The following is a 41,927-nucleotide window of genomic DNA, read 5'->3' as shown; positions in this document are numbered from 1 at the left end:
CTGCGACCGAGCGCATCGACGACGACGGCACCGCCGCGACCGTCGTGACGAGCGCCGGGGCGGTCCCCGCCGACGCGGTGCTGCTCGCGACCGGCCGCGAGCCGGCGACCGCCGAGCTGGACCTCGCCGCGGCCGGCATCGACGCCGACGAGCGCGGCTTCGTCGCCGTCGACGAGCTGCTCCGCACGAGCGCCGAGCGCGTGTGGGCGGTGGGCGACGTGAACGGCGGCCAGCAGCTCACGCCGATCTCGCTCGACGACCATCGCATCGTCAGCGCCCAGCTCACCGGCGCGGGCGACCGGAGCCGCGACGACCGCCGCGCCGTGCCGACGACGATCTTCACGACCCCGCCGCTCTCGCGGGTCGGGCTCTCCGAGCGCGAGGCGCGCGAGCAGGGCCTCGACGTGCGCGTCGGCGCGAAGCCGGTCGCCCGGATCACCGCCATGCCGCGCCCCAAGGCGATCGGCGAGACGCACGGCCTCATCAAGGTCATCGTCGACGCGCGCACCGACCGCATCCTCGGGGCCGCCCTGCACTCCGTCGACGCGCAGGAGGTCATCAACCTCGTGGCCCTCGCGATGCGCGCGAGCGTGACCGCGAGCGAGCTGCGCGACGGCATCTGGACGCATCCGTCGTCGACCGAGGCGCTCAACGAGGTGCTCGCCGAGCTCCGCTGACGCGCGCCGACCGGGGAGGCTCAGCGGCGCACGCCGAGCCGGGAGAGCACCCGGTCGGCGAGCGGCTTCCCGCCCGTCTGGCACGTCGCGCAGTACTCGAACGTGCTGTCCGCGTAGATCACCTGGCGCACCGTGTCGCCGCACACCGGACACGCCTCGCCCTTCCGCCCGTGCACGCGCATCCCCTGCCGCTTCTCGGACTTGAGCGACGACGCGGGCACGCCGCTCGCGCGCTCGACCGCGTCGCCGAGCACCTGCCGGAGCGCCTCGTAGAGGCGGTGCACGTCGTCGGCGGGCATCGAGGCGGGATGGAACGGCGACATGCGCGCGGCGTGGAGGATCTCGTCGGAGTAGGCGTTGCCGATGCCCGCGATGCGCTGCTGGTCGCGGAGCACGCCCTTGATCTGGGCCCGTCCCGCCTTCGCGAGGATCGCCGCGAAGCGCTCCTCGGTGAAGCCCGGCTCGAGCGGCTCGGGCCCGAGCGTCGCGATCGAGAGCACCTGCTCGGGGTGGTGCACGACGTGGAGCGCGAGCCGCTTCTGCGTCGCCTGCTCGGTGATGTCGACGCCGTCGCCGTCGGGCTCGAGCAGGATGCGCGCGGCGAGCGGGCCGCGACCGCGCCCGGCGGTCGGCCGCGGCGACGCGCCGCGCCACCGGATCCACCCCGAGCGCGCGAGGTGCACGACGAGGTGCAGGCCGCTGTCGACCGAGAGCACGAGGTGCTTGCCGCGGCGCTCGACGGCCGTGACGGTCGTGCCGCGCAGGGCGTCGACGGATGGGTCGTAGGTCTTGAGCGCGGCGATCTCGGTCACGTCGACCCGGCGGATGACGCGGCCGACGAGCCGCGCGCGCAGATCGGCGGCGAGCGCCTCGACCTCCGGCAGCTCCGGCATGGCACCAGTGTGCACCCGGCCGCCCACGAGCCGGCGCAGCGCGGGCCAGGCGCGGATCAGGCGCGGCGCAGCCGCAGGAGCCGGGCCTGCCCCTCCTCGCGCACCTCGACGAGCGCGTCGCGCGCGGCGACGAAGTCCGAGAACGAGCGGTGGCCGAGCGACTTCTCGTTGAACACCGGGTCCATGCGCTTCATCTGCTCCTTGACGACGTTCGCGTGCAGCCACTCGTCGTCGCCCTTCTGGTGCAGGATGCGCAGGGCCCGCTCGAGCAGGCCCGTCGCGGCCTCGCCCCGCTGCTCGGGCGTCATCGCGACCTCGTCGCGCTCCTGCTGGACCGACTCGCTCGTCGCGCGGCGGCGCCGCCGGGGCGGCTTGGTCGCGGCGGCCTCGACCGCCTCCGCCTCGATCCGCTTCGCCTCCGCGGGCGTCGGCTCCGGGGCGTCGGGCTCCCCCGGCTCCTCGTCGCGGCTCAGCACGACCGGCTGCACGCCCGGCAGGGCGTCGTAGTCGGCGAACTCGTCGCACGCGGCGGCGAGCGACTTCGACGTGCTGCCGGCGACCCCGATGCCCACCATGAAGCGGCCGAGCCGCTTCACGCGCTGGGCGAGCGCGATGTAGTCGCTGTCGCCCGCGACGACGACGATGTGCGTGATGTCGTCGAGGCGGAACAGGTCCTCGACGACGTCGATCGAGAGCCGGATGTCGGCGCCGTTCTTGAGCGACCTGGTCGTGGGGAACAGCTGCACGAGGTCGACGGCGCGGGCGAGCAGCTGGTCGCGGTAGGCGGCGTGGGCGGGCACCGACCAGTCGGCGTAGGCGCGGCTGAGCACGATCGAGCCGTAGCTCGACGCGTAGTCGATGATGGCGCCGAGGTCGACGGTCGCCTCGGCGAAGCGGGTGCGGGCCTTCGACTCGCGGCCGTCGACGGGCAGCGTGCGCACCTTGTCGCTGTGGAAGGCACCGCGCCCGTGGAGCTGGTCGTAGCGCGAGATGAGGATGTTGTCGAAGTCGATGTAGACGGCGACGCGCGCCTCGGAGTCGATGGGCATGCAGCCAGTCTGGCAGGCGCCGGCCCACGCCACCCCTGCCGGCCCGGTGTACGCTCGGCCGGCGTCGACGGACGGGCCCCTCGTGCAGCTGCTCCTCACCTCCGCGGGCATCAGCAACCCGAGCATCGCCGCCGCGCTCGAGTCGCTGCTCGGCAAGCCGGTCGCCGAGTCGACCGCGCTCCTCATCCCGACGGCCGTCCACCCGTTCCCCGACGGCGCATCCATGGCCTGGCGGGCCATCCGCGGCGAAGCGGACAGCCCGCTCGCGGGGCTCGGCTGGAAGTCGGTGGGCGTGCTCGAGCTCACTGCCCTGCCCACGATCCGCGACGAGAGCTGGATGCCGGCGGTGCGCGAGGCGGACGCGTTGCTCGTATGGGGCGGCGACGTGCTCTACCTCTGCGACTGGATGCGGCGCTCTGGCCTCGCCGCGCTGCTGCCGTCGCTCGAGAGCACCGTGTACGTGGGCGTGAGCGCGGGCAGCGTCGCGGCGACCTCGCGCAACTGCGACGCCGAGTTCGACCTCCGGTTCGTCCCGGACGGCAGCGACATGGCGGCCGAGGCCGAGCAGACCCTCGGGCTCGTCGACTTCGCCCTGTACCCGCACCTCGACCGCCCCGGCATGGAGGACGCGACGCTCCCTGCGATCGAGCGCTGGGCGGCGCAGGCCGGGGTGCCGACCTACGCGATCGACGACCAGACGGCCGTCGTGGTGGCCGACGGGGCGGTCGAGGTCGTCTCGGAGGGCACGTGGCGGCTGCTCACCCCGTGACCGGATCGTCCTCCTGCAGGAAGGCCGTCGCGATGGCGCGCCGGTGCACGGCGAGCACCCACCAGGTGGCGAGGCCCGCGACCGTCGCGAGCACGCCCCCGACGACGATCGCCGTGGGCAGGTCGGTCGCTGCCGCGATCGCGCCGCCGGTGACGGCGCCGAGCGGGATGCTGCCCCACAGGACGGTGCGGTAGGCGCCCTGCACCCTGCCGAACAGGGCATCCGGGATGAGCACCTGCCGCACCGACATGACCTGCACGTTGAACGCGCTCACGGCGAACGAGCCGAGCGGCCAGAGGGTGAGCGTCACCCACAGGCTCGGCCACAGGCCGATGCCGACGAGCGCGAGCCCGAGCACGGTGCCGCTCGCGCCCATCGCGCCGGTGCGGCCGAGCGCGCGCGTGAGGGCCGGCGAGGCGAGCGCGCCGAGCACCGCGCCCACGCCGACCGCGGCGAGCACGAGCCCGAAGGCCGCCTCGCCGATGCCGAGCACGTCGAGCGCGAACAGCACCGCGATGCCGTTCGCGACGGAGTTGCCGAAGGCGCCGAGGCCCGTGACCCACACGAGCTGGCGCAGGATCGGGTGCCGCACGAGCCAGCCGAGGCCCTCGCGGATGTCGCCGGCCAGCGTGGTGCGGGCGGCGCGCTCGGCGACGAACGAGCCGCGCACGGTGCCGACGAGCACGGCCGCGACGACGTAGAGCGCGACCGAAGCGCCGAGCGGCAGCACGGCGGCGAGCGCGAACAGCAGGGCGCCGAGCGGCGCGCCGAGGAACAGGTTCGTGACGCTCTCGGCGGTCGAGAGGAGCGAGTTGCCGCGCTCGAGCTGGTCGCGCCGCACGACGCGCGGGAGCATCGCGCGCGCCGCGTTGTCGTAGACGGTCTCGGCCACGCCGAGCAGGAACGCGGCGACGTAGAGCACGCCGATGCTCGCGGCTCCCGTCGCGATCGCGGCGGCGAGCCCGAAGAGCGTCGCGGCACGGAAGAGGTTCGCCGCCTGCATCGCGCGACGCCGGTCGACCCGGTCGACGAGCGCCCCCGCGGGGATCGCGAACAGCAGCCACGGCAGGAACGCGAGGGACGCGACGAGCGAGACGAGGAGCGGGTCGCGGGTCAGGCTCGCGGCGACGAGCGGCAGCGCCGCCTGCAGGATGCCGTCGGAGAGGTTCGAGCCGGTCGATGACGAGAACAGCCGCCAGAAGCTGCCGCCGAGCGGTCGGGGCCCCGTCTCGTCACGCACTCGACGATGATCCCGCATCGCGCCGCGGAGGCAGCGCGCGGCGCACCCGGTCTGCGCTCAGCCCTCGAACGGGGGCGGCGGGGCGCCGTAGGGGGCGCCGCCGAAGGGCGTGCCGCCCGGCGGGAGCGGCGGGGCGCCCGCGTCGCCTCCCGGGCCCATGCCGGGCGCGATGTCGGCGAACCGGGCGAGGTGCCCGTGGAACGCGACGGGGATCGTCTTCGTCGGGCCGCCGCGGTGCTTCGCGACGATGATGTCGGCCTCGCCCGGGCGGATGTCGCGGTCGTAGGCGTCCTCGCGGTGCAGCAGCATCACGATGTCGGCGTCCTGCTCGATCGAGCCCGACTCGCGGAGGTCGCTGATCGCGGGCTTCTTGTCGCCGCGCTGCTCGGGACCACGGTTGAGCTGCGAGAGCGCGATCACGGGCACCTGCAGCTCCTTCGCGAGCAGCTTGAGGGAGCGGGAGAACTCCGACACCTCCTGCTGGCGCGACTCGACCTTCTTGCCGCTCGTCATGAGCTGCAGGTAGTCGACGACGACCATCTTGAGGCCCACCTGCTGCTTGAGCCGGCGGCACTTCGCGCGGATCTCGACGAGCGTGAGGTTGGGGCTGTCATCGATGTACAGGGGGGCGTCGTTGATGCGGCCGCGGACCTGCGCGAGCGTCGTCCAGTCGCGACCCTCGATCGCGCCCTTGCGGAGCTTCTGCAGCAGGATGCTCGACTCCGCCGAGAGCAGCTTCATCGCGATCTCGGTGCGGCCCATCTCGAGCGAGAAGAACACCGACGGCATGTCGTTCTTGATCGACGCCGACCGGACGAGGTCCATCGCGAGGGTCGACTTGCCGAGGCCGGGGCGCGCGGCGACGACGATCAGCTGCCCGGGGTGGAGGCCGTTCGTGAGCTCGTCGAGCTCGCGGAAGCCCGTGGGCACGCCCGTCATGACGCCGTCGAGGCCCTTCGCCGCCTCGATCTCCTCGATCGCCGACTCGACCGCCATGCTCAGGGGCACGTAGTCCTCGGACTGGTCCTCGCCCATCACCGCGTAGATCTCGGCCTGGGCGTGGTTGACGAGGTCGGTGACCTCCCCCTCGGAGGCGTAGCCCATCTGCACGATGCGCGTGCCCGCCTCGACGAGCCGGCGGAGCACCGCCTTCTCGGCGACGATCTCGGCGTAGAAGCCCGCGTTCGCCGCGGTGGGCACCATCGACGTGAGCGAGTGCAGGTACTGCACCCCGCCCGCGCGCGAGAGCATGCCGGTCTTCGTGAGCTCGTCGCTCACGGTGATCACGTCGGTCGGCTCGCCGCGCGAGTACAGCGAGAGGATCGCCTCGTAGACGATCTCGTGCTTCGGCAGGTAGAAGTCGGCGCCGCGGACGGTCTCGAGGCAGTCGGCGACCGCGTCCTTCGAGAGCAGCATGCCGCCGATCGCGGACTGCTCGGCGAGCATGTCGTGCGGCGGGGTGCGCTCGCTGTAGCGGCTCTCGTCGAGCCCGATCTCCGCCAGGTCAGTCACGCGTCTCCCTCCGACTCGACGATGCCTCGGGCCGCCCACACCGGCCGAGCGGGAGCCTGCCCCAGGCTAGGAGCGGGGCGTTGCCTCAGCGAATCGCACTGTGGACAAGCATGTGGAGAGCTGGGGACAACGCCGCGACTTGACACGCTCGACACGCGCGGGACCTGTGCACAGATCTGTGGACTCGATCCGCCGATCCTCACCCAAAACCGCGCTGACCGGGCATTTCTGTTTCCACACCCAGTGGGGAGAGTCGGGGGTGAAGTGCACGTTGAAGGTTGGCCGCCGTCTTGAGGCGTTGTGAAGAGATGACGCTCTTCTCACGGTGTTTCGTATACGAACGAGGAACGGCCCGCATCCGTGGAGGATGCGGGCCGTCCGGGGTGCGCTGCGCCTACTTGGCGGCGACCACCTTGAGGGTGATGGTCGCGACGATGTCGTCGCGCAGGCGAGCCGTCGCCTGGTGGTCGCCCACCGAGCGGATCGGCGTGGGGATCTCGATGACGCGCTTGTCGATCGTGCCGTGGCCGGCCGCCTCGACCGCGTCCGCGATGTCCTTCGTCTGGATCGAGCCGAACAGGCGGCCCTCGGAGCCGGCCTTCGCCTGCAGCGTGACCGTGTTCGCCTCGAGGCGGGCGCGGAGGTCCTGCGCCTCCTCGATCGTGGCGTGCTCGCGGGCTGCGCGGGCGGCCTTGATCTGGTCGACCTGCTTCTCGCCACCGCGCGACCACGCGACGGCCAGGCCCTGGGGCACGAGGTAGTTGCGGGCGAACCCGTTCTTGACCTCGACGACGTCACCAGCGGAGCCGAGGCCGGAGACCTCGTTCGTGAGAATGAGCTTTGCCATGTGTCAGTCCCCTCAGCGTCCGGCGCCCGAGTAGGGCAGGAGCGCCATCTCGCGAGCGTTCTTGATCGCCTTGGCGATGAGGCGCTGCTCCTGCACCGAGACGCCCGTGATGCGGCGGGCGCGGATCTTGCCGCGCTCCGAGATGAACTTCTTGAGCGTCGCGACGTCCTTCCAGTCGATGACGCCGACCTTGATCGCCTTCGCGGGCGCGAGCGGCTTCCCGCCCTTGCCGCCGCGCGGCTTGCGGTTGTTCTGCGGCTTGCCAGCCATGTGTCCTTCTTTCGTGCTCGGGACTGCCGTCCCGTCGATGCTTCGTGGTGAGAGCGCCCTTAGAAGGGGGTCTCGTCGTTGTAGGAGGTGCCCGGGGCGCCCCAGACGTCGCCGCCGCCCTGCGACTGCGATGCCGGCTGGCCCCACGGCTCGTCCGCCTGCTGCGGCTGGCCGAAGCCGCCGCCGTGGCCGACCTGGCCGCCGGAGCTGCGGCCAGCGCCGCCGCCCTGCGTGCGCGTCACCTGCGCGGTCGCGTAGCGGAGCGAGGGGCCGATCTCGTCGACCTCGAGCTCGATGACCGTGCGCTTCTCGCCCTGCTGCGTCTCGAACGAGCGCTGCTTCAGGCGGCCCTGCGCGATGACGCGCGAGCCCTTCTGCAGGCTCTGCGACACGTGCTCGGCGAACTCGCGCCACACCGACGCGCGCAGGAACAGCGCCTCGCCGTCCTTCCACTCGTTCGCCTGGCGGTCGAACGTGCGGGGGGTCGACGCGATCGTGAAGTTCGCGACCGCGAGGCCGTTCTGCGTGTACCGCAGCTCAGGGTCGGCAGTCAGGTTGCCGACGACCGTGATGATCGTCTCGCCGGCCATGGCTACTCGGCCTCGACCTCTGCGGCTGCCTCGGGCTTCGACTCGCGCTTGACGGGCTCCTTGCCCGCGCGCGTCACGGCGACGTCGGCGCGGAGCACCTTCGTGCGCATGACGGCCTCCGACAGCTTCAGCTGGCGGTCGAGCTCGTCGCTCGTCGCGGGCTCGGCCGTGAAGTTGACGACGGCGTAGATGCCCTCGGTGCGCTTGTCGATCTCGTAGGCCAGGCGGCGCCGGCCCCAGATGTCGACCTTGTCGATCGTGCCGCCGTCGTTGCGGACGACGCCGAGGAACTTGTCGAGCGACGGGGCGACAGTGCGCTCGTCCACCTCCGGGTCGAGAATCACCATCAGCTCGTACTGCTGCATGCTTCACCCACCTCCTTCGGACTAGAACGGCTGCAGACGGTCTGCAGCAGGAGGGTATGCATGGTGCGGGGCAGAGCCCGCACAACCTGCCCACTGTACCGCAGCGGAGGGCGGGGCCTCAATCCCCGTCCGGGCCGGGCTCGGATGCGTCCCGAAGGCCCAGCACGCCGGTCGCGATGGTCGCGACGCCGTTCACCGCCACGAGCGCCATCGAGAGGTAGTGGAGCCACGGTCCGCGCTCGTCGGCGCCGACCTCCCCGGGCGCGAGCTGCACGAGGACGAGCACGGCGGCGGCGATGACGAGCATCGCGGCGCCCGCGGCGATCGAGAGCCGGGGCCGCTCGAACCACCACCGCTCCATGCGGGCGAACGGCCCGGCGCCGGTGGGTCGGGCGGCGAGCCGCATCGAGGCGGCGACCGTGCGCGCGACCGAGGCCGGCTCGCGCACGAGCGCAGCCGGCAGGTCGGACGCGGCGACCCTGCCGCTCGCGAGCTCCGCGAGCATCGGCGGCGCCCCGATCGCCTCGGCGACCCGGGTGGCATCGACCACCGGGAAGTCCTCGTGCCAGAGCCGCTCGAGCGCAGCGCACGCCTCGGGCGAGAGGCCGAGCTCGGCAGCGGCCTCCCCGGGCACCGCCATCGGCGTCCGGACGCGGAGCGCCTCCTGCCGGCGCAGCGCCTCAGGCGTCCACGGCTCCCGCGCGTCGTCCGGATGGATCCCGATGGGCCGCGATCCCCACGCGAGCGCCCAGTCGGCCTCGAGCGGCCCGAGGCGCTCGGCGAGCCCGCGCCGACGGCCGATGGGCCGCTTGAGCCACGCGAGCAGCTCGACGCGGTCGTCGCGCTCGATGAGCGACGCCACGGGGCGCAGGTCGCTCGTCCACTGCGGGAAGCTCGGGCCCTCCGACACGACGATCGAGCGCTCCCCGGCCGGCACGAGCGCCACCGGCCCGCCCGCGCCGAGCGCGAGCTCCGGCAGCCGCGCGCGCACCACGTCGGGCGGGCGGCGCACGAGCGCCGCGACGCGCGTCGACTCCTGCAGCAGCACCGCGGTGCGCTCGTCGATCGCGGCCTCCGGGTCGAAGCCGGCGGGCACCGACGTCGCGGGCTCGCCGAGGGCATCGCCCGACGCAGAGACCGGCACGAGCTGCACCGCGGCGTCGAGCGCGCGGGAGAGCCGCGCGGCGATCGTCCCGAGCGCGAGGCCGGGCACGAACCCCTGGTCGATCGCCCGCAGCGCCAGGCCCGTCGCATCCGTCAGCACGGCACCGCCGAGCACGCCGAGCCGCGCCTCGGTCGTGTCGTGCCACACGATGCCGAGGAGCTCCTCCGCGCGGAGCGCGGCGAGCGCCCGCTCGAGCGCATCGGGCACCGGCTCGCGCAGCACGAGCTCGAACGGGGCGTGCGGCACGAGCGGGCGCGCGTCGATCGCGACGTCGGGATCCTCCACAGGCGCGATGCTATGCGCCGCGGGCCGCCCACCACTCGCGCAGCACCCGCTCGGCGCGCTCCTCGCCGAGCGGGCCGTGCTCGAGGCGCTGCTCGAGCAGCATCCGGTACGCCTCCCCCACCGCGCGCCCGGGCGGGATGCCGAGCACCTCCTGGATGCGGTTGCCGTCGAGGTCGGGGCGCACGGCGTCGAGCTCCTCCTGCTCCTGCAGCTCGGCGATGCGCCGCTCGAGGTCGTCGTACGCGAAGTCGAGCCGCTCGGCCTTGCGCCGGTTGCGGGTCGTGACGTCGGAGCGCGTGAGGATGTGGAGCCGCTCGAGCAGCGGGCCCGCGTCCCGCACGTACCGGCGCACCGCCGAGTCGGTCCACGCCTGCTCGCCGTAGCCGTAGAAGCGCAGGTGCAGCTCGACGAGGCGCGAGACCGCCTTGACCGTCTCGTTGTCGAACCGCAGCTCGCGCAGCCGCTGCTTCGCCATGCGCGCGCCGACGAGGTCGTGCTGGTGGAAGGTGACGGTCCGGCCCTCGATGCGGCGCGTCGCGGGCTTGCCGATGTCGTGGAGCAGGCCCGCGAGCCGCGAGACCAGGTCGGGCCCCGCATCCGGGTTGCGCGACGCCTCGAGGTCGATGCCCTGCTGCAGCACCGTGAGCGAGTGCTCGAAGACGTCCTTGTGGTGGGCGTGCTCGTCGGCCTCGAGGCGCAGCGCGGGCACCTCGGGCAGCACGCGGTCGAGGATGCCCGTCTCGGTGAGCAGCCGCACGCCGGGCACGGGACGGTCGGTGAGCAGCAGCTTCGAGAGCTCGTCGCGCACGCGCTCGGCGGAGATGTCGCGGATGCGCTCGGCGAGCGCCGTCATGGCGGTCACGACCCGGGGTGCGACGTCGAAGCCGAGCTGCGCGGCGAAGCGCGCGGCGCGCATCATCCGCAGCGGGTCGTCGTCGAAGGAGCGCTCGGGCGCCTGCGGTGTGTCGATCGTGCGCGCGAGCAGGTGCTCGAGGCCGCCGCCGACGTCGACGAGCTGCGGCGCCGCATCCGCCCCGCCCGTCGCCCCGCGCGGGGGCGTCACCCGCAGCGCCATCGCGTTCACGGTGAAGTCGCGGCGCACGAGGTCGTCCTCGAGCGAGTCGCCGAACGCGACCGCGGGCTTGCGCGAGACGCCGTCGTACTGGTCGGCGCGGTACGTCGTGATCTCGACGTCGGCGCCGCCGATGCGGGCGGCGATCGTGCCGAACTCGCGCCCGACGTCCCACGTCGCCTCGGCGAGCGGCGCGACGAGCGCGAGGATCTCGTCAGGCCGCGCGCTCGTCGTGAAGTCGAGGTCGGTGACCGGGCGGTCGAGGAACGCGTCGCGCACGGGGCCGCCGACGAGGGCGAGCTCGTGGCCCGCGGCCGCGAATGCGGCTGCGAGGTCGCTCGTGGGCGCGGATGCGACGAGCGCGTGCAGGCGCGCGGTCGCCTCGGCCATGTCGGTCATGACCGCCCATTCTGCCGCAGGCCGGGCGCCGGGGCGCGTTCCCTACACTGGAGCGCATGCTGTCGGCCGGTCGCCTGGCGCGGCGGGGCGCGTCAGCGTGTGCCGTCGCGGCTGTCGCGACGGCACTGCTCGCAGCCCCGATCGGCACGGCCGAGCGGGCCGCCGCGACGGCGGTCGACGAGCCGGTGGCGACCGCATCCGTCGCGCCCGTCGACCCGCTGCTGAGCCCCGGAGAGCCGCTCGCCGTCGAGATCGAGATCGACAACCCGTCGGGCTCCGCCGCCCCGGCGACGACCCTCGAGCTGCTGCTCACGACCTCCCCCATCGCGACCCGCTACGGACTCACGCGCTGGTTCGACGGCGACGCGATCGCGGCCAACCGCGTGGTCGCGACCGTCGAGGTGCCCGCGGTGCCCGCGCTCGACGAGGTCACCGTCACCGCGCAGGTGGGGGCGGATGCGCTCGGTCTCGACGATGCGCCGTGGGGCCCGTACGGCCTCGCGGTCGCGGGCGACGACGTCACGGGGGCGACGAGCGTCGTCGTGCTCGACGCGCCGGGCGACGCCCAGCCGACGCGCCTCGCGCTCGCCGCGCCCATCGACGCCGCAACGGGCGACGACGGCCTGCTCACCGCCGCGCAGCTGGACACCGCCACCGATCCGGGCGGCGCGCTCGCGGACGCCCTCGGCGCGGCGCTCGCCGCCGGCGCGACGATCGGCGTCGACCCGGCGATCGGCGCGAGCGCCGCCGCGCTCGGCGACGAGGCGCCCGATTCCGCGACGACGTGGCTCGACCGCGCCGACCAGCAGGGCACCTACCCGCTGCTCTACTCGAACGCCGACCCGATCGCGATCGTGCGCGCCGGGCGCTACCCGATCGAGCCGCTCGGCATCCCGCGCGCCGGCGGAGCACCGCCGCTGCCCGCGTCCGCGGGCGCGATCGGCACGCGCCAGCAGGTGATCGACGCGACCGCCGCCGAGATCGACGAGGCCGACCTCGCCGCCCTCGCGACGATCGGCACGGTCGTGGTCTCGACCGGCAGCCTCGAGGAGGAGATCGGCGGGCGGACGCCGAGCGCCCACGCATCCGTCGCCGACGTCGACGTGCTCGCCGCCGACGCCGAGCTCCAGGCCCTCGTGCGCGAGTCGGCCGGCGACGGCGAGATCGCGGCGTCGCGCGCTCGCGCCGGGGCACTCGCGCTGCTCGCCACCATCACGCGGGAGCGCCCGAGCGACCCGCGCACGCTCGCGGCAGTGCTGCCGGCGACGACGCACGGCGACTCGCGCGAGCTGCTCGACGACCTCGCGGCGGCCCGCTTCGTCGAGACCGTCGGCATCGACGAAGCGCTCGCGCTCGAGCCGCGCGAGGCCGCGCTCCGCACCGTCGACGACCCCGAGCGCACCGCCGGCGCCGAGCTCGTGCAGACGGCGCTCGCGCAGGAGGCCGAGGCCGCGCGCGTCGCGAGCATCGTCGGGGATCCCACGAGCCTCGTCGCGGCCCTGCGGCTCTCGCTGCTCGTCGCGCTCCCGGATGCGGGGGTGAGCGTCTCGGACGCCGACAGGGCCGCGGTCGCGAGCCTGGGCGGCGACCTGAGCGACCTGCGGAGCGCGGTGGAGATCGTCGGAGGCAGCGAGATCCACGCCGTCGGCGAGCGCGTGCCGATGCCCATCACCGTCGTCAACCGGCTCGACGTGCCCGCGGAGGTCGTGCTGTCGGTGCGCGCGTCGAACGCGCTCGTGAACGTGACCCAGCGGTCGACGAGCGTGACGGTCGCGCCCGGGAGCCAGCAGCGCGTGCAGGTGCCGGTCGAGATCGTCGGCACGGGCACGGTGCTGCTCATCGCGCAGCTCCACACCCCCGACGGCGTGCCGCTCGGGCAGGTGCAGACGCTGCGTGTCACCGCGCAGCCCACGATCGAGACCGCCGTAGCCTGGGTGCTCGGCAGCGCCATCGCGCTGCTGCTGGTGTTCGGCGTCTGGCGCTCGGTGCGCAAGCGCCGCACCGGTCAGGCACACGGCGACCTCGACGCCCCCGGCGACCGGGACCTCGCGGAGGAGGCGCAGTGAGCACAGGGAAGGCGAGCGCGATCATCGCGGCGGGGACGATGGTCTCGCGCGTGCTCGGCTTCGTGAAGATGGTGCTGCTCGCCGTCGCGATCGGCCAGTCGGGCTCTCTCGTCGCCGAGGCGTTCGGCATGGCGAACCAGCTGCCGAACAACGTCTACGCCCTCGTGGCGGGCGGCGTCATGAGCGCCGTGCTCGTGCCCCAGATCGTCAAGGCGTCGAAGTCGTCCGACGGCGGCGAGTCGTACGTGTCGAAGATCGTCACGCTCGGCGGCACCGTCTTCCTGCTGCTGACGATCGTCGCGACGATCGCCGCGCCGCTGCTGGTGGACGTCTACGCCATCTCCGCCGGCGCCGACGGACGCGGCTTCTCGGCCGAGCAGATGGCGCTCGCGGTCGCGCTCGCCTACTGGTGCATGCCGCAGATCCTCTTCTACGCGATCTACACGCTGCTCGGCGAGATCTACAACGCGCGCAGCCAGTTCGGGCCCTACACCTGGGCGCCGGTGGTCAACAACGTGGTCTCCATCGCGGGTCTGGGCCTGTTCATCCTGCTGTTCGGCACGGATCAGGTGAACGAGGACATCTCGGTCTGGGACGCCGACCGGATCTCGCTCCTCGGGCTCGTCACCACGGGCGGCGTCGCCGTGCAGGCGCTCGTGCTCGTGCTGTTCTTCCGGAAGACCGGGCTCAAGTTCCGCCTCGACTTCGGATGGCGCGGGGTGGGCCTCGGCGCGACCGGCCGCGCGGCCACGTGGCTGTTCGGCATCGTGATCATCGGCCAGATCAAGGGCATCGTGCAGTCGCGCGTCGCGTCGCTCGGCGAGGGCGCGAACATCGCGACGATGCAGAACTCCTGGTACGTCTTCTCGCTCCCCCACTCGATCATCGCGGTGTCGATCGCGATCGCCTTCTTCACCCGCATGTCGCACCATGCCGCGCGCGACGACCTCCCGGGCATCCGCCAGGACCTCTCGAGCGCCCTGCGCTCCGTCGGCATGCTCACCACCATCTCCGCGCTCGTGCTCGCCGTCATCGCGGTGCCCTTCTCGCGGCTCCTCGAGGGCGGCTTCGACCCGACGCTCGCGATGCCCTTCACGATCTGGGCGTTCCTGATGTGCCTCGTGGCGTTCAGCGCCGAGTACGTGCTGCAGCGCGTGTTCTTCGCCCTCGGCGACACCCGCACCGCGTTCCTCTACGCGTGCGTGGGGATGTTCATCACCTTCGGCCTGCTGTGGTGGGCGTCGACGCTGCCCGCCTCGTGGGTGATCGCGGGCACCGCGCTCGCGGTCTCGATCGCCAACCTCATCTCGTGCGCGGTCTGGCTCGTGCTCGTCCGGCGTCGCATCGGCCAGTTCGGGTTCAAGGTCATCGCGCTGCGGCACGTGCAGTACCTCGGCTACGGGCTGCTCGCGGCGGCGGCCGGCGCCGCGGTCGTGCTCGCCCTCGGCGGCTACGAGCCGGGCGGCTTCGGCACGAGGAACATCGCGGGCGCGACGATCACGTGCGTCGCCGCGGGCGCCGTCATGGGCGTCGTCTACTTCGGCCTGCTGTACGTCACGCGCAACCCCGACTTCCGCACGACGGTCGACCTCGTGCTCGCGAAGTTCCGGCGCGGCCGCGGCGCGGCGGACGCCTGACGCCCCCGCCTCTCGGCGATCGCAGACCTGCCGCGGCTAGCATCAGCCGCGAACGGCGCCGGCGCTGGCCGCGCCAGAGCAGGGGGAACCATGGCACGCGCGCTCATCCGACTCGCCGCGCCCATCCTGGCCGGCGTGCTCGCGGGCACCGGCGCCATCGTCGGCGCCTCGCTCGTCCGCGAGCGCAAGCACCAGCACGAGCTCGAGGCGCCCGCTCGGCCGCTCGCGGTCGAGGGGTGGTGGTCCTCCGACGCGTCCTCCTCGCTCGCCCACGCGCATCCGGCCGTGCTCATCGTCGACGCCGACACGGCCCAGCTCGTCGACTCCTGGGACCGCCGCACGCGCGCTCGGGTGCCGCACCCGGTCGTCCGGCGCACGCCCGAGTGGCCCGCGACAGGCCTCCTCGTCGTCGACGCCGCGACCGGCGACCTGCTGACGGTGCTGGGCGAGCCCGATCGGCCGGGAATGGGCGCCACCTAGAATCGGTTGTTCCCCACGCATCGCCCATCGAACAGGAGACGCAGTGCACGACGTCATCATCATCGGCTCCGGCCCGGCCGGGTTCACCGCCGCGATCTACGCAGCGCGCGCCAACCTGAAGCCGGTCGTGCTCGCTTCGAGCGTCGAGATGGGCGGCGACCTGATGACGACGACGGATGTCGAGAACTTCCCCGGCTTCCCGAACGGCGTCCAGGGCCCCGAGCTCATGTTCGCGATGCAGCAGCAGGCCGAGCGCTTCGGCGCCGATGTGCGCATGCAGGACGCGACGGAGCTCGAGCTCGACGGCGACGTCAAGCGCGTGCACGTGGGCGACGAGGTGCTCGAGGCGCGCACCGTCATCTACGCGACCGGCTCCGCCTACCGCAAGCTCGGCATCGCGGGCGAGGAGCGCCTCTCGGGCCACGGCGTCTCGTGGTGCGCGACGTGCGACGGGTTCTTCTTCAAGCAGAAGCAGCTGATCGTCGTGGGCGGCGGCGACTCCGCGATGGAGGAGGCGACGTTCCTCACCAAGTTCGCCGACAAGGTCACGATCGTGCACCGCTCCGAGTCGTTCCGCGCGAGCCAGGTCATGCTCGACCGCGCGCGCGCCGACGAGAAGATCGAGTTCCTGACGAACGCCGTCATCGAGGAGATCACCGGCACCGAGGTCAACGGCACCGAGCAGGTCGGCGCCGTCAGGTTGCGCGACACCACCTCGGGCGAGACGTGGAGCATGCCGATCGACGGCGTGTTCGTCGCGATCGGCTCCGATCCCCGCACCCACCTGGTGCACGGCAAGCTCGACCTCACCGACGAGGGCACAATCGCCGTCGAGGGCCGTTCGTCGCGCACCTCCGTGGCCGGCGTCTTCGCGGCGGGCGACGTCCTCGACCCCACCTACCGCCAGGCCGTCACGGCCGCCGCGTCGGGCACGGTCGCCGCGCTCGACGCCCAGCACTACCTGGCCGCGCACGCCGTGCCGGCACTCGTCGCGAGCCCTGAGGAGGCAGCACTGTGAAGGAAGTCACCACCGCATCGTTCGAGCAGGACGTCCTGAAGGCCGGCAAGCCCGTCCTCGTCGACTTCTGGGCGGCCTGGTGCGGCCCGTGCCGCGCCGTGAGCCCCATCCTCGAGCAGATCGACGGCGAGACGGAGAAGCTCGACGTCGTGAAGGTGAACGTCGACCAGGAGCCCGACCTGGCGATGCGCTACAACATCACGTCGATCCCCGCCATGAAGCTCTTCAAGGACGGCGAGGTCGTCAAGGAGCTCATCGGGGCCCGGCCGAAGCCGGCGATCGAGCAGGAGCTCGCCTCCTTCCTCTGATCGGAGCGACGACGAGGGCCCCGTGGAACGCATCCACGGGGCCCTCGTCGTCGCGGGGGTCAGGCCTCGGTCGCGGTGCCCCCGCCGCTGAAGCCCTGCTCCCCCAGCTCGGCGAGGATGCGGTTGAGGTCGGCGACCGTCGCGAAGTCGATCGTGAGCTGGCCCTTCGACCGCCCGAGGGAGATGCGCACGCGCGTGTCGAGGCGGTCCTCGAGTCGCCCGGCGACCTCGTCGAGGCCGTGCTGCACGGCGCCCTTCGTGGGCGTGCGCCGGGGGCTGCGCGTCTGCACGAGTCCTGCCGCGGCCTCCGCGGCACGAACTGACAGATCCTCATTGATGATCTTCGCCGCGAGCTGCTCCATCGCCTCGGTCGTGGGCACGGACAGGATCGCGCGGGCGTGGCCCGCGGAGAGCACACCGCTCGCGACGCGGCTCTGGATCGTCGGAGGCAGGCGCAGGAGCCGGATGGTGTTCGAGATCTGCGGCCGGCTGCGGCCGATGCGCTTGGAAAGCTCCTCCTGCGTGATGGCGAAGTCCTCCATCAGCTGCTGGTAGGCCGACGCCTCCTCGAGCGGGTTCAGCTCCGCCCGGTGCAGGTTCTCGAGCAGGGCGTCGCGCAGCATCGCGTCGTCCGGGGTCTCCTTGACGACCGCAGGGATCGTCTCGAGGCCGGCCCGCTGGCTCGCGCGCCAGCGCCGCTCGCCCATGATCAGCTCGTAGTGCGTCCCGTCCTCCCCCGCCGCGACCGGTCGCACGACGATGGGCTGCAGCACGCCGAACTCTCGGATCGAGTGCTCGAGCTCGGCGAGGTCGTCCTCGTCGAACACGGTGCGCGGCTGGCTCGCATTGGGGCGGATGTCGGTGGGCGCGATCGCGCGCAGGCTCGCTCCCGGGATCTCCCGCAGCTCCCGCTCCTGGTCCTGCTCCTCCTCGGGCGCGAAGAACACGTCCACGGGGCGTGCGCCCGGCTTCGAGGGACGCCTCGTGCGCCGTGGCTGCACCGACGGCTCACCCGATGGGGCGACGACGTCGGTCTTCGTGATCGCCTCCGGAGTCGGGCCGCTGGGGATGAGCGCGCCGATGCCCCGGCCGAGTCCTGCCTTCTTGCTCATGCGGCTCCTCTGCGCGCGATCTCGGCGGCCGCCTCGCGATAGGACAGCGCGCCTGGTGAGTTGGGGTCGTAGGCGATGACGGTCTGCCCGTAGCCGGGCGCCTCCGAGACGCGCACCGAGCGCGGGATCACCGCCTCGAGCGTCTGGTCGGCGAAGTGCGAGCGCACCTCGTCGACCACCTGGCGCGAGAGGAGCGTCCGCCCGTCGAACATCGTGAGCAGCACCGTCGAGAGCTCGAGCTTGGGGTTCAGGTGCGCCTTGATCCGGTTGATGGTGTCGAGCAGCTGCGAGACGCCCTCGAGGGCGTAGTACTCGCATTGGATCGGCAGGAGCACCTCCGACGCGGCGGTGAAGGCGTTGATCGTCAGCAGGCCGAGCGAGGGCGGGCAGTCGATGAAGACGTAGTGCGGCGGCTGCGCGTGCTGAGAGAGGTACGCATCCAGCGCCTCGCGCAACCGGTGCTCGCGCCGCTCCATCCCAGCGAGCTCGAGGTCGGCGCCCGCGAGGTGGATCGTGGATGGCACGACATCGAGCCGCTCGCTCTGCGGACTCGTCGCGACGGCCGACGACAGCGGTTCGCCGTCGATCAGCACGTCATAGGTGCTCAGCACGTCGGCGTGGTGGTCGATCCCGAGCGCCGTCGACGCGTTGCCCTGCGGATCCAGGTCGATGACCAGCACGCGAGCGCCGGCGACCGCGAGCGAGGCAGCGAGGTTCACGGCCGACGTCGTCTTGCCCACGCCGCCCTTCTGGTTGACCACGGTGAAGATGCGCGTGCGTGCGGGGAGCGGGAGCTCGAGCGACGAGAGGGCCTGGCGTCGGCGGGCCATCGCGGCGAGCTCCCGGGCGATCGGCGTCGTGTCGAACTTTCCCGTTGTCACGCGTGCCTTCCTGTCGATGTTTCACGTGGAACATCACGCCGTGGCGCCACGGAGTGTGTTGTGATGCGAACTTCCAGTGTCGCGCCTGAAGCGTCATTTCGCAAAGCGAACACATGGGCGAGCTTGCCTGCACGGTGCGTGTTATCCACAGTTCTCCACAGGCGGTTCGCGACCTTGCCATTCCGCTTGCGGCAATCGAGCCGATCGATGGGAACGCTTGACGGGGCGAAAAGCCGCGTCATTCCGCGGAATCTGGACTCTGTTATAGACACATTCATGCCGGACTTGCTCCGGCCACGCACGGAGGTCTCCACAGTTCTCCACAGGCCCGTGGATCGCGTCACGACCGGGGGCGCGCCGATGTTCCACGTGAAACATCGGTCGGCGGCCATTCCGCCATGAGCTTGCTGCGCTCGTGCGCGTCGCGCTGCGCGGTCATGCCGGACACTCTCCGATGCCTTGCGTCAGCCGGCAATCGGACCTTGAGTGACCGACATGCTGGTTGCGCTGCGGACGCCGGGGCACCCCGTGTTCCACGTGAATCACTCGTGCAGCGCCGGTCCATAGGTGCGGGTGGGCGGTCGCAGGCGGGCCTGGTCCTTGTGCGACGAGTCCCGTCCGCCGTCTGCTCGCGTCACTACGGGGTTCGTGACATCGAGGCAACACCGCGGTCCACGTCAGGGGGCTGGGCGGACGACTCTCGCGATGTTTCACGTGGAACATACCGCCATCACGCGCACCAATGGGGTGGGAGACGTCCGCGGAACGACCGATTCCAGCGCGCTCCGAAACGCGTCCTGAGCGACTCCGCCACGCGGCCGTGCCGCTTGCGATCGCCGAGCCCGCAGGTCATATCGACGCAGACCGCGCAGCTGCCGCTGACTTTCCGCACTGTGCCCGGGCCATGAGCGCCGCGTGGGCGGCGGGAGGCTGTCGCCCCGTCCGCAGCCGCCCCGAGGCGACGCTGGCCTGTGCACCCCTGCAGGTCGTGCACCGATGCACGTTCCACGTGAAACAGCGCAGGGGCAGCGCGAAGCGCATTCGATTCCGGTTGCTGGCGCCCAACCAGCGCCAGCGGAGCGCCCGCTCCAGGTGCCCCTGTCCGAACGCGCTCTGGCGTGCCGCCGACCCATAGCACTCCGGTCGCGTGTCCGCACCGCGCGACGATCCCGTAGCACGGCTTCCGGCGCGATGGACGAGCATCGCTGCACCGAGTGCCGCATGCCTTGGGACGCGCCCTCAGCTGTACGAGGCTCATGGATGCAGGATCCAGCCGTCGCGCTCAGCGACAGCGCGTCGACGTGCGGTGTTCCACGTGGAACACTCCGCAACGAGCTGAGCGGTCGGCAGCCGACGGACGACCTGACGCCCAGGGCGGCGCATCACTGCCGCGAGCCCGGGCTGCAGCGGCGCGGCGGCGACACGGCCGGCGGCAACAGCACCAGAGCCTCGCGATGCCGCCGCGGGATCGGATCAGGGATCGACGACGGCTCGGACCACGCGAGTGACGTCGAGGCCGTGGGCGCCGCCCAGCTCGAGCACCTCGACGTCGTGCAGGCGATGCTTGCGGATCACCTTCTGCGCTGCCGCGATCTCCTCATCGGCACGTGCCCCCTTGAGCAGCAGGAGCTCGCCCCCGCTGCGGGCGAGGGGAGCGGTCAGAGGGATCAGCGTGCGCAGTGCCGACACGGCGCGCGCGGTCACCTGATCGAGGGGGAGCACGTCGCCTGAGCCGGGCACATCCTCGGCGCGCGCCCGGACGACACGTACGTTCGAGAGCTCCAGGCGCTCCGCCTCAGCGCGCAGCCAATCCGTGCGACGCTCCATCGGCTCGATCAGCGTCAGCTCGACGTCGGGACGGGCGATCGCGAGCACGAGACCCGGCAGACCGGCGCCGGACCCGACGTCGCCCACGCGACCCCGGAGCAGCGGCGCGAGCAACGCAGAGTTGAGGATGTGTCGACTCCAAAGCTGCGGCAGCTCGCGCGGTCCGATCAGCCCGAGCGTCTCGCCTCGCGCGGCGAGCGAAGCGGCGAACGAGCGAGCGACATCGATCCGGTCGCCGAAGAGGGCGACCGCAGCGGCCGGCTCGGGCTCCAGCACCGGGGGAGTGGCGTCGGTCATCGGCTCACGCGGGCACGATCACGATGTGCCGCTGCGGCCCCTCGCCCTCGGACTCGCTCTCGAGCCCGTGCTCGCGCACCAGGTCGTGCACGAGCTTGCGCTCATACGACGACATCGGCTCGAGCGCCACCCGGCTCGCGCCGGCGGCGATCTCGGCGGCCGCCGTGTCGACGACCCGCTGGAGCTGCTGGGCGCGCGCGTCCCGCGACCCCGCGACGTCGAGCACCAGGCGCGAGAACTCGCCGGTGCGCTGCTGCACGACGAGCCGCGTCAAGTCCTGGAGCGCGGCCACGACCTCGGGCTCCGCGAGCCGGCCGAAGTCGTCGCCGGCCTCGCCGACGATGATCTTCGTGCGCTGCTCGGTCTGCTCGATCTCGAGGTCCCCGTCGAGGTCCGCGATGTCGAGCAGCCCCTCGATGTAGTCCGCGGCGATCTCGCCCTCGTCGATGGCCTCGTCCGGTCCGGCCGCGCTGCGCTGCTCGGTCATGAGCCACCCTCTCGCTTCGACTTGGGCTTCTTGCCCCGCGGCTGCTGCCGCTGCGTGCGGAGCTCGATCTCCGCCTCCGTCTCGGCCTCCGCCGCGTCGACGGGAGGCAGGCCCATCCGCTGGCGCTTGCGCGCCATGCGCGCCTCGCGCGCGAGCGCGGCCTCGGAGCCCGGCGTCGGGAGCTTGTTGATGATGATGAGCTGCTGCACGAGCGTGTAGATGTTCGAGACGAGCCAGTAGAACATCGTGCCGAGCGGGAAGAGCCAGGCCGACACGAGCAGGAAGACCGGGATGATGTACAGCAGGATCCGCTGCTGCTTGTACATCGGGGACTCCTTCATCGCAGGAGTCTGGTTCTTCGTCATGATCTGCAGCTGCGTGTAGAACTGCGTCGCGGTCATGATGAGCGTCAGGATGATCGCGACGGCGATCACCGGGCCGTCGCCCTGCTCGAAGCCGGCCGCCATCGTCATGTGCAGCGGCACGACGCCGAAGAGCGTCGACTCGCTGAAGAGCGTCGCGAGCTCCTTCGTGAGGAGACCGACGCCCGGCTTCTGGTTGTTGGCGTCGGTGAGCACCTGCACGAGGCCGAGGAAGATCGGCATCTGGATGAGCAGGGGGAGGCACGACGCGAACGGGTTCGTCCCCGCCTTGCGGTAGGCCTCCATGGTCTCGCGCTGCATCGCCTCGCGCGAGAACTGGTCCTTCTTGCCCTTGTACTTCTTCTGGATGCGCTGGATCTCGGGCTGGATCTCGAGCGACTTCCGCGACGACACGATCTGGCGCACCGTCAGCGGGATCATGGCGCTCCGGATGACGAGCACGAGGCCGACGATCGAGAGCACCCAGGTGAGGCCCGAGCCCGGGTCGCCGCCGAGCGACGTCACAATCCAGTGGAATCCGACCAGGATCGCCTCGATGACCCACTTGATGGGCCACATCAGCAGGGCGAAGATGTCCAAGCTGTCACTGCTCCTTGTGAGCGAGGACGAACCCCGCTCGAGTCGTTGCGAGCCGCGACCGCGGCTCAGGGATGTCGTCCACTCCGCCGGCAGCCCAGGGATGGCAGCGGAGGATGCGCCTCGCGCCCAACCAGATGCCGCGGACCACCCCGTGCTGCTGGATGGCCTGCAGCGTGTAGGCCGAGCAGCTGGGGTAGTACCGGCACACGTCGCCGTAGAGCGGTGAGATCACCGCTCGGTAGGCGACGAGGATCGCGACGCAGACGTTGCGGGGCAGCAGCCCCAGCCCCGAGAGGCCCTGGCTCATGACCGTCGCTCCAGCAGCGGCGCGATGCCGGCCCTCAGTGTAGCGAAGTCGGCATCGGCGGCCGCGGGCAGGGCCCTGATCACGATGTCGGCCGGCTCGATCCGGTCGAGCTCCGCCCGCACGATCTCGCTCAGCCGCCGCTTCACGCGGTTGCGGACCACGGCGTTCCCCACCTGCTTGGACACGATGAACCCGAAGCGGGCGACTGCCGCTTCGGGTCTCGCACGGTGCACCACCGCTAGGGGTCCGCCCGCGCGGCGCCCGGTGCGAACGATGCGACGGAAGTCGTCGCCGCGCACGATCCGGTTCGCCTTCGCGAGCACCTCGGGCTGACTACGCCGAGAGCTCGGTGCGGCCCTTGCGGCGGCGCGCCGCGAGGATGGCGCGGCCGGCGCGGGTGCGCATCCGGAGGCGGAAGCCGTGCTTCTTGGCGCGGCGGCGGTTGTTCGGCTGGAACGTGCGCTTGCTCATGGTGAATCTCCTGTGGTCCGGCGCGAGCGCGCCGCAAGATCGAGGTGGCCGAGCTGCCAGGCTCGACGATGCGCCGCAGACGGGTGCGGCAACCTGACAACCATACGCGAGAGTCCCGGCCCGGTCAACGACGCGGGGTCGAAGTCACCGCCACGCCGCCGTCGTGCAGCAGGCACTTGCACGGGATGCGCTATGCGTGCAGACTCGTGTGATCCGCGCCGCGGCAGGTGCCCGGGGAGCACCGCAGCGAGCGGACGCCTCGTGGACAACACCTGTGGATAATGGTGTGGAAACACTTGCCCGCACGACCGCACCGCAGAGGAACCGCATACCGATGGCCCCGGACGACCGCACCGGACAGCTCTGGTCCTCCGTCCTGGCGACCCTCGCGGGAGATCCGCGGATTCCCCCGTCGCTGCGCGGATTCCTGGACCTCGTCGAGCCGCAGGGCGTCCTCGGCGGCGTGCTCTACCTCGAGGTCCCGAACGACCTGACGCGCGACATGCTCGAGCAGCGACTCCGGGTGCCCATCGTGGAGAGCCTTGTGGAGAACGCTGTGGACATCACGTCGTTCAAGATCGTGGTCAACCCGCAGCTCGACGACGAGGAGCCCCTCCCCGATGTCGTCGACGACCCCGCGGCGGATCCCGTGGTGGCACCCGTGCAGAGCTACGAGCGGGAGCCGACGGACGCGCCGGCGCGGCGCGTCGACTCGCGGCTGAACCCGAAGTACACGTTCGACAACTTCGTCATCGGCGGCTCGAACCGCTTCGCGCACGCCGCCGCGCTCGCCGTCGCCGAGACTCCCGCGAAGGCGTACAACCCGCTCTTCATCTACGGCGACTCGGGTCTCGGCAAGACGCACCTCCTGCACGCGATCGGGCACTACGCCGAGGGGATGTACCCGGGGATCCGGGTGCGGTACGTCTCGAGCGAGGAGTTCACGAACGACTTCATCAACTCGATCGCGAACAACCTCAACCAGTCCTTCCAGCAGCGCTACCGCGAGGTCGACGTGCTGCTCATCGACGACATCCAGTTCCTGAAGGGCAAGGAGTCGACGCAGGAGGCGTTCTTCCACACCTTCAACACGCTCCACGACCACAACAAGCAGGTCGTGGTGACCTCGGATGTCGCCCCGAAGCACCTGCAGGGCTTCGAGGAGCGCATGGTGAGCCGCTTCGAGTGGGGCCTGATCACCGATGTGACGGTGCCCGACGTCGAGACCCGCATCGCGATCCTCCGCAAGAAGGCCGAGGCCGAGCGCATCCAGATCCCGGCCGAGGTGCTGTCGGTCATCGCCGACAAGGTGCAGTCGAACATCCGCGAGCTCGAGGGCACGCTCATCCGCGTCACGGCGTTCGCGAGCCTCAACCGGCTGCCGGTCACCATGGAGCTCGCGCAGACGGTGCTCAAGGACCTCTTCACCTTCGACGAGGAGGCGGTGGTCTCGCCGAGCGACATCATCAGCCACACCGCCGCGTACTTCCGGCTGAGCGTCGACGACCTGCACGGCTCGTCGCGCTCGCAGACGATCGCCCTCGCGCGGCAGATCGCGATGTACCTGTGCCGCGAGATGACGAGCATGTCGCTGCCGAAGATCGGTCAGCTGTTCGGCAACCGAGACCACACCACGGTGATGTACGCGAACAAGAAGATCGAGAAGCTCATGCAGGAGCGGCGCTCGGTCTACACGCAGGTCACCGAGCTCACCTCCCGCATCAGGCAGCGCGCTGGAGCTTAGAGCGGAGACCCTTTCGGGTCTCCGCCGCGACGCCAGCGCCGACGCCCGTCTCGGGCGTCGGTCACCGTTGCGTCCATCTCAGCACGCCCGTCTCGGGCGTCGGTCACCGTTGCGTCTATCTCAGCACGCCCGTCTCGGGCGTCGGTCACCGTTGCCTCGATCACAGCACGCCCGTCGCGAGCATCGAGAACCGCTGCACGACTGCGCGCCACCGCCTCGACCCGCCCGGGCCCCAGCCGTCTCCCCGCACACCACCAGCCCGCTCGCCGCCCCGGTCGCAGCAGCCGCAGCACCATGGCCATGCGAGCGCTCAACTACCACACCGAACTCTCAACGCGCACTTCATGTGATTCGACTGTGGAGAGCGACGGCGAGCCTGTGGACAACCCCGCGGAGCGCTGTGGACGTCGAGCCGAGGCACCTCCGCGGGTCTCCACGACCGGTGGATGGGCGTCAACAGCGCGTCAACATCTTCCACCGTTGTAGTTCCCAGGATCCGAGCGCCGAGCAGGCGTGTCATCCACAGCTTGCACAGCGGTTATGAATGACAAGGATCCTGAAGAGGAAGCTCGAGCTCGTCGCCAACCATGACCGGCCGGCGGCGCCGGTCGCGGTGCGGAGGCGATCCGACGGGGCTGTGCCAGAATCGACAGCGCCGTGCCGGTCGCGGTGCGGCTCACCGCCCGCGCCAGCTGCGCAGCACCATGCCCCACGAAGGAGGACGCCCGGTGAAGTTCGTCATCAATCGCGATGTCTTCAGCGATGCCGTGTCGTTCGCCGTCAAGCTGCTGCCGCAGCGGCCGACGATGCCCATCCTGAGCGGCGTGCGCATCGAGTCGACTGCCGATGGCGTCATCCTCTCGTCGTTCGACTTCGAGTCGTCGGCGCGCACCTCGGTCGCGGCGGACGTCGAGAGCGAGGGCGTCGTGCTGGTCTCGGGCCGGCTGCTGAGCGACATCGCGGCGAAGCTGCCCCAGCGGGAGGTGCGCGTCGAGGACGACGGCACGAAGGTGCTCGTGCGGTGCGGCAACGCCCAGTTCTCGCTCGCGAAGATGCCGCTCGAGGAGTACCCGACGGTGCCGACCGTCGAGGGCCGCACGGGCGTCGTCGAGGGCAAGGCGTTCGCCGAGGCGATCTCGCAGGTCGCGATCTCCGCCTCCCGCGAGGACGTCACGCCCGTGATCACCGGCGTGCAGCTCGAGGCGAGCGACCACACGCTCACGCTCATCGCGACCGACCGCTACCGCGTCTCGGTGCGCAGCATCCCGTGGGACGCCGGCGCGGTGACCGAACCGCTCACGTCGCTCGTCCCCGCCCGCACCCTCACCGAGGTCGGCCGCACGTTCGGCAGCGCCGAGCGCATCGAGATCACGATGAGCGAGGCGGGGGAGCGGCAGCAGATCGCCTTCTCCACGAGCGAGCGCACCGTCACGAGCCTCCTGATCAAGGGCAACTACCCGCCGGTGCGCCGCCTCTTCCCCGAGCAGGTCGACCACCACGCTGTGCTCAACACCGCCGAGCTCGTCGACGCGACCCGTCGCGTGCAGCTCGTGCTCGACGCCGAGGCCGCGATCCGCTACACGTTCAGCGCGGGCCAGGTGCAGCTCGAGGCGATAGGCTCCGAGCAGGCGCAGGCGTCGGAGACGATCGACGCCGTCCTCGAGGGCGACGACATCGTGCTGTCGATCAAGCCGCAGCTGCTCATCGACGGCGTGCAGGCGACGCACTCCGAGTTCGTGCGGGTCTCGTTCACGCACTCCGAGAACACGAACAAGCCCGGGCCCATGCTCATCCGCGGCCAGACCTCGCGCGACGACGCGGAGGCGACCGACTTCAAGTACCTGCTGCAGCCGAATCTGCTGCTGCGCTGACCGACCGGCTCGACGAGGGAGCACCATGACGCACATCGGCCTCATCGGGCTCGGCAGGATGGGCGGCAACATGCGCACCCGCCTGCGGCGAGCGGGCATCGAGGTGACGGGCTTCGACCAGAATCCCGAGGTCTCCGACGTCGAGAGCGTCGACGCCCTCATCGCCGCGCTCCCCGCGCCGCGCATCGTGTGGGTCATGGTGCCCGCGGGCGCCATCACGGATGCGGTGGTCACCGACCTGAGCGAGCGGCTCGGCGAGGGCGACCTCGTGATCGACGGCGGCAACACGCGCTTCACCGAGGACGAGCGGCACGCGGCGCTCCTGGCGGAGCGCGGCATCCGCTTCCTCGATGTCGGCGTCTCGGGCGGCATCTGGGGGCTCGAGAACGGCTACGGCCTCATGGTCGGCGGCGACGCGGCCGACGTCGCGGAGCTCATGCCGGTCTTCGACGCGCTGCGCCCGGAGGGACCGCGCGAGGAAGGGTTCGTGCACGCGGGCCCGACGGGCGCGGGCCACTACGTGAAGATGGTGCACAACGGCATCGAGTACGGGCTGATGCAGGCCTACGCCGAGGGCTTCGAGCTGCTCGAGCGCAAGGACCTCGTGCACGACGTCGCCGGCAGCTTCAAGGCGTGGCAGCGCGGCACCGTCGTGCGCTCATGGCTGCTCGACCTCATGGTGCGCGCGCTCGACGAGGACGACGACCTCTCCGAGATCGAGGGCTACGTCGACGACTCCGGCGAGGGGCGCTGGACGGTCGAGGAGGCGATCGCCAACGCGGTGCCGATGCCCGCGATCTCGGCGTCGCTCTTCGCGCGCTTCGAGTCGCGCCAGGAGGACAGCCCCGCGATGAAGGCCGTCGCCGCGCTCCGGAACCAGTTCGGCGGCCACGCGACCAAGAAGGCCTAGGTGCGCGTCAGTCGGCTCGCGCTGACCGACTTCCGCAACTACCGTGCCGCGGACGTCGAGCTCGCGCCCGGGGCCAACTTGCTCGTCGGCCGCAACGGCCAGGGCAAGACCAACATGGTCGAGTCGCTCGTGTGGATCGCGACCGGATCGAGCCACAGGGTGCCGAGCGACTTCGCGCTCATCCGCGCCGGCGAGGAGCGCGCGATCGTGCGCTGCACCGTCACGAACGACGAGCGCTCCTTCCAGCTCGACGTCGAGCTCAACGCCCGCGGCGCGAACCGCGCCCAGGCGAACGGCCAGACCGTGCGCATCCGCGACCTGCCGCGCTACCTGCAGGCGGTGCTGTTCAGCCCCGAGGACCTGCAGCTCGTGCGCGGCGACCCGGCCGGTCGCCGGCGGTTCCTCGACGAGCTCGCCGTCATGCGCGCGCCGCGGCTCGCGGGAGTCCACAGCGATCTCGACCGGGTGCTGAAGCAGCGGAACTCGCTGCTCAAGAGCGCGCGCGCGGCGCGCCTGCGCCCCGACGACCTCACGACGCTCGAGGTCTGGGACGGCCGGCTCGTCGAGCTCGGGCTCGAAGTGCTGCGCACGCGGCGGGCCCTCGTCGCCGAGCTCTCGCCGCACGTCGACGCCGCGTACCGGCTCGTCGCGGGCGACGAGCACGCCGCGCGAATCGCGCTCTCGACCAATGTGCCCGACGACGCCGCGGCGTTCCACGCGCTGCTCGCGGAGCGCCGCCGCGACGAGCTCGACCGGGGCGTGAGCCTCGTGGGGCCGCATCGTGACGACCTCGAGCTGCAGCTCAACGACCTCCTCGCGCGGCACTACGCGAGCCACGGCGAGTCGTGGTCGTTCGCGCTCGCGCTGCGGCTCGGCTCGGCCGAGCTGCTGCGCGACGGATCGGGCGGCGATCCCGTGATGATCCTCGACGACGTGTTCGCCGAGCTCGACGCCGGCCGCCGCGAGCGGCTCGCGGAGGCGGCGGGCGGGTTCGAGCAGGTGCTCATCACCGCGGCGGTGGAGGAGGATGTCCCCGCCGCGCTGCGGCACCACCGCATCCGCATCGACCGCGGGGAGGTGATCACGGATGCGTGAGCTCGCCGAGACGGAGCCCGAGCGGGTCTGGATGCGGCTGAAGGCCAAGTTCGGGGATCCCGACAGGGTCACGCGCGACGGTCGCCGGCGCTCGCGCCGCGACCCCGAGGCCTCGGTGCCGTTCGGCAAGGGCCGCGACCCGCGCGCGCTCGGCGACGTGCTCGGCGGCTTCGCCGAGGACCGCGGCTGGACGACGACGCTCGCGCGCGCCGAGGTCATGACGCACTGGCCCGAGCTCGTCGGCGCGGAGAACGCGGAGCGGACCGAGCCGATCGCGTTCGAGGACGGCGTGCTCACGGTCCGCTGCGCATCCACCGCCTGGACCCAGCAGATGCGGATCCTGCGCGCCGAGACGACCACGCGCATCCTGGCCCGCTTCCCCGAGTGCGGGCTCGAGTCGGTGCGCTTCATCGGCCCTGACCTGCCGAGCTTCCAGCGCGGGCGCCGGTCGGTGCCCGGGCGGGGGGTGCGCGACACGTACGGCTGAGCGCTCGTCGGGTTCTGGCGCGCGGCGGCTACGCTGTCTGATACCGAGGTCTCGAGGAGGAGCCATGCCACGCCCATCGCGCACGCACGACGCGGTCGACTCGCTGCTGGACGCCATCATCGAGGGCCGTCTCACGGCCGGAGAGCAGCTGCCGCCTGAGGGCCAGCTCGCGGCTGAGCTCGGCATCTCGCGCCTCACGATGCGCGAGGCGGTGCGGCTCCTCCAGGCGCAGGGCGTCATCGTGCAGGTGCCCGGCAGCCGGCACCTCATCGCCCCGGTCTCGGAGTGGACGGGCATGGATGCGGTGGTGCGGCACGCGAGGAGCGCCGGCCAGCGCCGGCGGTCGTCGCTCGAGCTGCTCGAGGTGCGCATGATGATCGAGACGGGCGCGGCGCAGCTCGCCGCCGAGCGGCGCAGCGACGAGCACCTCGCAGCGATGGCGGAGGCGCTCGGCGCGATGCGGGCGCACCACGAGCGGGCCGACGTCGACGCGTTCGTGTGCGCCGACCTCGAGTTCCACGACATCGTGATGCGCGCCGCCGACAACCGCATCCTGGTCGCGGCGCTGCGACCGCTCACGTCGATGCTCGCGGACACGCGCGGCGAGACGAGCGCGGTCGCCGAGATCCGGGAGCACGCGATCGCGGAGCACGCGGCGGTGCTCGAGGCGATCCGCTCCGGGGTCCCCGAGGCTGCGCGCGACGCGATGGCGAGCCACATGCGGCAGACGCGCGACGACCTCGTGACGCTCGTCGGGCCCTGACGCGCCTCGCTCGTCGGCGGCCATTCGCGCTCGGGCGCCGCGGGCGCAACCGGCTCACGGGTTGACAGACGCCGTTTGCGTATCGCAAGATATCTGACATCAGATCGCGCGTCGCCTGCGCCGATCCCCCGCGGACAAGGGAGTTCTCGTGCACCTCGACGGCCTGCTGGCAGCCTTGCCGGCTCCGCTCGACATCCCGGCGGCCGCCGTCGCCGACGCGCGCAGCGCCGACCTCGTGCTCGTCGTCCTCGACGACGACCCGACCGGCACGCAGTCGGTCGCCGACCTGCCCGTCCTCACCGCCTGGGGCCCCGCCGACCTCGACTGGGCGCTCGCGCAGGGCGCGGCGGCGGTCTACGTGCTCACCAACTCGCGCTCCCTGAGCGAGCGCGACGCGGCCGAGCGCAACCGGGAGGTGGTCGAGGCGTCCCTCGCCGCGGCCGAGCGCGCCGGGCGGCGCGTAGCCTTCGTGAGCCGCGGCGACTCGACGCTGCGGGGGCACTTCCCGCTCGAGACCGACGTGCTGCGCGAGGCGATAGCCGCGCACGGGGACGCTCCGCAGCTCACGCTCGTGATCCCCGCGTTCCCCGATGCGGGCCGCATCACCGTCGACTCCGTGCACTACTGGGTCGTCGACGGCGAGGCGACCCCGGTCGGCGAGACGGCCTTCGCCGCCGACGCCACCTTCGGCTACCGCTCCTCCGACCTGCGCGACTGGGTCGCCGAGAAGAGCGGCGGCCGCGTCGCTCCCGCCGACGTCGCCGCGCTCACGATCGACGCCATCCGCTCGGGCACGGATGCGGTCGTCGAGTTCCTGCGCGCGCTGCCGACCGGCACCACGGTCGTCGTCGACGCCGTCGACGAGCACGACATGCGGCAGGTCGCGCTCGCCCTCCACGCGCTCGACCGCGAGGGCATCGGCGCGCTGCTGCGCGTCGGACCGCCGTACGTGCGCGCCCACATCGGCCAGGAGATCGCCGCTCCCCTCACCGCCGACGCCATCGACGTCGCCCACGAGCGCGGCGGTCTCGTCGTGGTCGGCAGCCATGTGCCGCTCACGACCGCGCAGCTCGAGGCGCTCCGCGCCGACCGGCCCGGCACCGCGACGATCGAGCTCGACGTGCGCTCGCTCATCGACGAGCGCCGCGACGCGCACCTCGCGGCGCAGGCGGATGCGGTCGCGCGCGCGATCGGGTCCGGCACGGTCATCGTCCACACGAGCCGCGAGCTCGTCACCGGGCGCGACGGCGAGGAGAGCCTCGAGATCGCCCGCCGCGTCTCGGCAGGGCTCGTCGAGCTCGTGGCTCGCGTGCTCGAGCTCGCTCCGCCGCGCTTCGTGATCGCGAAGGGCGGCATCACCTCGAGCGACGTCGCGTCCGAGGCCCTGCGGATCCGCCGCGCGCGGGTCGTCGGCCCGATGCTGCCGGGGATCGTCTCCCTCTGGCAGCCGCAGGACGGGCCGGCCGAGGGCATCCCGTACATCGTCTTCGCGGGCAACGTCGGCGCGACCGATTCGCTCGCGGCGGTCGTGCGCACGCTCGCGGGCTGACCCGCCGCCGGGAGCGGCGGTCGATCCGCTCCCAGTCCTGACCCTCACACAGATAGGAACAGCCATGACCAGCACCGTCGCAGTCATCGGCCTCGGCGCCATGGGACTGCCCATGGCGACGCGGCTCGCTGCGCGCTTCGACGTCCGCGGATTCGACATCGCGGCCGATCGGGTCGCACTCGCCGAGGAGCAGGGGGTGGCGCCCGCCGCCTCCGCCGCCGACGCCGTCACCGGCGCCGACGCGGTGCTCGTGGCCGTGCGCACGGGCGAGCAGCTGCGCGAGCTGCTGTTCGGCGACACGGGCCTCGCCGAGCACCTCGCCGACGGCGCCGTCGTCATCCTCACGAGCACCGTCGGCACCGACGGCATCGCCGAGATCGCCGAGCGGCTCGCCGCCTCGGGCGCCCACCTCGTCGACGCGCCGCTCTCGGGCGGCCCCGTGCGCGCGGGCGAGGGCGACCTGCTCATCGTCGTCGGCGCCGAGCCCGCCGCGCTCGAGACCGCCCGGCCCGTGCTCGAGCAGCTCGCGTCGACGCTGTCGATCGTGGGCGAGCGGCCCGGCGACGGCCAGGCGCTCAAGACGGTGAACCAGCTGCTGTGCGGCGTGCACATCGCCGCCGCGGCGGAGGCGCTCGCGCTCGCGGACGCGCTCGGCCTCGACCGGGAGCGCACGCTCGAGGCGCTCACGGCCGGCGCCGCGAACTCCTTCATGCTCGGCAACCGCGGCCCGCGCGCGCTGCAGGCCTACGACGAGGAGGGCGCCGAGGTGCTCAGCCGCCTCGACATCTTCGTGAAGGACCTCGGCATCGTCGGCGCCGCCGCGCGCGCCCACCACCTCGCCGCGCCCGTCGCCGCCGCCGCCGAGCAGCTGTTCCTCCTCGGCGAGGCGCAGGGGCTCGGCGCGCTCGACGACTCCGCGGTCATCCGCGTCGTCGCCCCGACGCTGCGAGGGGAGGCCCGCTGATGGAGCACCCCCTCGGCGTCCTGATCGCCATCGGCCTCGCGGGCATCGGCCTGCTGCTGCTGCTCATCATCAAGTTCAAGGTGCAGGCGTTCTACGCGCTGCTGCTCACCTCGATCGTCGTCGGCATCGCCGCGGGCCTGCCGCTCACCACGATCCCCGCGACCGACGACTCGCCCGAGCAGCTCGGCGTCATCCAGGCCATCATCGCGGGCGTCGGGGGCACGCTCGGCTCGGTCGCCGTGCTCGTCGCCCTCGGCTCGATGCTCGGCAAGATCATCGAGATCTCCGGCGGCGCCGAGTCGCTCGCGGGCAGGTTCACGAGCTGGCTCGGCCCGAAGCGGGTGGGCGTCGCGCTCACCGCGGCTGCGGCGATCCTCGCGATCCCCGTCTTCTTCGACGCGGGCTTCATCATCCTGATCCCGATCGTCTACGCGTTCTCGAAGGCGGCGGGGCTCAGCCCGCTGAAGTTCGGCCTGCCGATCGCGGGCATCATGCTCGCGGTGCACGTCGCGGTGCCCCCGCACCCGGGCATCGTCGGCGGCGCGACGATCCTCGGCGCCGACATCGGCTGGGTCACGATCTTCTCGCTCCTCGTCTCGATCCCGCTCGCCGTCGCCTCCTACTTCGTGGCGAAGTGGATGAACCGGCGCGAGTACGCGATGCTGCCCGCGACGAAGTCGATGTTCGACGCGTTCGGCACCGAGAGCGACACCGTCGGCGGCGGCAGCCGCCTCGGCGACGGGGAGCGCGCGCCGAGCGCGTGGACGATCCTCGGCATCATCATCCTGCCGCTCGCGCTCATCATGGTCGGCACGACGATCGCGCCGACGCTCGAGAAGGGCTCGTTCTGGCACGGCCTGCTGTCGATGATCGGCCAGCCGATCTTCGCGCTCATGGTCGCGATCGGCGTCGCGATGATCGCGCTGGGCCTGCGCCGCGGCTGGTCGGCGAGCCACCTCGGCGACGTGATGGAGTCCGCGCTGCCCGCGGCGGCGGTCATCATCCTCGTCACCGGAGCGGGCGGCGCCTTCGGCCGCATCCTGACCGAGACGGGCATCGGCGGCGCGGTCGCCGACGTCATGGCGGCCTCGGGCATGCCGGTGCTGCTGCTCGGCTTCCTCATCTCCCTCATCATGCGCGCGGCGCAGGGCTCGGCGACCGTGGCGATCACGACCGCCGCCGGCCTCCTGATCCCGGCGGTCGCGAGCCTCGGCCTCGACCCGATCCACCTCGCGCTGTTCGCGGTCGCCGTCGGTTACGGCGCGCTCGGCCTCAGCCACGTGAACGACTCCGGCTTCTGGATCGTGACGCGCTACCTCGGGCTGTCGGTCAAGGACGGCCTGCGCACGTGGACGGTGCTCACGACCATCCTCGGCGTGCTGGGCTTCGCCCTCACATCGCTGCTCTGGGTGCTCATCCCGATGGGCTGAGCAGGCACGGCGGATGCGCCGCGGCGGCTCGGGATCGCGAGGTCCCGGGCCGCTGCCGCTTCCGGGGGAGGGGGCGACCCCGTCGCTCGGTCGGCCCAGGAAGCCCCGCTGGAGCACCCAGGGCCGCAGAACGTCGTTTCGGCGGGCTGTTCTCTCCCCGTGGAGCCGGATCGCTCCCCAGAGGCGCGCGCTGCGAGGCCCGGGGGACGGATCCCGGCTAGACTGGGACGGTTGCGCCGCCACGATGCTGGCCGCGCGGAAGGCGGACCGGGAGAAGCATGGCGAACGAGCACGAGACGCAGCCCGACGACCAGGCGGCGACGCAGCCGGAGCTCACGAGGGAGCAGCGCGAGCAGGGCGACTACGGCGCCGACCAGATCCAGATCCTCGAGGGTCTCGAGGCGGTGCGCAAGCGCCCGGGCATGTACATCGGCTCGACGGGCCCCCGCGGCCTCCACCACCTCGTGTACGAGATCGTCGACAACGCGGTCGACGAGGCGCTCGCCGGCCACTGCGACAGCATCGACGTGACGATCCTCCCGGACGGCGGCGTGCGCGTCGCCGACAACGGCCGCGGCATCCCCGTCGACCCGCACTCCTCCGACCCCTCGAAGTCCACCGTCGAGGTCGTGCTCACCGTGCTGCACGCCGGCGGCAAGTTCGGCGGCGGCGGCTACGCGGTCTCCGGCGGCCTGCACGGCGTGGGCTCCTCGGTCGTGAACGCGCTCTCGTCGCGGCTCGAGGTCGAGATCAGGCGACAGGGGCACGTGCACCGCCAGTCGTTCACGGTCGGCGAGCCCGACGGGCCGCTCGAGACGGGCGAGGCGACCGACGAGACGGGCACGACCGTGACGTTCTGGCCGAGCGCCGAGATCTTCGAGACGGTCGAGTTCGACTACGAGACGCTCGCGAAGCGCTTCCAGCAGATGGCCTTCCTCAACAAGGGGCTCCGCATCGCGATCGAGGACCTCCGGCCGGAGTCGCTCGTGGAGCCCGACGCCGACGACGAGGACGCCCAGCCGCGCCAGCGCTCCGACGAGTTCCTCTACGAACAGGGGCTCAAGGACTACGTCGCCCACCTCAACGACTCGAAGCGCGCCGAGGCGGTGCACCCCGAGATCATCGACTTCGAGTCCGAGGACTCCGAGCGGCGCATCTCGGTCGAGATCGCGATGCAGTGGACGACCTCCTACCAGGAGGCGGTCTACACCTACGCGAACACGATCAACACCCACGAGGGCGGCACGCACGAGGAGGGCTTCCGCGCGGCGCTCACGACGCTCGTCAACAAGTACGCGCGGCAGGCGAACCTCCTGAAGGAGAAGGACGACAACCTCTCGGGCGAGGACGTCCGCGAGGGCCTCACGGCGATCGTCTCGGTCAAGCTCGGCGAGCCGCAGTTCGAGGGGCAGACGAAGACGAAGCTCGGCAACACGGAGGCGAAGTCGTTCGTGCAGCGCGTCACGGGCGAGGAGCTCGGGCACTGGTTCGAGTCGAACCCCGCGATGGCGAAGGAGATCGTGCGCAAGGCGATCGGCGCCGCGACCGCCCGCATCGCGGCCCGCAAGGCGCGCGAGCAGACACGGCGCAAGGGCCTGCTCGAGTCGAGCGGCATGCCGGGCAAGCTCAAGGACTGCCAGTCGAAGGACCCGGCGATCTCCGAGATCTTCCTCGTCGAGGGCAACTCGGCCGGCGGTTCGGCGGTGCAGGGGCGGAACCCCTACACGCAGGCGATCCTGCCGCTGCGCGGCAAGGTGCTGAACGTCGAGAAGGCGCGGCTCGACCGCGCGCTCGGCAACGCCGAGATCCAGTCGATGATCACCGCCTTCGGCGCGGGCCTCGGCGAGGACTTCGACCCGTCGAAGGCCAGGTACCACAAGATCGTGCTCATGGCCGATGCCGACGTCGACGGCCAGCACATCACGACGCTGCTGCTCACGCTCCTGTTCCGCTACATGCGGCCGCTCATCGACATGGGCTACGTCTACCTCGCCGCGCCGCCGCTCTACAAGATCAAGTGGACGAACGCCGACCACGAGTACGCCTACAGCGACCGCGAGCGCGACGCCCTCATCGCCGACGGCCAGGCGAACGGCAAGCGCATGCCCAAGGAGAACGGCGTCCAGCGCTACAAGGGCCTCGGCGAGATGAACTACACCGAGCTGTGGGAGACCACGATGGACCCCGCGACCCGCACGCTGAAGCAGGTGACGCTCGACGACGCCGCGGTGGCCGACGCGATCTTCTCGACCCTCATGGGCGAGGACGTCGAGGCCCGCCGCTCCTTCATCCAGAAGAACGCCCGCGACGTGCGCTTCCTCGACATCTGAGGCTGAGAGACCATGACTGACGAGACCACCCCCGCGGAGCCCTTCGACCGCGACGCACCCAACCACGGCGCGATCGAGCAGGTCGACCTGCAGCTCGAGATGCAGCGCTCCTACCTCGACTACGCGATGAGCGTCATCGTCGGGCGCGCGCTGCCCGAGGTGCGCGACGGCCTCAAGCCCGTGCACCGCCGCGTGCTCTACGCGATGTACGACGGGGGCTACCGGCCCGACAAGGCGTTCTCGAAGTGCTCGCGCGTCGTCGGCGACGTGATGGGGCAGTTCCACCCGCACGGCGACTCCGCGATCTACGACACGCTCGTGCGCCTCGTGCAGCCGTGGAGCATGCGCTACCCGCTCGCGCTCGGGCAGGGCAACTTCGGCTCGGCGGGCGACGACGAGGCCGCCGCGCCCCGGTACACCGAGACGAAGATGTCGCAGCTCGCCATGGAGATGGTGCGCGACATCGACGAGGACACCGTCGACTTCCAGGACAACTACGACGGGCGCACGCAGGAGCCGACCGTGCTGCCGTCGCGCTTCCCGAACCTGCTCGTGAACGGCTCGGTCGGCATCGCCGTCGGCATGGCCACGAACATCCCGCCGCACAACCTGCGCGAGGTGGCCGACGGGGCGATCTGGCACCTCGAGCACCCGGATGCGTCGAAGGAGGAGCTGCAGGACGCGCTCATCGAGCGCATCAAGGGCCCGGACTTCCCGACCGGCGCGCAGATCCTCGGCACGCGCGGCATCCAGGAGGCCTACCGCACCGGCCGCGGCTCGATCACGATGCGCGCCGTCGTGACCGTCGAGGAGGTGCAGGGCCGCACCGCGCTCGTCATCACCGAGCTGCCGTACCAGGTGAACCCCGACCGGCTCGCGGTGCGCATCGCCGACCTCGTCAAGGACGGCAAGCTCCAGGGCATCGCCAACATCGAGGACCAGACCTCGGGCCGCACGGGCCAGCGGCTCGTCATCACGCTCAAGCGCGACGCGGTCGCGAAGGTCGTGCTCAACAACCTCTACAAGCAGACGCAGCTGCAGGAGAACTTCGGCGCGAACATGCTCGCGATCGTCGACGGCGTGCCGCGCACGCTCTCGATCGACGGCTTCGTCACGCACTGGGCCGACCACCAGGTCGAGGTCATCGTGCGCCGCACGCAGTTCCGCCTGGCGCGCGAGGAGGAGCGGATGCACATCCTCGAGGGCTACCTCAAGGCGCTCGACGCGCTCGACGAGGTCATCGCCCTCATCCGCCGCTCGCCCACCCCGGATGAGGCGCGCACGGGCCTCATGGAGCTCCTCTCCGTCGACGAGAAGCAGGCGAACGCGATCCTCGAGCTGCAGCTGCGCCGGCTCGCGGCACTCGAGCGCCAGAAGATCCACGACCAGGCCGAGGAGCTCGCGCGCCTCATCGCCGACTACAAGGCGATCCTCGCCGACCCGACGCGCCAGCGGCAGATCATCATCGACGAGCTCCGCGAGATCGTCGCGCGCCACGGCGACGACCGCCGCACCGAGATCATGCACGGCTACGGCGGCGACGTCTCGATCGAGGACCTCATCCCCGAGGAGCAGGTGGTCGTGAGCCTCACGACCGGCGGCTACATCAAGCGCACGCGCATCGACCAGTACCGCGCGCAGCACCGCGGCGGGAAGGGCGTGCGCGGCGCGCAGCTGCGCAGCGACGACGTCGTCGAGCACTTCAGCGTGACGTCGACGCACGACTGGCTGCTGTTCTTCACGAACCTCGGCCGCGTCTACCGCATGAAGGCGTACGAGATCGCCGAGGCGGGCCGCGACGCGAAGGGCCAGCACGTCGCGAACCTGCTCGCGTTCCAGCCGGACGAGCGCGTGCAGACGGTCCTGCGGCTGCGCAGGTACGACCAGGCCGACTACCTCGTGCTCGCGACCCAGCAGGGCCAGGTGAAGAAGACCCGGCTCGAGCTGTTCGACACGAACCGCACCGGCGGCATCATCGCGATCAACCTCGCCGAGGGCGACCGCCTCATCTCGGCGATGCTCGCCGACTCCGACGACGAGATCCTCGTGATCAGCAAGGGCGGCCGCGCCGCCCGCTTCGCCGCGACCGACGAGGCGCTGCGGCCGATGGGCCGGGCGACGGGCGGCGTGCGCGGCATCCGCCTCAAGGGCGACGACCAGGCGCTCGCCGCCATGGTGATCGGCGACGAGGGCTACGTGTTCGTCGTCACCGAGCAGGGCTTCGGCAAGAAGACCGCGGTCGCCGACTACCCCTCGAAGGGCCGCGGCACGCAGGGCGTGCTCACGTTCTCCTCGGGCGACCACGACCGCGGCGACCTCGTCGGCGCGACCATCGTCCACGACGGCGACGAGCTGCTGCTCATCCGCGCCTCCGGCAAGGTGATCCGGTCGAGCGTCGACGAGGTGCGCGCGACGGGCCGCACGACGATGGGCGTGCAGTTCGCCGAGCGCAGCGACACCGACCTCGTCATCTCGATCGCCCGCAACGTCGAGGAGGACGTGCAGGAGGCGGTCGAGGAGGCCGCCGCCGAGCCCGACACGAGCCCCGCCCAGGACGCGCAGACCGGCGTCGCGCAGGTCGCGATCGCGGAGGCGGAGGAGGCTATCGTGGACGGCACGGACGCCGATGCGCCCGACCCCGACGACGCATCCGCCCCTGAGGAGACCGACGCATGAGCATCGCCGAGAAGCTGCAGAGCAAGGCCCCCCGACGCAGCGGATCGAGCAAGCAGGTGCGGCTGCGCCTCGTGCACATCGACTTCTGGTCGGCGATGAAGGTCGCGGCGGTGCTCGGGCTCGTGCTCGGCATCATGCAGGTCGTCATCGCGTTCGTGCTCTGGACCCTGCTGCAGGTCGTCGGCCTGTTCGGGAAGATCGACGAGGTGATGCGCGACATCCTCGCCGACCCCGAGTTCGCGATCACCTCGGTGCTGTCGCTGCCGCAGGTGATGATGTTCACGCTGCTCGTGGCGGTGCTGAACTGCGTCGTGATCACGGTGCTCGGCGCGGTCGTCGCGGTGCTCTACAACCTGTCGGTGCGCATCACCGGCGGGCTGCAGGTCGGCTTCGCCAACCAGTAGTCGGGGACGGGTGCGAGGAGCACCCGCAGGCGTGGTAGCATCGATGCTTGTGCTCGGGGCTATAGCTCAGGCGGTTAGAGCGCTTCGCTGATAACGAAGAGGTCCCTGGTTCGAGTCCAGGTAGCCCCACCACGCACAACTCCCACCGCCCCTCCGAGGGCTCGGGGCCTTAGCTCAGTTGGTAGAGCGCCTGCTTTGCAAGCAGGATGTCGGGAGTTCGATTCTCCCAGGCTCCACCACAGCCCCGGCCGCCGCGTCGGGGCTCTCGTGTGCGCGGAGCGCTCTGCCGGATCCCAGGCGCGGTGGCTAGCGTCGCGCCATGGCATCCGATCCTCGCTCCGCGATCGTCGTCGGCTCCGACTCCGGCATCGGGAGGGCCACCGCGGTCGCCCTCGCCCGCGCAGGGCTCGACGTCGGCGTCACGTGGCACGCCGACCGGGACGGCGCCGAGCAGACCGCGGCCGAGGTGCGGGAGCACGGCCGGCGCGCCGAGGTCGCGCGGCTCGACACGACCGATCTCGAGGGCGCCCCCGGCGTGATCGACGACCTCGTCGGCCGGCTCGGGCGCCTCGACGTGCTCGTGCAGGCATCCGGCACCGGCTCGAGCACGCCGTTCCTCGAGACGCGTCTCGACGAGTGGCGGCACGTGCTCGCGACCGATCTCGACGGGGCGTTCGTGTGCCTGCAGGCCGCAGCTCGCCACATGGTGGACCAGGGCCGCGGCGGTCGGCTCATCGCCATCACGAGCGTGCACGAGCACCAGCCGCGCGTGGGCTCGAGCGCGTACGACGCCGCGAAGCACGGGCTCGGCGGGCTCGTGAAGACGATCGCGCTCGAGCTCGGCGAGCACGGCATCACGGCGAACAGCGTCGCCCCCGGCGAGATCGCCACGGCGATGACGGGGCAGGAGGACGAGGACCCGCGCGCCACCGACCGCCCCGGCGTGCCGCTCGGGCGGCCGGGCGACGCGCGCGAGGTGGCCGCCGTCATCGCGTTCCTCGCCTCGCCCGAGGCGGCCTACGTGACGGGCGCGTCGTGGGTCGTCGACGGCGGCATGCTGCAGATGGGGCCGCAGGCCGGCTCGCACCTCCGGACGGGGGAGTGGCGCCAGGGCTGACGCGCGCTCCGCCGCCCGCATCCGCCGGAGTGGGAGGATGGCAGCGATGGACGGGCGGCAGGACTGGCGGCGGCGCATCGCGCGCGCCATCCGCACCGACCCGGCGTCGCGGCCCATGACCGAGGCGCTCCTCACGATCGACGAGGTGCACGCCCGCAAGGTCATCGACCTCGCGATGCGCATCGCCGAGGCGCTCACGTCGGTCGGCGCATCCGCCAACGACGTCACGCTCGCCACGACCCGCGTCGCCGCCGCCCTCGGCATCCGGCCCGTGCACGTCGACGTGACGTACAACTCGATCGGCGTCTCCTACCACCGCAACCACGACGACCTGCCGATCACGCTCATCCGGGTCGTGCGCGCCCCCGTGCCGGACCACGCGAAGCTCCAGCGGCTGCAGGCGCTCGTCGCCGAGATCGAGGGCGGCCTCGAGCTCGAGCAGGCGCGCGCCCGCTTCCACGCGATCCGGCGCACCCCCTTCCTCTACCGCCCCACGTTCGTCGTGGCGGCGCAGGGGATGCTCGCCCTCGGCGTCACCGTGCTGTTCGGCGCGTCGTGGGTCGTCGGGCTCATCGCGTTCGTCGCCTCGTGCGCCGCGGCGGTCGCCCAGCGGGGCATGGCACGGCTGCGCGTGCCCTTCTTCTTCTCGCAGATCGTCGGCGCGCTCGTCGTGACCGCGGCGGCCGCGCTCACGGGTGCGCTCGCCGATCTCGGGGTGCCGCTGCTCGCCGACATCCGCCCATCGATCATCATCGCCGCCGGGATCGTCCTCATGCTCGCGGGGCTGTCGGTCGTGGGCGCCGCCCAGGACGCGATCGACGGCTTCGCGCTCACGGCGGGCGGGCGCATCCTCGAGCTCGTGATGGCGACGCTCGGGGTCGTGATCGGCATCCTGGGCGGGCTGTCGTTCGCGAGCTCGGTCGGCATGGGGTTCGTCGTGACGAGCGACCCGCCCGCGCTCGGCCCGCTGCCGCTGCAGCTGACCGGGGCTGTGATCATCGCGGTCGCGGTCGCGATCATGAACGGCGCGGGACTGCGCACGACCCTCGTGAGCGCCGCGCTCGGCGGCATCGCGTGGGTCGGCTACACCGCGGGCGCCGGCCTCGGCGCCGACCCCGCGGTCGCGAGCGGCATCGGGGCGCTCGTCGCGAGCTTCGTCGGCATCTTCGTCGCGCATCGGCTGCACGTGCCGTCGATCGCGGTGACGACCGCCGCGATCGTGCCGCTCGTGCCCGGCTACGCGGTGTTCCGAGGGCTGCTCGAGCTCGTCGAGTCCGACGGCTCGCCGGAGAGCCTCGTGCTCGGCTTCGCGACGCTCATCGGCGCGGGCGCGATCGGCATCGCGCTCGCCTCGGGCGCCTCGCTCGGGCTCTTCCTCGGGGCGCCGCTGCGCGACTCGGTCGAGAGCGCGATGCGGGGCCGCGGCCGCCCGCGCTGACCGGACCGCCCCGAGGGCGGCGCTCGGCTTCCAGGTCTACGGTGGACAGTCGTGCCGACGCGCGGCACGAGGCGAGGACGGGGGAGCGATGAGCGAGCAGCACGAGCGCGACGGCGACCGGACCCGGCGGCTTCGGCCGCCGCGCCGGCCGAAGCCCCGCCAC

The 41,927-nt window shown here is 71.8% G+C and carries 38 protein-coding genes, 2 tRNA genes and 1 pseudogene; 23 read left to right on the top strand and 18 right to left on the bottom strand.

Going from position 1 to position 41,927, the window contains the following annotated elements; genetic code table 11:
* A partial coding sequence (locus tag NWP09_RS01170) for an FAD-dependent oxidoreductase (protein WP_258273709.1) occupies positions 1–677 on the top strand: 677 nt, incomplete at its 5' end.
* Between the two features lie 20 nt (positions 678–697).
* Here NWP09_RS01170 and NWP09_RS01165 read toward each other — a convergent pair.
* Both NWP09_RS01165 and NWP09_RS01160 read right to left on the bottom strand, forming a co-directional pair.
* Positions 698–1,570, bottom strand: a complete 873-nt coding sequence (locus tag NWP09_RS01165) for an Fpg/Nei family DNA glycosylase (protein WP_258273708.1) — start codon at positions 1,568–1,570, stop codon at positions 698–700.
* A gap of 56 nt (positions 1,571–1,626) precedes the next feature.
* A complete protein-coding gene (locus NWP09_RS01160) occupies positions 1,627–2,619 on the bottom strand; it encodes an NYN domain-containing protein (protein ID WP_258273707.1) in 993 nt (330 codons plus the stop codon).
* Between the two features lie 82 nt (positions 2,620–2,701).
* Here NWP09_RS01160 and NWP09_RS01155 point away from each other — a divergent pair, with 82 nt between their 5' ends.
* Positions 2,702–3,388, top strand: coding sequence for a Type 1 glutamine amidotransferase-like domain-containing protein (locus NWP09_RS01155; RefSeq protein WP_258273706.1), 687 nt, complete (start codon positions 2,702–2,704; stop codon positions 3,386–3,388).
* Here the strand turns inward: NWP09_RS01155 and NWP09_RS01150 are convergent.
* The 8 genes and pseudogenes from NWP09_RS01150 to NWP09_RS01115 all read right to left on the bottom strand — a co-directional run bounded on the left by NWP09_RS01150 (position 3,378) and on the right by NWP09_RS01115 (position 11,133).
* Positions 3,378–4,628 (bottom strand): MFS transporter, encoded by a 1,251-nt coding sequence (locus tag NWP09_RS01150; protein WP_258273705.1) that lies wholly within the window; start codon positions 4,626–4,628, stop codon positions 3,378–3,380. The two genes, NWP09_RS01155 and NWP09_RS01150, sit on opposite strands and share 11 nt — an antisense overlap.
* A gap of 162 nt (positions 4,629–4,790) precedes the next feature.
* Positions 4,791–6,074: pseudogene (gene dnaB / locus NWP09_RS01145) on the bottom strand (replicative DNA helicase); the annotation flags it as partial.
* Positions 6,075–6,534: 460 nt separating this feature from the next.
* Positions 6,535–6,987 carry a 50S ribosomal protein L9 gene (rplI, locus tag NWP09_RS01140; protein WP_258273704.1) on the bottom strand — a complete coding sequence of 151 codons (453 nt, stop codon included), beginning with the start codon at positions 6,985–6,987 and terminating at the stop codon, positions 6,535–6,537.
* A gap of 12 nt (positions 6,988–6,999) precedes the next feature.
* The gene (rpsR, locus tag NWP09_RS01135; RefSeq protein ID WP_021010585.1) at positions 7,000–7,257 is read right to left on the bottom strand and encodes a 30S ribosomal protein S18; all 258 of its coding nucleotides are present in this window, start codon (positions 7,255–7,257) and stop codon (positions 7,000–7,002) included.
* A 59-nt stretch (positions 7,258–7,316) separates the two neighbouring features.
* On the bottom strand, positions 7,317–7,847 hold the full coding sequence (locus tag NWP09_RS01130) for a single-stranded DNA-binding protein (protein WP_258273703.1): 531 nt from the start codon (positions 7,845–7,847) through the stop codon (positions 7,317–7,319).
* Positions 7,848–7,849: 2 nt separating this feature from the next.
* The gene (gene rpsF / locus NWP09_RS01125) at positions 7,850–8,212 is read right to left on the bottom strand and encodes a 30S ribosomal protein S6 (protein ID WP_258273702.1); all 363 of its coding nucleotides are present in this window, start codon (positions 8,210–8,212) and stop codon (positions 7,850–7,852) included.
* 118 nt (positions 8,213–8,330) lie between these two features.
* Positions 8,331–9,662 carry a hypothetical protein gene (locus NWP09_RS01120; protein WP_258273701.1) on the bottom strand — a complete coding sequence of 444 codons (1,332 nt, stop codon included), beginning with the start codon at positions 9,660–9,662 and terminating at the stop codon, positions 8,331–8,333.
* Between the two features lie 10 nt (positions 9,663–9,672).
* Complete coding sequence (locus NWP09_RS01115; RefSeq protein ID WP_258273700.1) at positions 9,673–11,133, bottom strand: CCA tRNA nucleotidyltransferase; 1,461 nt, start codon at positions 11,131–11,133, stop codon at positions 9,673–9,675.
* A 56-nt stretch (positions 11,134–11,189) separates the two neighbouring features.
* On the opposite strand from NWP09_RS01115, the gene NWP09_RS01110 reads away from it, so the two are divergent.
* The 5 genes from NWP09_RS01110 (at position 11,190) to trxA (ending at position 16,642) form a co-directional block, all read left to right on the top strand.
* A complete protein-coding gene (locus tag NWP09_RS01110) occupies positions 11,190–13,199 on the top strand; it encodes a DUF6049 family protein (protein WP_258273699.1) in 2,010 nt (669 codons plus the stop codon).
* Positions 13,196–14,836, top strand: coding sequence for a murein biosynthesis integral membrane protein MurJ (murJ, locus tag NWP09_RS01105; protein WP_258273698.1), 1,641 nt, complete (start codon positions 13,196–13,198; stop codon positions 14,834–14,836). The genes NWP09_RS01110 and murJ overlap by 4 nt, the downstream gene beginning before the upstream one ends.
* 90 nt (positions 14,837–14,926) lie before the next feature.
* Positions 14,927–15,316, top strand: a complete 390-nt coding sequence (locus NWP09_RS01100; protein ID WP_258273697.1) for a hypothetical protein — start codon at positions 14,927–14,929, stop codon at positions 15,314–15,316.
* 43 nt (positions 15,317–15,359) lie between these two features.
* Positions 15,360–16,334 carry a thioredoxin-disulfide reductase gene (gene trxB / locus NWP09_RS01095; RefSeq protein ID WP_258273696.1) on the top strand — a complete coding sequence of 325 codons (975 nt, stop codon included), beginning with the start codon at positions 15,360–15,362 and terminating at the stop codon, positions 16,332–16,334.
* Positions 16,331–16,642, top strand: a complete 312-nt coding sequence (trxA, locus tag NWP09_RS01090) for a thioredoxin (RefSeq protein ID WP_258273695.1) — start codon at positions 16,331–16,333, stop codon at positions 16,640–16,642. The genes trxB and trxA overlap by 4 nt, the downstream gene beginning before the upstream one ends.
* A gap of 59 nt (positions 16,643–16,701) precedes the next feature.
* Here the strand turns inward: trxA and NWP09_RS01085 are convergent, their stop codons facing one another.
* The 8 genes from NWP09_RS01085 to rpmH all read right to left on the bottom strand — a co-directional run bounded on the left by NWP09_RS01085 (position 16,702) and on the right by rpmH (position 22,986).
* Positions 16,702–17,754: a ParB/RepB/Spo0J family partition protein gene (locus NWP09_RS01085; RefSeq protein WP_258273694.1), complete on the bottom strand. Its 1,053-nt coding sequence runs from the start codon at positions 17,752–17,754 to the stop codon at positions 16,702–16,704.
* Positions 17,751–18,584: a ParA family protein gene (locus NWP09_RS01080; protein ID WP_258273710.1), complete on the bottom strand. Its 834-nt coding sequence runs from the start codon at positions 18,582–18,584 to the stop codon at positions 17,751–17,753. The genes NWP09_RS01085 and NWP09_RS01080 overlap by 4 nt, the downstream gene beginning before the upstream one ends.
* A gap of 1,524 nt (positions 18,585–20,108) precedes the next feature.
* Complete coding sequence (gene rsmG, locus NWP09_RS01075; RefSeq protein ID WP_258273693.1) at positions 20,109–20,759, bottom strand: 16S rRNA (guanine(527)-N(7))-methyltransferase RsmG; 651 nt, start codon at positions 20,757–20,759, stop codon at positions 20,109–20,111.
* Positions 20,760–20,763: 4 nt separating this feature from the next.
* The gene (locus NWP09_RS01070; protein WP_258273692.1) at positions 20,764–21,246 is read right to left on the bottom strand and encodes a R3H domain-containing nucleic acid-binding protein; all 483 of its coding nucleotides are present in this window, start codon (positions 21,244–21,246) and stop codon (positions 20,764–20,766) included.
* Positions 21,243–22,208, bottom strand: coding sequence for a membrane protein insertase YidC (yidC, locus tag NWP09_RS01065; protein WP_258273691.1), 966 nt, complete (start codon positions 22,206–22,208; stop codon positions 21,243–21,245). Before yidC ends, NWP09_RS01070 begins: the two co-directional genes overlap by 4 nt.
* A gap of 4 nt (positions 22,209–22,212) precedes the next feature.
* Positions 22,213–22,515 carry a membrane protein insertion efficiency factor YidD gene (gene yidD / locus NWP09_RS01060; protein ID WP_258273690.1) on the bottom strand — a complete coding sequence of 101 codons (303 nt, stop codon included), beginning with the start codon at positions 22,513–22,515 and terminating at the stop codon, positions 22,213–22,215.
* Positions 22,512–22,838 (bottom strand): ribonuclease P protein component, encoded by a 327-nt coding sequence (rnpA, locus tag NWP09_RS01055; RefSeq protein WP_258273689.1) that lies wholly within the window; start codon positions 22,836–22,838, stop codon positions 22,512–22,514. Before rnpA ends, yidD begins: the two co-directional genes overlap by 4 nt.
* A 10-nt stretch (positions 22,839–22,848) precedes the next feature.
* Positions 22,849–22,986, bottom strand: a complete 138-nt coding sequence (gene rpmH / locus NWP09_RS01050; protein WP_021010601.1) for a 50S ribosomal protein L34 — start codon at positions 22,984–22,986, stop codon at positions 22,849–22,851.
* Positions 22,987–23,320: 334 nt separating this feature from the next.
* Here rpmH and dnaA point away from each other — a divergent pair, with 334 nt between their 5' ends.
* The 16 genes from dnaA (at position 23,321) to NWP09_RS00970 (ending at position 41,764) form a co-directional block, all read left to right on the top strand.
* Positions 23,321–24,730, top strand: a complete 1,410-nt coding sequence (gene dnaA / locus NWP09_RS01045; protein WP_258273688.1) for a chromosomal replication initiator protein DnaA — start codon at positions 23,321–23,323, stop codon at positions 24,728–24,730.
* A gap of 728 nt (positions 24,731–25,458) precedes the next feature.
* The gene (gene dnaN / locus NWP09_RS01040; RefSeq protein ID WP_258273687.1) at positions 25,459–26,601 is read left to right on the top strand and encodes a DNA polymerase III subunit beta; all 1,143 of its coding nucleotides are present in this window, start codon (positions 25,459–25,461) and stop codon (positions 26,599–26,601) included.
* A gap of 25 nt (positions 26,602–26,626) precedes the next feature.
* A complete protein-coding gene (gene gnd, locus NWP09_RS01035; RefSeq protein ID WP_258273686.1) occupies positions 26,627–27,511 on the top strand; it encodes a phosphogluconate dehydrogenase (NAD(+)-dependent, decarboxylating) in 885 nt (294 codons plus the stop codon).
* A complete protein-coding gene (recF, locus tag NWP09_RS01030) occupies positions 27,512–28,606 on the top strand; it encodes a DNA replication/repair protein RecF (RefSeq protein WP_258273685.1) in 1,095 nt (364 codons plus the stop codon).
* Entirely contained in the window at positions 28,599–29,093 is a 495-nt protein-coding gene (locus tag NWP09_RS01025; protein ID WP_258273684.1) for a DUF721 domain-containing protein, read from the top strand. Before recF ends, NWP09_RS01025 begins: the two co-directional genes overlap by 8 nt.
* 64 nt (positions 29,094–29,157) lie before the next feature.
* The gene (locus tag NWP09_RS01020) at positions 29,158–29,856 is read left to right on the top strand and encodes a FadR/GntR family transcriptional regulator (protein WP_258273683.1); all 699 of its coding nucleotides are present in this window, start codon (positions 29,158–29,160) and stop codon (positions 29,854–29,856) included.
* Between the two features lie 148 nt (positions 29,857–30,004).
* Entirely contained in the window at positions 30,005–31,405 is a 1,401-nt protein-coding gene (locus tag NWP09_RS01015) for a four-carbon acid sugar kinase family protein (RefSeq protein ID WP_258273682.1), read from the top strand.
* Between the two features lie 64 nt (positions 31,406–31,469).
* Positions 31,470–32,369: an NAD(P)-dependent oxidoreductase gene (locus tag NWP09_RS01010; RefSeq protein WP_258273681.1), complete on the top strand. Its 900-nt coding sequence runs from the start codon at positions 31,470–31,472 to the stop codon at positions 32,367–32,369.
* Positions 32,369–33,799, top strand: a complete 1,431-nt coding sequence (locus tag NWP09_RS01005) for a GntP family transporter (protein ID WP_258273680.1) — start codon at positions 32,369–32,371, stop codon at positions 33,797–33,799. Before NWP09_RS01010 ends, NWP09_RS01005 begins: the two co-directional genes overlap by 1 nt.
* A gap of 278 nt (positions 33,800–34,077) precedes the next feature.
* Positions 34,078–36,129: a DNA topoisomerase (ATP-hydrolyzing) subunit B gene (gene gyrB / locus NWP09_RS01000; RefSeq protein ID WP_258273679.1), complete on the top strand. Its 2,052-nt coding sequence runs from the start codon at positions 34,078–34,080 to the stop codon at positions 36,127–36,129.
* Between the two features lie 12 nt (positions 36,130–36,141).
* Positions 36,142–38,805, top strand: coding sequence for a DNA gyrase subunit A (gyrA, locus tag NWP09_RS00995; RefSeq protein WP_258273678.1), 2,664 nt, complete (start codon positions 36,142–36,144; stop codon positions 38,803–38,805).
* Positions 38,802–39,209: a DUF3566 domain-containing protein gene (locus NWP09_RS00990; RefSeq protein WP_258273677.1), complete on the top strand. Its 408-nt coding sequence runs from the start codon at positions 38,802–38,804 to the stop codon at positions 39,207–39,209. The genes gyrA and NWP09_RS00990 overlap by 4 nt, the downstream gene beginning before the upstream one ends.
* A gap of 55 nt (positions 39,210–39,264) precedes the next feature.
* Positions 39,265–39,341: transfer RNA gene (locus NWP09_RS00985), tRNA-Ile, on the top strand.
* A 31-nt stretch (positions 39,342–39,372) separates the two neighbouring features.
* Positions 39,373–39,448: transfer RNA gene (locus NWP09_RS00980), tRNA-Ala, on the top strand.
* An 80-nt stretch (positions 39,449–39,528) separates the two neighbouring features.
* Positions 39,529–40,326, top strand: a complete 798-nt coding sequence (locus NWP09_RS00975; RefSeq protein WP_258273676.1) for an SDR family oxidoreductase — start codon at positions 39,529–39,531, stop codon at positions 40,324–40,326.
* A gap of 46 nt (positions 40,327–40,372) precedes the next feature.
* Positions 40,373–41,764 (top strand): threonine/serine exporter ThrE family protein, encoded by a 1,392-nt coding sequence (locus NWP09_RS00970; RefSeq protein ID WP_258273675.1) that lies wholly within the window; start codon positions 40,373–40,375, stop codon positions 41,762–41,764.
* Positions 41,765–41,927 lie beyond the last annotated feature (163 nt).

The sequence above is a fragment of the Agrococcus sp. HG114 genome, from assembly GCF_024723325.1.
Lineage (GTDB): Bacteria > Actinomycetota > Actinomycetes > Actinomycetales > Microbacteriaceae > Agrococcus.
The sequence above is the reverse complement of the archived record's forward strand: the minus strand, read 5'-3'. Positions and strand labels throughout refer to the sequence as shown.

Excerpts from the sequence above, each read along its gene's own strand:
- rpsF (WP_258273702.1), bottom strand. The coding sequence starts at position 8,212 with ATGCAGCAGTACGAGCTGATGGTGATTCTCGACCCGGAGGTGGACGAG.
- NWP09_RS01010 (WP_258273681.1), top strand. The coding sequence starts at position 31,470 with ATGACCAGCACCGTCGCAGTCATCGGCCTCGGCGCCATGGGACTGCCC.
- NWP09_RS01160 (WP_258273707.1), bottom strand. The coding sequence starts at position 2,619 with ATGCCCATCGACTCCGAGGCGCGCGTCGCCGTCTACATCGACTTCGAC.
- NWP09_RS00990 (WP_258273677.1), top strand. The coding sequence starts at position 38,802 with ATGAGCATCGCCGAGAAGCTGCAGAGCAAGGCCCCCCGACGCAGCGGA.
- rpmH (WP_021010601.1), bottom strand. The coding sequence starts at position 22,986 with ATGAGCAAGCGCACGTTCCAGCCGAACAACCGCCGCCGCGCCAAGAAG.
- gyrB (WP_258273679.1), top strand. The coding sequence starts at position 34,078 with ATGGCGAACGAGCACGAGACGCAGCCCGACGACCAGGCGGCGACGCAG.
- dnaA (WP_258273688.1), top strand. The coding sequence starts at position 23,321 with ATGGCCCCGGACGACCGCACCGGACAGCTCTGGTCCTCCGTCCTGGCG.
- NWP09_RS01165 (WP_258273708.1), bottom strand. The coding sequence starts at position 1,570 with ATGCCGGAGCTGCCGGAGGTCGAGGCGCTCGCCGCCGATCTGCGCGCG.
- NWP09_RS01115 (WP_258273700.1), bottom strand. The coding sequence starts at position 11,133 with ATGACCGACATGGCCGAGGCGACCGCGCGCCTGCACGCGCTCGTCGCA.
- NWP09_RS01130 (WP_258273703.1), bottom strand. The coding sequence starts at position 7,847 with ATGGCCGGCGAGACGATCATCACGGTCGTCGGCAACCTGACTGCCGAC.
- NWP09_RS01080 (WP_258273710.1), bottom strand. The coding sequence starts at position 18,584 with ATGGCCCGCCGACGCCAGGCCCTCTCGTCGCTCGAGCTCCCGCTCCCC.
- NWP09_RS01085 (WP_258273694.1), bottom strand. The coding sequence starts at position 17,754 with ATGAGCAAGAAGGCAGGACTCGGCCGGGGCATCGGCGCGCTCATCCCC.
- yidD (WP_258273690.1), bottom strand. The coding sequence starts at position 22,515 with ATGAGCCAGGGCCTCTCGGGGCTGGGGCTGCTGCCCCGCAACGTCTGC.
- NWP09_RS01100 (WP_258273697.1), top strand. The coding sequence starts at position 14,927 with ATGGCACGCGCGCTCATCCGACTCGCCGCGCCCATCCTGGCCGGCGTG.
- NWP09_RS00970 (WP_258273675.1), top strand. The coding sequence starts at position 40,373 with ATGGACGGGCGGCAGGACTGGCGGCGGCGCATCGCGCGCGCCATCCGC.
- gnd (WP_258273686.1), top strand. The coding sequence starts at position 26,627 with ATGACGCACATCGGCCTCATCGGGCTCGGCAGGATGGGCGGCAACATG.
- NWP09_RS01020 (WP_258273683.1), top strand. The coding sequence starts at position 29,158 with ATGCCACGCCCATCGCGCACGCACGACGCGGTCGACTCGCTGCTGGAC.
- NWP09_RS01025 (WP_258273684.1), top strand. The coding sequence starts at position 28,599 with ATGCGTGAGCTCGCCGAGACGGAGCCCGAGCGGGTCTGGATGCGGCTG.
- rsmG (WP_258273693.1), bottom strand. The coding sequence starts at position 20,759 with ATGACCGACGCCACTCCCCCGGTGCTGGAGCCCGAGCCGGCCGCTGCG.
- NWP09_RS01110 (WP_258273699.1), top strand. The coding sequence starts at position 11,190 with ATGCTGTCGGCCGGTCGCCTGGCGCGGCGGGGCGCGTCAGCGTGTGCC.
- NWP09_RS01070 (WP_258273692.1), bottom strand. The coding sequence starts at position 21,246 with ATGACCGAGCAGCGCAGCGCGGCCGGACCGGACGAGGCCATCGACGAG.
- rpsR (WP_021010585.1), bottom strand. The coding sequence starts at position 7,257 with ATGGCTGGCAAGCCGCAGAACAACCGCAAGCCGCGCGGCGGCAAGGGC.
- NWP09_RS00975 (WP_258273676.1), top strand. The coding sequence starts at position 39,529 with ATGGCATCCGATCCTCGCTCCGCGATCGTCGTCGGCTCCGACTCCGGC.
- rplI (WP_258273704.1), bottom strand. The coding sequence starts at position 6,987 with ATGGCAAAGCTCATTCTCACGAACGAGGTCTCCGGCCTCGGCTCCGCT.
- NWP09_RS01005 (WP_258273680.1), top strand. The coding sequence starts at position 32,369 with ATGGAGCACCCCCTCGGCGTCCTGATCGCCATCGGCCTCGCGGGCATC.
- gyrA (WP_258273678.1), top strand. The coding sequence starts at position 36,142 with ATGACTGACGAGACCACCCCCGCGGAGCCCTTCGACCGCGACGCACCC.